We start from the raw sequence: 40,569 nt of genomic DNA, 5'->3' as shown, positions 1-40,569 counted from the left end.
AAGACACACCAAATTTTGCTTGGCGACCATAGCGCTTTGGACCCACCTGACTCCATGCCGAACTCAGTAGTGAAACGAAGCAGCGCCGATGGTRGTGTGGGGTCTCCCCATGTGAGAGTAGGACATCGCCAGGCTTGCTTTCTTGTTTTCAGATTTTTGGAAAAATCTGAAGGCAAAAACGGATTTAAGCATCAAAGCGGATATGCGTAAGACTTTGATGAGAAAACACCAAGCCCTGACCTCACGGTCGGGGCTTTTTTGTATCTGTCGCGTGGTGATTGCTGGTTTAAGTAGAAGAATGGGGTTGAGGTTGCCAGTGTAAGCAGAAATCCCAGAAGCGGGTGAGTAGGCCTGACTGGTATTTATCTTTGTGGCGCACAAGCCAATAGCGCCGGGATAATAGCAAAGGGAGTTCGAGGGCAACCACTCGACCATCGGCAATGGCGTGTTGAGCGGAGAGCTTAGACAGGTACGCCAAGCCTAACCCAGCACTTGCAGCATTTAAAATCGCTTCTGTGGTATTGAGCTCGAAAGAAAGGTGCCAGCGCTCGAAGCGAGGAGCAAGGCGTGAGAGAAAGTGCTCACGGGTGCCCGAGCCAGATTCGCGGATCAGCCAAGTTTGATTGTCGAGATCGCCCACACTTAACGGTGCGTGACTCACAAGCGGGTGATTAGGGTGACAAACCACCGCCATCTGATCGCTTAACCATGGCGTTTGCAGTAAATCGGGATGCAGTATTTCACCCTCTATCAACCCAATATCCAGCTCGAAGTGTTGAAGGCGAGTGATGATTTCTTGGCTGTTGGCAATCACCAATGTTTGTTGTTGATGACACGTCGTATGGCGAAAATCACTAATCAGTGTAGGTAAAAGCTGGTTACCCACCGTATCGCTTCCACCTAGTCGCAACCAACCAATCAGTTGGCTATCGTCTTTTAGTGTGGCACTGATTTCGTCGCTACGGGTGAGTAGTTCATCTGCTTTAGGGATAAGCGCTATCCCTTGGTCATTGAGGTGAAGCCGATTGCCGCGTCGATCAAACAAGGGGTAACCGAGCTGACTTTCTAACTCGGCGAGTGCCATACTGACTGCCGGTTTACTGAGAAACAGTTTCTTGGCGGCGGCGGTGATGGTGCCCTCTTGCACGATGGTTAAAAACACCCGCAGTTGAGGAAGAGAAAGCGTCATCGAAACCTAATGATAAAGAGTTTCAAACACTATAAGGCGGTGCCTGTGCGATGACAATCTTAACGCTGGCCTTTGTCTTGGCTGACCCAGTGCTGGATATCTAATTGTGCCTGTTTTAATGCCTGATAGTGTGGTGATTGCTCACTCGTATGCTTGAGAACAAAGTCGAGCGTGCGCACTACATTTCGCCAACGTGGTGTTTTTGGGACGGTTTCTACGTGCAGGTACTTATCCAAGGTTCTTGTTTGAAAGCTACCTTTATCCTGGTAAACACGCCATAAGCCACTTTTTTCTGCTAGCCCGATTTTATCCCCACCCCAAGCGGCCAGAGCTAAGTTCATCGCATCCACTAAGCGACGATGAATACTCTCCGGCTGATGCGCTTGTGTCTCTTTATCGTTAATCGTGCTTGATGGAGAAAAATACGTCGCTCTCAAGCTGTGTTTTAAGTGGGAGAGTGCGCTTGCAAGGCGACCAATTTCATCTTTTCGCTGGCGATGGGTGACCGGATAGTCCAGTTCACCTGCGGCAAACTGCTCGGCGCACCAAGTCAGTTGTAAGATAGGCAGTGTCAGGCGGTGAGATAGCCAATGCCCAACACAGACTAATAAAACAATAACGACGATCACGAGTGTCGCACTGATCGCATACAAGTGGCGCAGAGGCTGATAGGCACGTTTTTGAGGTGTACAAGTGATCAACGCCCAAGACGCCCCCACCACATTGACGGGTCGATACGCCGTGAGTTGAGGCATGAGTGTATATTGGCTTGGAGACATGACCCCTTGTTGGCCATGGAAAGCGGCATCGATGGCGTGCTTTGATGGCAAGATCGAGGGCCTAGCTTGATCAGTGTGAGGCACCCAACTGTTGAGTAACGATTGATGATTTTGATTAATTAGCCACAGCCCCGACTCTGGTTGCTGCCGTTGGCGAAGTGTCGCAGACAAGTTATCGGTTGTGGTGCTAATAGCAAGGACGCTTTGCATATGGCCGCTTTTGAGTATGGGGACCAGATACCAAGCTTGCATGGTGCGTGAGCCATGTGGCTCAAAGGCAGTGCGCATCCATTTAGGGCGCTGCTGGGCAGGCATATTCATCAATTGCTTGATCGCATTTTTCAGTGATGGGTTGTCCTGTGTCATGGGGTGGGCTTTGACGGTGTATACGAGGTTTTGGTTTAAATCAAACATCGCGAGATTGTTGAACGCATATCTTGCTAACCAAGATTGAAATTGGTGATGAAAGCGACGATATAAGCGGTGATACTTTTGGGCTGTTACGCCAGCATATTGGTTCGGAGACTGTTGAAGGATCGGTATGAGTCGACGCTGCGATTGGCGCGTATCATCACCGAGTTGTTGGAATGCATGAGGAAAGCCATAAAAGCGTCCACCGCTGCTGGTTGCTAGATCAGAGGCTGCAAGATTGGTTACCGCGCGCACTTGGTCATTAAAATATGATGTGATGGTGACATAGTAACGATCGCGCTCGCTCTCGAGCTGTTGATGGGCTTGATCGATCAGCAGTTGCGACTGACTCCAAGTAAAGTATCCCGTCAAAATCACCACAGGGATAATACTAAGACTAAAAAACCACCACATAAAGCGGCGTTGAAGACGAGTAGAGTAACCTATATCCATTTGCACGCTGTGAATACCTCTCCCTGATCACGCGGGCTTGAATCGCAAACGGCTGCCCAAAGGCAGCCGCGAGAGAGTCGACGCTAACACGTCCGATCAGTCAAAACTGTGACCTGCTGTCAGGTATCAAACCTTACAAGTGTGTTACTCGACTGATTGATGGTGTTGTCAGCAACTAGCGTGCTTTTCGCGCATGATAAACGGCAAATCGACGGGTTTTCGCGAGGGTATCGCACTGACCGAATCCTTTTTCAATAATCGGCGGATAACGTAAGAAGCTGTTGGCGACGATCGCTAATTGGCCCTGAAGGCGCAGGTAGCGAGGTGCGTTTTCCAGCAAGGATTCGGTGGCATGGTAAAATGTCTCCAATCCTTCATGGAAAGGTGGGTTGCTTATAATGGCATCAAACTGCTGTCCACTGACGGCCCCTAACATGTCAGAGACAAAAACAGAGCCGCTGAGCCCATTGGCCGCGAGCGTCGCTTGGGTTGATGCGACCGCTAAATGACTCACATCAACACAGGTGACCGTACAGCTTGGGTGGGTAGCCAGTAGTACCGTGCCGATAACGCCCGCGCCACAGCCGACATCAATCACATCGCCTTGTATGTCGGGCAGGTGCTGGAGTAATAAGGCCGTGCCATCATCAAGGCTTTTGTGACTAAACACACCGGGTAAAGCACGAACAGTGAGTGATAGGCTGCCTACTTGGAGAGGGTAGTCGTGAAACCAATCTGCCAGGCTAAATGACGCCGCCGGTGATGTGCACTGGCCATGGTATAGGCTGCATCGGCGAGCTGAATCTTGTTTAATGACTTGGCCATACGGTGCAAAACGTTTTTCGATGCTTTTGACGCCACTGCGGTTTTCACCCACTACGATCCAGTCGACATTCGCGCCGAGACGATGCGTGAGCATCGCGAGAAGAAAATCGGCTTCCGCTTTTGACTTAGGCCAGTAGAAAAGTACCACGTCGACGGCGCTATCATCCGTATATTCTGCGCCTGCGTGTACATGGATGTCAGTATTTGCCATTCGTGTGGCATAGCCATGATGGGTCGTAAATACCGACACGCGTGCGGCATGAGACAGTAGCTGCTGGGCAAAGTCATCTTCGAGCTCCCCGGCCAATAGAACATGTTTATTGGCGAACAAGGTGAGGTGACGCTGAGCAATCTCGCTAGGTGCCGTGAGGGTCATGAGGGTTCTCTTTCCGGTTATAAGTACTTATCGGCCGCGTTTGAAGGTAGGGTGGCGCGCCAAGACAAGGATTTTCCCACAAAGCGCGCACTAGGCCAATATCAAACCCCCTACGCGTTATCTTGTCGGTCAAGAAAGCGTTCAAATTCGATCTCGTACATCCGAAAGAGTACCAAGGTAATCGAAAAGATAATCGGACCATAGATAAGCCCCATCAAGCCGAACAGATGAAGCCCTCCTAATAGTGAGAAGAAGATAAGCAAGGTGTTCATCCCCGAGTTACCCTGCATGAGGAAGGGACGGAGTAGATTATCGATAGAGCCGACCACCACAACACTCCATATCAGTAAGGCAATAGCCCACTGCCAATCGCCCGTGGCCACCAAATACAGCACGGTTGGCAGCCAGATAAGCGCAGTGCCTACCACAGGGATAAAGGAGGCGAACGCCATCATGGTTCCCCAAAATAGCGCTGGCAGCCCGACGGCCCACATCGCTAGCCCGCCGGCGGCTCCTTGCGCCAAGGCGGTAAGAAAGGACCCAAGCACGGCAGACTTGGCGACCTTCTCTACTTCATCCAGTAACTGATCTTCTTGGCTTCGTGATAAGGGGATCACGTGGCGGAGCGTATGGATAATGCTGTCGTGATCACGGAGCAAGAAAAACAGGACAAACAACATCAGCATGAAGGTGATAAAAAAGTCGGTCACATCACCTAATACCTTGGAGCTAAATTCGAGCATTTGGCCACTGAATGAAGACATCCAAGCCGCCAGCTTTTTCACGGTTTCTTGTGGGTCAATTAAATCAAATGGCAGCCACTGGTTGAGAAAATGCAGCGACGATTGTATTTGCGGGTTGTTGAGTAACTGTTTTGCGCCGCCGTTGTTGAGCCATTCGTAACTGCGTGTAAAAAAGCTCACGCCTTGCTCGATAATGGCCCCTGCTACCACGGTGAGCGGAATGATGATGATAAAGGTGATTAAGACACAGGATATGACCGACGCCGTGTTTGGACGTTGTCCAATGCGATCTTCAATACGTTTATGAACAGGGAAAAAGAGCAAAGAGACAATAAACGCGAGTACAATTGCACCAATATAGGGCTCGATAAGTAAATAGCACGCATAGGCTGCGATGATCAGCGCGGCGATTAAAGTCCAATGTTTCGGCTCGACACGAAATGACGAAGTCACAGGGTATCCCTCTTAGGCTGGTTGAATGAATCGCGCTTGCTTTACTTGCCGTCAAAAGACCAATCCGCCGCTGGGCAGGTAAAGGCGCCTAAACAATAGGCACCTTAACATACAGTTTGTTGCACTAGTCAGCTAAAAAAATGGCCAAAAGATCGTTGAGGAAGAGTTTACCTTTGGCGGTCACTTGCCAATGTGTCTCGGACTCAACGAGCAGACCTTGGTCATACGCTTGAGCTAATGGCTGGTTAAGGTGGTCGAGAGGCAACCCCGTGCGGGCAACAAACTCGGCTTTCGGACAAGGCTCGAGTAGGCGAAACCGATTCATGAAGAACTCAAACGCGAGATCAGTCTGTTTCACCCACTGGCTATCGGTGAGATAGGCCTTTTGTGGATCAAGATAGCCGCGCGGATGCTTCACTTTAACTGTCCGAAGCAGGCGAGACTGATCGCCATTCGGTAAGGTGAGTTTGCCATGGGCGCCGCAACCAATCCCCAAGTAGTCGCCAAAGCGCCAGTAGTTGAGGTTATGGGCGCATTGATGATCGGGTAAGCTGTATGCAGATGTCTCGTATTGCACGTAGCCAGCGTCGGTAAGCAGCTGATGGCCGCGATCAAAAATGTCCCACAAGGTATCTTCTTCTGGCAGGGTCGGTGGTTTGGAGTAAAACTGGGTGTTGGGCTCGATGGTCAACTGATACCAAGACAGATGTGGCGGCTTAAGTGCGATGGCTTTTTCCAAGTCGCCCAGTGCTTCTTGCTCTGATTGCTCAGGTAAACCATGCATTAAATCGAGGTTAAAACTGTTTAATCCAGCTTGATGAGCAAGGTGGGCCGCACGCTCTGCCTCGCCAGGGCCATGAATACGCCCTAAGCGTTCGAGCTTATCAGCAGAAAAGCTCTGCACCCCGATAGAAATCCGGTTAACGCCTGCTTGTCGATAACCGATAAATTTATCGGCTTCCACGGTGCCAGGGTTGGCTTCCATGGTCACTTCCATGCTCTCACTGACGGGAAGGCGTGCTTTGATGCCATCCAATAGGCGTGCTATCTGTGAAGGCGACATCAAGCTTGGTGTACCGCCTCCAATAAAGATCGAGTGCAGTGTGCGCGTGATGACTGAAGGGTAGGCGGCAAGATCGGCATCAAGATCGTCAAGCAGCGCATCGATATAATCCTCTTCTGGGATCGCGCCCTTTTGGGTATGCGAATTAAAATCGCAATAGGGGCATTTTTGTACACACCAAGGGATGTGCACATATAAACTCAATGGGATCATGGCTTATTGCGACGCTTTTAAGGCTTGGAACAGGGCGTTGAGTGCTTGTCCGCGGTGAGAGCGTTGTTTTTTCTCGGAAGCGGGCATTTCTGCTGCGGTACACTGCTGATCGGCAGGTAAAAAGACCGGATCGTAACCAAAGCCGTTTTCTCCTTGCGGTGCGTGAGCGATTTGCCCTTCCCACACCCCGTGACAGACCAGCGGTGTTGGGTCATTAGCATGACGCATATAAACCAATACGCAATGGAAGCGAGCCTGGCGTCCATCATTGTCTGTATCATGCAATGCTTCTAACAGTTTAGCGACATTATCCGTATCACTGGCCGTTTCCCCCGCATAGCGCGCAGAGTAGACGCCTGGTGCGCCGTTTAAGGCATCGACTTCAAGGCCTGAATCGTCGGCGATGGCGGGGAGGCCAGTCACTTTCGCCGCATGACGTGCCTTAATGATGGCATTTTCGATAAAGGTGGTGCCTGTTTCATCAACTTCTTCAACGGCAAAGTCACTTTGTGGCAGGACGTCGAAACCAAATTCGCCGAGTAGTCCCGCCATTTCTTTTACTTTGCCTGCGTTCCCCGTTGCCAACACAACTTTATTCATCACAGTTACCTATTGGGTTATGGCCCAACTATGGGGCATCGACGTAAAACGTATAATTATAGTCAAAAGACGCATTGCGGTTTCCTTCGGCGTTAAGGTCGATATGGAAGCGATACGTCTCTTCATCATCGGCTGCGAAGGTGGCGATGTAGTAGATCGCGTCCCCTTCTCTTACCTCGGTAAAGTCCAGTTCACGACTGTTTCCGACCAAGTTTTTTACTTGCCCGGTGATCTCGGCGGCTACCGCCGGTTTTCCCAGTTGCATGGTATCGAGAACGGCAATGTTGACCAAGCCTCGATAGCCACTACGAGTAATGTCGTACTGCTGGGCGATTTCGGGTGTCAAGAAAGTGGTTGAGAGCGTGTTATAATGCACTTCCAACTCACCGACTTCTTTAAACTGCCCCGCCCAAGCCGGTGTGATAAGCAAACTCAATATCATGCTGAGCGCTGCTATGATCTGACGCATAATCATTCCTTGTGATAAAGCGAAGTGAGGTTCGCTATCAATACGTACGGGTGCCTAAGTACGATCCGCCGTACATCGTTGGCACCCGTGAGATTCCGTAAGCGGTGCAACCCGTGGCGATAAGTCGAGGGGGACTTAGCGCTTGGCGGTTCGCTTACAGTGCATACCAAATCGGGCCGATAAAATCGCCGATAAGCATATTGATAAATTGGAGCGCGATAAAGATCACCAGAATACTGAGATCGAGCCCACCGATGGGTGGAATAATACGGCGTACTGGCGCACATACCGGCTCAGTAAGTTGATGAAAAACATACTCTACTGGATTGTTGCCTTGGCTGACCCAACTCAAAATGGCACGCAGGATCAGCACCCAGAACAGCAACTTACCCGCGGCTTTCAGTAAGGCAATGGCAGAGAAGAGGAACATGCCTGAACTCATTGCAAAGGGGTTGCCGGCGACTAGATCCAGTACCACAAATTTCGCCACCATGAGCAGGTAAGCAAACAGTACCGTTGCCAGATCCAAACCACCGAGTGCCGGGATCATACGACGCAACGGGCCCACCACAGGCTGGGTCGCTTTGACGATAAATTGAGAGAAGGGGTTGTAAAAGTCTGCGCGCGCCCATTGTAGCCAAACGCGTAGCAGCACCACCATGATGTAAAGATCAAACGCGGTGTTGATCAGAAAGGTCATTGCATTCATATCGTTGCCTTAGTGATTAAAATTCTTGTTCCATTTGTTTGGCGCGGCTGACTGCCGCCTGCATGGCCTGTGCCACTATATCGCCAATGTGGTGCTGGTCGAAAACACGTAACGCTTCAGCGGTTGTGCCGCCTTTCGAGGTTACCTGCTCACGCAATTGGCCAATGGTTGTGTCCGTATTACTTACCACCATTTCTGCCGCCCCTTTTGCGGCTTGCTGAACCAGCTGCCTGGCTTGCTCGTCGCTAAAGCCTTGGCGGATAGCTTCTTGATGCATCGCTTCCATAAAGCGAAAGAAGTATGCCGGTGCGCTGCCTGCAGCCGCAATCACACCATTAATTTTTGCTTCCTCATCGACACAGCAGACCTCGCCGACGGCTTTCATCAATGCGGTGGCGTAGTGTTTATCCGCCTCCGTTACCTGGCTAGACGCATAGAGTCCGCTCATTCCTTGGCCGACAAGAGACGGTGTATTCGGCATGACACGGATGAGGTTGAGTGTGGTACCAGCCATCTCACACAGACGATGAGTACTGATGCCGGCTGCTATCGAGATCACCAGTTTCGAAGACCAATCGACAGCCGATAAATCGCTTAAAACCTGCGCCATTAATTGTGGCTTGACCGCCAAGACAATGACGTCTGCCGCTTGGCAGGCATGCAAGTTATCACGGGTGGTTTGGATGCCATAATCCGTACTCAGCACATCGCCAGGGTGGGCGCTGGGTGATGAGGCCGTTATCGCAGAGGTGGGGTAGCCTGCACTCACAAGGCCAGCAATGATGGATCGCGCCATATTACCGGCGCCAATAAAGGTAAGGGAGCGATGTTCCATGAAAAGCGTTCCTGTTGTTCTCGTCATTGTATTGGTTTATTACGACCGCTTCGTTAGCGGCTGTCTCGCGCGCCAAAAATCGCGGTGCCGACACGTACCATGGTGCTACCACACGCAATCGCCGCTTCCATGTCACCACTCATGCCCATCGACAAGGTATCGATACTCTCTGTCTGCTCACGGAGGGCATGAAACGCATTTGATAAAGGTTCAAATGCGGCGCATTGTCGCTGATAGTCCATATCAGGCTGTGGAATAGACATTAATCCTCTGACATTCAGGCCGGGTAGGGCTCGGATATCTTCAATGAGGGCGATGGCGTTATCCACGGTTAACCCCGACTTTGATGCCTCGCCACTGGTGTTTACTTGTACCAAGACATTGAGCGGCGGTAAATGTGCCGGACGTTGCTCGCTCAGGCGTTTAGCAATCTTCAACCGATCGACAGAATGCACCCAGTCAAAGTGCTCTGCAATCAACCGTGTTTTGTTGGACTGAATGGGGCCAATAAAGTGCCATTCAATGCGTGCTTCGGGATGATGCTGGRCAAAGTAGTCAATTTTTTCTACCCCTTCTTGCACGTAGTTTTCCCCAAACGCCTGTTGTCCCGCGGCGATGGCATCTGCGATCGCCTCGATAGGCTTGGTTTTGCTGACTGCAATTAATTGCACTGAGTCCGCGAGTCGACCGCATTTTTGGCTTGCGTGGTCTATCTGTTCCCTGACCTGTTGAATATTGTTCTTAATATGACACATACCTGATTCTGCAAGGAAAATGAATGGATATTAATGAGCTACTTGCGTTTAGTGTAAAGCATCGCGCGTCAGATCTACATCTTTCTGCGGGGGTGTCGCCTATGGTGCGGGTAGATGGCGATATGCGCAAGCTTAGTCTGCCACCGCTTAGCCACCAAGCTGTACGGCAATTGGTACTGGCGGTGATGAGCCCTGAGCAGCAGCATAGTTTTGACAATGCATGGGAAATCGACTTTTCCTTTGAGCTGGCCTCGGTGGCGCGTTTTCGTGTTAATGCGTTCCATCAGCAACATGGCTGTGCGGCGGTTTTTCGTGTGGTGCCAACGGCTGTCCCAAGGTTAGAGGATTTATCCGCGCCGCCACTTTTCAGTGAGCTGGCTTTGTTACACCAAGGATTGGTGTTGGTGACTGGGCCGACAGGCTCGGGGAAATCGACCACATTGGCGGCCATGATCGCGCAGATAAATCACCACCAGCAAAAGCATATTCTGACAATCGAAGATCCGATTGAGTTTATCCACCCGTCCGAGCAAAGCTTGGTGAACCAGCGAGAGGTCAAGCGTGATACGCAGTCTTTTCAGCAGGCATTGCGATCCGCGCTGCGTGAAGACCCAGATGTGATATTGGTGGGTGAGCTACGTGATTTAGAAACCATCAGCTTGGCATTAACCGCGGCAGAAACCGGGCATTTGGTGTTTGCGACCTTGCATACCGTCAGCGCTGCTAAAAGTGTGGATCGTATCATTGACGTTTTTCCGGGCAGTGATAAACCCTTGGTACGTTCAATGCTGTCTGCTTCACTGCGGGCGGTGATCTCTCAGCAGCTTGTCAAAAGTGTCCAAGGCCAGCGTGTTGCCGCTTATGAAATCATGACGGTGACGTCAGCGATTTGTAACTTGATCCGAGAGGATAGAGTGGCGCAAATCACCTCCATGATGCAAACCGGCACCGCGCATGGCATGCAGACCATGGTGCAAGCGATGGCACAGCTAGAGAACCAAGGCGTGATTGCGCCGCAGGAGGCGTTAACGTCCACTCAATCTGTGTATTGACGCTCAAACCAGCTTTCGATAATCACCACCGCAGATTGGGCGTCGACGGCGCCTTTTCCTAGCGCCTTATACCCGCCGCGGGAAAACAGATCCGCACGCGCTTCACGGGTAGATAGGCGTTCATCGTGCAGCTCAACCGGGTAGCCGAAACGTCCATGCAGGCGGTTGGCAAACTTCTTTGCCCTTGGCGTGATGGTCTCTAAAGGTTGACCGTGTAAATCAAGCGGTAAGCCTACCACCAGATAATCGGGTTGCCAGTCTTTGAGTATGGCTTCAATGTCATCCCAATTTGGGATCCCGTCTCGGGCTTTTAAGGCACACAAAGGGCGAGCGGTGCCAGTTAGCGACTGGCCGATGGCGACGCCAATGCTTTTGACGCCGTAATCAAATCCAATAATGGTTTGTGCGTTCATGCATGTCCTACTTGTGAAGAGAGGTTTGCGGCGTCAATGCCGAGCTGATCGAGCGCTTTTTGCCAACGTTGGTGAACGGGGGTATCAAAAATGACCTTGGGATCGGCTTCCAGTGTTAGCCAGCTATTGTCGGCCAGTTCCTGCTCGAGCTGTCCCGGCTCCCAGCCTGCATAGCCCAGCGCGACCAGAAATTGCTCTGGCTGTTGCTCGGTGCCGAGAATCGAGAGAATATCTTTTGAGGTCGTGACCGATAGCTGATCAGACAGGGGAATACTGGTGCCATACTCACAGGTTGCAGGATGCAGCACAAAGCCTCTGTCTTCGGAGACAGGACCACCAAACAACACAGGTTGAGACAAGCTCTCTGTGGTGCTTGAAAGGGGGAGCTGGCGCTCGACGTCAATTTGATCCAGCATTTTGCCGACAGACAAATTAATGGGGTGGTTAATCATCAGTCCCATTGCCCCATCATGGCTATGCTCACAGACATAAATGACACCATGCTGAAAACGGCTATCAGCCATACTGGGCATCGCGATTAAAAAATGATTTTTCAGATCCATATCGCCGTCTCCTGTTGGTGCGCGTACCTTGAGTATGCGCGAAGATTGATGTTTTAGATAATGAAGGAGGCGCTGCGCCTCCTCAAATTAGGCGCAGCGTCTGGCGATCGCCTCCATCAAGATGTCACCAATTGAAATGTCATACGCGGCGTCAATCTCGCGAATACAGGTCGGACTGGTGACGTTGATTTCTGTTAGCTTGTCGCCAATCACGTCGAGCCCTACGAATATCAGCCCTTTCTCTTTCAATGTCGGAGCGATCGCGCGTGCGATTGTCCAATCAGTCTCTGATAAAGGACGCGCTTCGCCACGGCCGCCAGCAGCCAAGTTACCGCGCGTTTCACCGTCGGCCGGGATACGGGCTAAACAGTAGGGAACCGGTTCGCCATCAACAATTAAGATGCGCTTGTCACCGTTGCTGATGTCAGGGACGAAAGTTTGTGCCATGCAAAAACGTTGGCCATGCTCGGTCAGGGTTTCAATAATCACCGACAGGTTCGGATCGCCTTGTTTGACTCGAAAGATAGACGCGCCGCCCATGCCATCGAGTGGTTTTAAAATCACATCGCCGTGTTCGGCTTGGAATGCTTTAATTTCGTCGGCACGACGGGTCACCAAAGTGGTCGGCGTATGCTCTGGGAACCACGCGGTATAAAGCTTTTCATTGCAGTCACGCAAACTTTGCGGCTTGTTAACAATCAATACACCCGCTTCCTCAGCCCGCTCTAACATGTAGGTTGCGTAGATGTATTCCGTATCAAACGGCGGATCTTTGCGCATCAATATGGCATCAAATTCTCGCAATGCGAGGGTTTGGGTTTGGTCGATTTGGTACCAATGGTCAGGGTTATCCATCACAGTCACACTGTGGGTGCGAGCGTATGGTTCACCTTGCTGCATTGACATATCTTCCATCAAGATATAATGCACTTCCCAGCCGCGTTTTTGTGCTGCCAGCATCATGGCAAACGTGGAGTCTTTTTTCACACTGATGGCCTCGATGGGGTCCATCACAACACCTATTTTCATCATATTTCTCCTGTTTGCCGGTTAACCCAAATCGCCAAAACGGACTTGAAGTGCCGTGATGGCGGTGAGCGCCGCGGTTTCTGTTCGCAACACGCGTGGGCCGAGTAGGATCTCTTCAAAGCCGTGTTCGCGTGTCATTGCAATTTCGTCATCAGACAATCCGCCCTCTGGGCCAATGAGCAAGCGTAGCTTGTAGGGGGCGTCGGGTAGCGTATTGATAGAGTAGGGGGCACGCGGATGAAGGTTCAGTTTTAAGCCATCAAACGCCTGCTGGCACCATGTGTCTAGATTGATCACCGGGTTAATGGTGGGCACCACATTACGGCCGCTTTGCTCACAGGCGCCAATCGCGATTTTTTGCCATTGTTGGCGTTTTTTCTCGAGTCGCTCAGCATTGAGTTTCACTCCGCATCGAGCCGATAAAAGGGGAGTGATGGTATTCACGCCTAATTCGACCGATTTTTGAATGGTAAACTCCATTTTCTCACCACGTGAAATCACTTGGCCGAGTTCAAAGTCAAGCGGTGACTCGACACTGTGTGATTCGCAAGCGGTAATGGTCGCGACAACCTGCTTTTTACTGACTTCCGTCAGCATAGCGGGAAACTGCGCACCACTGCCATCAAAGAGCAAAATCGGTTGTTCAGGTTGCATACGTAGGACGCGACCGAGATGGTTGGCAGCTTCGCCACTCAGTGTCACATCGCCTTGCGATGGCAAGGGCGTTGGGTGATAAATTCGAGGAATTCGCATTGTGCTCGTTTTCCATGGTCATCTCGCCCTCAGTGTAACATGGCTACGGGGGCGATAGGCTTTGTCACTAATATGGGGTCGAGTGGTGAAAAAACAAATTATTCTGAGGCGTCAAGGTTTCTCACTAGTGGCTGTTTACAGCGGTTGCAGCGATAGGTGGCTTGTCCGCGCTGTATTTTATTGTGGCGGCGAATGGATAAGGCAACAGGGCCACACTCACACTGGTACGCGAAGGTTTTGCCTTGCACGGCACTGATATCAAGCTGGTGGGTGGTATTGGCAGGGGCATTAAATACCTGGGTCATTAGCGAACGCCACTCAGGACCATGTGGTTTTACCCGACCGTATAGCGCAAAGGTAACCAAATGACAGACCTCATGAGGGATCACTTCGTCGAAAAAGGTCTCTGGTGCTTGCTGTAAAAGGATCGGGTTAAACCTAACACGCCATTGCGTGGGGTGCGCGGTGCCAGCGGATTGACCCCGTAGTGTGAAGCCAATCGCAGGATAGTGTAGCTGGGTGCCTAATTGACGATTAGCCGCATCAATACACTGGTAAACACGCGTGTTAGCCGCTTGCTGTAATGCATCAGGTGACCAAGCGTTCTTGTCAAAGGCGAATGCGTCAGAAGCAGAAGACATAGTGTGGCGATCCTAGTGGCGATCAAAAAGGGAAGCCGAAGCTTCCCTTACAAGCAATGAGTACGTGGAGATTACCCGAGCTTGGCAAAGTCGCGCAATAGCGCTGCTTTGTCGGTTTTCTCCCAGGGGAAGATGTCGCGACCAAAGTGGCCATATGCAGCCGTTTGCTTATAGATGGGTTGTAATAAATCCAGCATTTCCTGCAAACCATACGGGCGTAAGTCGAAGTGTTCACGAACCGCTTTAGTGATCACTTCTGGAGCCACTTTTTCGGTACCGAAGGTCTCCACCATGATAGAAGTGGGTTCCGCAACGCCAATCGCGTAAGACAACTGGATTTCACAACGGTCAGCAAGCCCTGCGGCGACAATGTTTTTGGCCACGTAACGCGCGGCATACGCGGCAGAGCGATCCACTTTTGAGGGGTCTTTACCCGAGAAAGCTCCGCCACCGTGACGGGCTGCACCGCCATAGGTGTCGACAATGATTTTACGGCCTGTTAAACCACAATCGCCCATCGGTCCGCCAATCACAAAACGGCCCGTTGGGTTAATGAAATACTTGGTGTCTTTGGTCAGCCATTGTGCCGGCAATACTGGCTTGATGATTTCTTCCATCACCGCTTCGCGCAGATCGTCGGTTGAAATACTGTCGCAATGCTGTGTTGAGAGCACGACGGCATCAATACCCGCAATTTTACCGTTGTCATACGCAAAGGTGACCTGGCTTTTCGCATCTGGGCGTAACCAGTCTAACGTGCCGTTTTTACGTACTTGCGCCTGACGCTCGACCAAACGGTGTGAATAGGTGATGGGGGCAGGCATCAGCACATTGGTTTCGTTGGTGGCAAAGCCAAACATGATCCCTTGGTCCCCGGCCCCTTGATCTTTCGGATCGGCGCGGTCAACCCCTTGATTAATGTCGGGCGACTGTTTACCAATGGTGTTCAATACTGCACAAGAGTTGGCATCAAAGCCCATATCAGAGTGGACATAACCAATATCTTGAACGGTTTGACGGGTGAGCTCTTCGATATCGACCCATGCCGAGGTCGTCACTTCCCCGCCTACCATTACCATGCCAGTTTTAACATAGGTTTCGCAGGCAACGCGTGCTTTGGGGTCTTGCTCAAGGATGGCATCCAAAACAGCATCAGAAATCTGATCTGCGATTTTATCAGGATGGCCTTCAGAGACGGACTCTGAGGTAAACAGGTGCTTCGCCATGTGACACTCTCATTGGTTATCAAGGAGATTGGCGATACGTAACAAAGGGCATCGCCGATCATCTCAGATGTTTTAACTTCTAGACGTCTATTTTATTCGTAATTGTGATAAACGCAAGTCAGTTGATGCATATGGGTGTGTCTTTAAGGTATAGCAAAATTGGCTGAGGCACGCTTACACCTCATGGCATGCTTGCTGCGGATTCAGTGAACACCAAGGTGAGGGAACCGCTTCTTGCAGCCAGTGCACCAGTGATTCGACACGCAGAGGAAGACGGCCAGCGCTGCAGTAAAGACGCAACGGAACCGGCGCTGAGGCCCATTGGGGCAAACACCGCGTGATTCTATCAGGATGATGGTGTTGATAGCCAGTGGCGCTCCAAATCGGCAGCAATCCAACGCCCTGCCCATCTGCGATGGCATCTAACTGAATCGCTATCATGTCGCAATTAAAGCGGCTAGGCATGGCGCTTAAGTGATAGGTGTTGTCTTGGTCATAGAGCGTCAATCCTTGCCGGCGAAGGGCAAATACATCGAGCCAAGGGTGTTCATCGAGCATGCTAGGGTGCGTAAACGGGCCATATTGGCTGACATAGTCTGGCGCAGCGTAAATACCATATTGCCAATGGCCGAGCTGATATGAGCGACAATTGACCGGCAGCATGATGTCTCCTGCCCAGATGATAAGATCGGCCGACTGAATACGTTGTGCGCTGACTTCACTCGTCAATGTGATGGATACTCGAGGGTGCTCAGCGAGAAAAGTACTGATCAATGGACCCGCCCAGCCGCGCATCATTCCGGGGTGGCAAATCACTTCTATCGCCCCTTGAAGATGATTATTTAAATCTTGTATTGCCTCTTCGCTTTTTTCTACTAACTCAAGAATTTGATGGCAGTATCGCGCAAATATCGCCCCCGCTTTTGTTAAGACCAGTCTATTGCCTTGTCTTTGCGTTAAAGGCTGGCCTAGGTCGGCTTCCAGTTGAGCCAAGCGACGACTCACCGTTGACTTGGGTTGGCCCAATGCCTTGGCGGCAGCGGTAAGGCTTTGATGATGACACAAAGCCGCAAACGAACGGATCGAAGAAAAATCCTGCATAACTGTCCTTTTAACGCCAGTAAGACGTCACGTCGGCTGTCCAGAAGGAGAGAAATCATCTCGTTCTATAAATGGAACGAGATGTTCCCTTTATGGGGCTAGGCGTCTGTGCATCTATGTGAATAATTCTCAATGAACAAATGATAATTATTATCACAAAATGGAGTTGATTATGTCCAGTTGTCTTCGTCCCGTTGTGCTCGGGATGGTATTAGCCGGTATGCCTGTGAGTGCCATTCATGCGGCAGAAGCAGGCGATCAAAACACGGAAACCATGGTGATCACTGCCTCAGGGTTTGAACAAGCCACGGCAAAGGCGCCAGCGAGTATCAGTGTGATTAGCCGTGACCAACTTGAAGATCGTTATTATCGTGATGTCACGGACGCATTAAAGCGTATTCCTGGTGTCGTGGTTACAGGGGGCGGTGACACCAAGGATATCAGCATTCGTGGAATGGGCTCCAAGTATACCTTGATGCTGGTGGACGGAAAGCGTATGACGAGCCGAGAAACTCGTCCGAATAGCGATGGCCCGGGTATTGAACAAGGCTGGTTGCCCCCCCTTCAAGCGATTGAGCGTATCGAGGTGATTCGGGGGCCGATGTCGACCTTGTATGGCTCTGATGCCATCGGTGGGGTGATTAATATTATTACTCGTCGTGAACAACATGAATGGCATGGCAACGTGCAATTAAGCACCTTACTTCAAGAAAAACGCGCATCAGGCGATGAACAAAGCGCCAATTTTTACCTTTCTGGCGCCTTAAGCGATAAGCTAGGGATGACGGTATCGGGTCAAAACGTTCAACGCCAAGAAGACGATATTCTCTCTGGTTACGAGGACAAATCTTTACGCAGTCTTTCTACCTCGTTGACTTATGATGCCAGCGATTTTCAACAGTGGACCTTGGACTTGGGCGCGAGTTCGCAAGAGCGAAATGGCCACATAGGCAAAACCGTTCCCACGGATGATAGCCAGTGTCGACGCAACCAATGTGAAAACAGCAACAATGAATATCGACGGCAATCAATCGCCCTTGGGCATGAAGGGCATTGGACGTGGGGCTGGTCAGATTCACACTTACAGTACGAGCAAAGCCGCAATAAAAGTCGTGAAATGACGATTAAGAACACCGAGTTTAAAACCCGTCTCATTCGTGATTTTGAAACACACACTTTGACGGTCGGTGGCTCAGTGAACAAAGCGAAGTTGGAGGACTTTACCTCTAATAAAGCGTCCAGCCAAACTGAGATTGACAATACACAAGCGGCTTTATTTGTCGAAGATGAGTGGCGTGTGATTGAGCCATTTAGTCTGACCCTCGGGTTACGTGTCGATCATGATGAAAACTACGACTACCACGCCAGCCCACGTGTGTACGGCGTGTATCAACTCAACAGCGACTGGGTGGTGAAAGGAGGCGTGGCAACCGGGTTCCGTTCACCGCAACTGCGCGAAATTGCCCCGAATTGGGCGCAAGTGAGTCGAGGGGGAAATATCTATGGCAACCCCGACCTGGAGCCCGAAACCTCTGTTAACTCAGAAGTCAGTATCAACTACCAAGGCGATTCGGGGATCAGTGGCTCGTTAACCGCATTCCATAATGACTTTGAAGATAAGATCACCCGAGTGACTTGCCCAACCTCGGTGTGTACGGATGGCCCTAATCAATTTGGCTCAGATCCAACCTATCGGATTAATGTTGACGAAGCGGTCACTCAAGGGGTTGAAGCGAGCCTATTCGTGCCAGTCACGGAGACGCTCGATGTGAGTGCCAGCTATACCTATACCGATTCAGAGCAAAAAACCGGTGATTATAAGGGGCAGCCTTTAACGCAAATTCCCCAGCAGCTCGCGTATGGTGAAGTCAATTGGCAAGCCACGGAAAGGCTGAATCCTTGGGTGAGTGTGACCTATCGTGGCGAAGAAATGGATCCTGTGACAGGTCCATCTTCTCGCAGCAATATAGAGCCAAGTTACACCTTGGTGGATGCTGGGATGAACTATCAGCTCAGCGATGCCATTGAACTGCAAGGCGCGGTTTATAACTTATTGGATAAAACCCGGGAGTATGAAGACTACGGTTATATCAGTGATGAACGTCGATATTGGTTAGGACTAAATGTTAGCTTCTAGTCATTGATAAAAGGCGTGTTGTTACTTCATAGACTGCCACACTCCTAACACTGCCACGCCCGTCTCGGACTATCACCAGGCGGGCGTTTTTTTCCGCATTTTACTCCCAGGTATCGTGAGAAGAGTCACACAACACGTGCGTCTTTTACGTGCTTGAGATACACTATAGGGCATCGTTAAACGAGCACCGATGGACATGGCATTAAGAGTCGCAATTAATGGATTTGGTCGTATAGGGCGCAGTGTATTGCGGGCCCTGTATGAAAGTGGCAAGCACGATCGCATTCAAGTGGTCGCGATTAATGAGCTCGCAGAGCCCGAGGCGATGGCGCATCTGCTGCAATATGACTCAAGCCATGGTCGGTTCGGCTGGCCGGTTTCCTATAACCAAGAACATTTGTTTGTCGCCACCGACAGCATTCGCCTGCTTCACTTACCGGAACTGCAGCTTTTACCTTGGCGTGACCTTGATGTTGATATTGTCTTGGACTGCACGGGCAAGTTTGGCACACGAGAAGACGGTGAGGCTCATATTGCTGCAGGTGCTAAAAAAGTCTTGTTTTCACATCCCGCCAGCCAAGATGTTGACCGTACCGTTATTTACGGGGTCAACCATGATGCGTTAACCGCGGATGATCGTATTGTCTCTAATGGCTCATGCACCACCAATTGTATCGTCCCAGTGATCAAAGCCTTGGACGAACACTTTGGAATTGAGTCCGGCACTATCACTACCATTCACTCTTCAATGAATGACCAGCAGGTGATTGATGCGTATCACTCAGATCTGCGCCGAACGCGCACCGCAAGCCAATCGATCATCCCGGTGGATACCAAACTCCATGTTGGAATTGGTAGGATTTTTCCGAAATTTTCTGACAAATTTGAAGCGATCTCGGTGCGAGTACCGACGATAAACGTGACAGCGATGGATTTAAGTGTCACTGTACGTACTAAAGTGAAAGTTAATGACGTAAATCAAGCTCTGCAGACGGCATCTCGATGTACATTAGACGGTATACTGGATTATACCGAAGCGCCCTTGGTATCGATCGACTTTAACCACGACTCACACAGCGCCATTGTTGATGGATCGCAAACACGAGTCAGTGATCACCAGCTGATTAAAACGCTGGTTTGGTGCGATAACGAGTGGGGTTTTGCCAACCGAATGTTAGATACCACACTTGCCATGGCGTAATAGACGCAAGCGTGGGTGGGGTGTTGCCCTGATTAAATCAGTTTCAATTTGCAACCTTATAGCGAGGACCATATGTCTGTAATTAAGATGACCGACTTAGATCTTGCCGGAAAGCGTGTGTTTATCCGTGCTGATCTGAACGTGCCTGTAAAAGACGGTAAAGTGACCTCTGACGCACGTATTTTGGCATCACTGCCTACGATTAAGCACTGCTTAGAAGCCGGTGCAAAAGTCATGGTGACCTCTCACCTAGGTCGTCCTGAAGAAGGTCAGCCTGAAGATCAGTATTCACTGCAACCGGTAGTGAACTACCTTGATGATGCGCTGGATTGTAAGGTCAGCCTCGCTAAAGACTATCTAGACGGTCTTGAGCTTAATGCCGGTGAGCTGGTGGTGCTTGAGAACGTGCGCTTTAATAAAGGCGAAAAGAAGAACGACGAAGCGCTCTCTAAAAAGTATGCAGCGCTGTGTGATATCTTCGTGATGGATGCATTCGGCACCGCGCACCGTGCGCAAGCGTCAACCCATGGTGTGGGCACGCATGCGCCTGTAGCTTGCGCCGGTCCACTGCTGGCCAACGAGCTGGATGCGTTAGGCAAAGCGATGGACAACCCTGCTCGCCCAATGGTTGCCATTGTGGGTGGGTCAAAAGTGTCTACCAAACTGACGGTGCTGAAATCACTGTCAACCGTTGCTGACCAGCTGGTTGTGGGCGGTGGTATTGCGAACACCTTTATCGCAGCAGACGGTCACAATGTTGGTAAGTCGCTGTATGAGGCGGACTTAGTGGATACGGCGAAATCTTTAATGGAAGAGTGCCATATTCCTGTCGCGACCGACGTTGCGTGTGCGAAAGCGTTTGATGAAAACGCGGAAGCAGAGATCAAGCGCGTTGAAGATGTGCAAGACGACGACATGATTTTCGACCTTGGTCCTGAATCAACCCAGGCATTGGCAGACATTTTAAAAAATGCCAAAACCATTCTGTGGAATGGCCCTGTTGGCGTCTTTGAGTTTAAGAACTTTGAAGCGGGCACAGCAGGCATTTCAAAAGCGATCGCGGAGTCTGAAGGCTTCTCTGTTGCAGGTGGCGGCGATACCCTCGCGGCGATTGACAAGTTTGGCATCCAAGCTGACGTGTCTTACATCTCAACCGGTGGCGGCGCGTTCCTAGAGTTTGTTGAAGGCAAGCCTCTTCCAGCGGTAGAAATGCTGGAAGCACGCGCCAAAGACGCATAAACCAGATAATAAAACGGGAGTGACATCTCCCGTTTTTGCTTTCGTTTGACTACAATAGGCCGAGTCGTAAACGATTGCACCAGATTGATAAGGGTGCTTCAGGCATCTTTACTCAGTTCAGCAAAGACAACCCGAGTTAATAGGACAAGAGCCATGTCTAAAGTTTTTGATTTTGTAAAACCTGGCGTTATCTTTGGCGATGACGTTCAGAAAGTATTTGAAGTTGCCAAAGAGAACAAGTTTGCATTGCCTGCAGTCAACGTGGTTAACACTGACTCAATCAACGCAGTGATGGAAGCCGCGGCGAAAGTAAAAGCGCCAGTGGTTATTCAGTTCTCTAACGGTGGTGCGGGTTTCTTCCCGGGCAAAGGTCTGAAACTAGAAGGCCAAGAAGCGCAAATTAAAGGCGCTGTTGCCGGTGCGAAGTACGTTCACGCCATGGCTGAAGTCTACGGTGTGCCGGTGATCATGCACACTGACCACGCTGCGAAAAAACTACTGCCTTGGATTGATGGTCTACTTGACGCTGGCGAAGCCTTCTTCAAAGAGCACGGTAAACCGCTTTTCTCTTCTCACATGATTGATCTTTCTGAAGAGTCTCTAGAAGAGAACATGGAAATCTGTGCCGAATACCTAGCGCGCATGGACAAAATGGGCATGACGCTAGAAATCGAACTGGGTATCACGGGTGGTGAAGAAGACGGCGTGGACAACAGCGATGTTGATACGGCTGACCTTTACACCAAACCAGAAGAAGTGGCTTACGCGTACGAAAAACTGTCTGCTGTAAGCCCTCGTTTTACCATTGCCGCTTCATTCGGTAACGTTCACGGTGTTTATAAGCCAGGTAACGTGGTACTTAAACCAGAAATTCTTCGTGAATCACAGGCTTACTGTTCAGAGAAATTTGGTCTGCCGACCAATGGTCTGAATTTCGTGTTCCATGGTGGTTCGGGTTCTTCAGAAGAGCAAATTCAAGAATCCATTGGTTACGGTGTGATCAAAATGAACATCGATACCGATACCCAGTGGGCTACATGGGATGGTATTCGTCAGTATTACCAAGACAACGAAGGCTACCTGCAAAGCCAAATCGGTAACCCGAAAGGTGATGATCAGCCTAACAAAAAATTCTATGACCCACGCGTTTGGCTACGTAAAGGTCAAGAGTCGATGGTTGCGCGCTTGGAGCAAGCTTTCAAAGACCTCAACGCGATTGACGTCCTGTAAACGTCACAACAGTGTTGAATGTAAAAGCCCGCCGCTTGGCGGGTTTTTTTATATCTGCGTGATAGCGACACGTCTCATTGGGTAGACATTTTGCGTAATTGAGATAGACAGCGACCAGTAAAAGGCTGTTAACATAGGGTTACCGTTTATCCCAACTTGAAGAGGGAAAGTGAATGAGTGAGGAAAACACAGTGGTAGAGGGCGCTAAATGGGCCCAGACTTGGCTGATGGATAATCAAGATCTGTTGACGCAGTACGGGGTGAACATTATTTCCGCGCTACTGATCTTGGTGATTGGTAACCTTGTGGTTAAAGGTTTAGCTAACTCCATGGCGGGTGTCATGCGCAAGCGCAACATGGATAACGCGGTGGTGGAGTTTATCCATGGTTTGGTGCGTTACTTACTGTTTGTCATTGTTTTAATTGCAGCATTAAGCCGCGTGGGTGTGCAAACGGCGTCTGTGATTGCCATCTTAGGTGCCGCAGGTTTAGCCGTGGGTCTTGCCTTACAAGGCTCGTTGGCCAACTTTGCTGCGGGGGTATTGATTGTGATGTTCCGTCCGTTCAAATCGGGCGATTACGTCGAATTGGCCGGAGTCGCTGGCTCTGTTGAGTCCATTCAAGTGTTCTCTACGGTGCTCACGACCCCTGACAACAAAATGGTGGTGGTTCCTAACGGGTCCGTGATCAGTAGTCCAATCACTAACTATTCCAAGCACGCGACACGTCGCATTGACTTGACGATTGGCGTAGCGTACAGCGCGGATTTGAAGAAAACCAAAGCGGTGTTAACCAATATCGTCACTCAACACCCCTTGATTCTGAAAGACCCTGAGCCCAATGTGGCGGTGATGACGTTAGCCGACTCATCGGTCAATTTTGTGGTGCGCCCTTGGGTGAAAACAGAAGACTACTGGAGTGTTTACTTTGAGCTGTTGCCAACCATCAAAGAAGCACTGGACGAAAACGGTATTGAAATTCCGTTCCCGCAAATGAGTGTTCATTTCGAGCGCGGCGAGAGCCAAGCGTAACCTCACGGCGGGCGACCGTCATTATGGATGCGGCAGTGTGGCCGCATCCCTCTTTTTTAACCCGCCAGTAAACGTGCGTACAGGCCAAGTGCGAGCTTACCGGCCACGAATAACATCATACTCGCCATGAGTAGGTCGAGCAGTCGCCGGATAGAGGGCGTGGAGAGCCACGGCGACAAGCGCGCGGCCCCTGCTGATAAACCGTAAAACCAAAGGCACGATCCCATTAGGGCGCCGACAGTAAAGGCAACGCGTTCATCGAACGCAAATTGGCCACCAATTGCCCCTAACACTACCACGGTATCGAGATACACATGCGGATTGAGTAAGGTCACCGCCAAGGCACCAATGATCACCGCGCGGCGGCCTCGACTCATGGTGGGTGTCGCCATTGACACGTCTTGGTTGTGCTGACGTGCGCTTTGGATAAACTGCCACGCATACACACTCAAAAAAGCGATCCCCGCGAGCGTAATGGTGTTGAGCAGAAGTGGATAGCTTGCTAACAATGCCCCTCCGCCAAAAATACCACTTGAAATCAAAATAATATCGCAAATAAAGCAGATCGATGCTGTGGTCATATGGTGTTCACGGCTGATACCTTGGTTAATCACATAGGCATTCTGAGCGCCAATGGGAATAATCATGGTTAGGCTTAATCCTAAGCCCTGAAGTGCGACGAGAAAGCTGCTCACCCTGTTCTTCCTTCTTTTTACTGGTATAACCCTCACTTTAAGCAGGATTGCCTATTAAAGGAACTTAATTATATTTATGGTTAATTAATTTAACTAATGAGGCGCAAGGATGGATTATCGAGGAGTAGAAGCGTTAGATGCGGTGATCTCTTGGGGAAGTTTTGAACGCGCGGCGGCGGCCCTGTTCATTACTCAATCTGCGGTCTCTCAACGTATAAAGCAGTTAGAGCGGCAAATCGCCCAACCTGTAATGGTGCGTGAGCAACCTCCGCGGCCAACGCCGATCGGTCAGCGTCTACTGGGTCTTTATCGACGCGTGCAACTGTTGGAGCAAGAAACCTTGCCTGAGCTGGCACCGGGTATTGATGGGTCAGTCCTGTCGGTCTCCATTGCCACCAACGCGGATAGTTTAGCGACTTGGCTACTTTCGGCCCTCGCGCCACTGACCGCCCATCAAGCGATTGACTTTAATTTATTGGTTGAAGATGAAAGCCGTACGCTCAATAAAATGCGCAGCGGTGAAGCGATTGCGGCGATCAGCACTGACTCCACGCCGATGCATGGCTGTGATTGTCGTTACTTGGGTACCATGGACTACAGTTGTGTGGCTACCCCAGCGTTTGCTCAGCGATACTTTTCTGATGGGATTGATAGAGAGGCGTTAATGGCCGCGCCGGCAGTGATTTTTGATGCACATGACGATATGCATGCGGATTTTCTAGCGGCTCATTATGCCATGCCCGCAGCGGGGTGGCGCCGACATATTGTCCGCTCTTCGGAGGCATTTGTGGCCATGGCATCGCAAAGTATGGCGTATTGTTTGATCCCACGGATTATGGTGTCAGCGCAGTTAGCGGACGGGCGCTTGGTGGATGTGATGCCGGGGAAAGTGGAGTCACGGCATTTGTACTGGCATTTTTGGGCGATGGAAAGTGGTGTGTTAGCGGCGATTACCCACGCTTGTCAGCAAGCGGCGAAACAAGCACTGGTTCAATATTGACACAAAATTGACGTTGACAGGGGAGCTTTTGGTGTTTTTTCGCGTCTGACCTAGCGTTACTTACTATCTATCGCTTGCCTTCTCAAAGGAGAGATTATGCAAAAATTGAAAGCAATGGTATGGCTGACGGGGGCCTTAGTGATGGCACCCGCCGCGATGGCCAATATTGATTTTCCTCACTTGGACATTACCGGTGTCGGGGAAGTGACCGCTGCGCCAGACATGGCGAGCATTGAAGTGGGCGTGGTCACTGAGCGTAAAACGGCGAAAGCTGCGAAAGCCGCATCCGACAAAGCGGTCACGGCGTTTATCAATCGGCTGTCGGCACAAGGGGTAAAGCGCGAACAAATCGAGAGTGCGCATATTCAGCTGTCACCGCGTTATCAACACGCCAAAGACAAAGCGCCTGAGCTGATTGGCTACCGTGCGGAACGCCACGTTACTGTGACACTCAATCAGCTCGATAAATTGAATGCGGTGCTAGATGGTGCCTTAGGCGAGGGGATCAACCGTATTCGCCATGTACAGCTCACCAGCAGTGAGCAGGCCACCTTGAAAGACAAGGCTCGAGAGGCGGCGGTACAAGACGCCAAAGAGAAAGCCGAGGCGCTCGCGAAAAGCCTGGATATGCGTGTCGATGGCGTCTGGCAAATTCGCTATCGATCCAGCAACCCACGTCCTGTGATGATGAATGCCGAACTGCGCAGCGGCAGCGCGGATGTCGCGGCGAGCTACCAAGATGCAACCATGCAGGTGCGTGATCAAGTCGATATTATTTTCCGCCTTGATGACTAGGAGCGTCGTTGGCTAACACGATCAAAAAAGGGCGCTGATGCGCCCTTTTTTACCATTGATTCGCTGTTTGAATCTTATGCCGTTGGATTGATAGGTTTACCATCGGCATCGGTGGTTTCACTTTCTTGCTTGCCATTACGGCGCGCCAGACGTTGTTCCCAGTAATCGGCATTTTTGATGCCAAGCTTAACCGGATCAAAGGTGTAGGTTTCTACCCCTCTGGCCTGTTGCTCTTCATAATCTTTCAGCGCCTTAAGGGCTGGCTTAGACATAAAGAAGATGATGATGATGCCAACAATGTTTAACCATGCCATCAAACCCACACCGGCATCGCCAAACGCCCATGCCAAGTTCGCACTCCGCACACAGCCGTAGAACACGGCGGACATCAGCACCACTTTCAGCGCAAACATCATACCTGGCACCTTGATAGTGCGACGCAGGTAAGCAATGTTGGTTTCGGCAATGTAGTAGTAGGCCAAAATGGTGGTAAAGGCGAAGAAGAAGAGTGCAAAGGCGATAAAGGGTTTACCTAAGCCAGGCATCGCCGCTTCAATCGCCAGCTGAGTAAACTCAGGGCTGTTTGCCGCGACCGAAGACGCCAAGTTTTGCACGATATAGGCTTCACCTGGACCATGGACGTTGTAAGCGCCGGTGATGATGATCATAAACGCGGTTGCCGAGCAAACTAGCAAGGTATCGATGTAAACCGAGAAGGATTGAACCAGGCCTTGCTGAGCCGGGTGATCCACGTTGGCAGCCGCCGCCGCGTGTGGCCCTGTTCCTTGACCCGCTTCGTTGGAGTAAACACCACGTTTTACCCCCCAACCAATGGCTGCACCCGCACCTGCCATCGGTGTGAAGGCATCGCCGATGATCATAGAAACCACGGCGGGAATTTCACTGATGTTCAATAGGATGATGACAAACGCAATAATGATGTACGCCAGCGCCATGAAAGGCACGACGATCTGCGTAAAGTGGGCAATACGTTTAACACCACCGAAAATGATGAATCCGAGCACGATAGAGATAAAGGCACCGGTAATCACTTTCGAGACTTCAAGCGCACCAAACATGGCGGTATCAACCATGGCGCCAGAGCCAAATGCGGTTTCAACGGCATTACCAATGGCGTTAGATTGCACGCCAGGTAGCATGACACCACAGGCGAGTAAGGTCGCGAGAGCGAAGAGGATGGCATACCATTTTTGTCCCATCGCTTTTTCGATGTAGTAAGCTGGGCCACCGCGGAACTCACCATTGTCTTCTTCTTTATAAATCTGTGCCAATGTTGACTCGGTATAGGCGGTTGCCGCACCGAGAAAAGCAACGACCCACATCCAAAAGACCGCGCCTGGGCCACCAAAACCGATAGCGGCGGCGACGCCGGCAATATTACCCGTACCGACACGGCCGGAGAGTGAGACTGCTAAGGCTTGGAAAGAAGAAATCCCTTTGGTTGAGCTTTTCCCTGAAAAGAGGAGTCGCCACATTTCGGTGAAGTGACGGATTTGAACAAAGCGCGTCAGTATGGAATAGAACAGTCCCGCACCCAAACAGGTGTAAATCAGAACCGGGCTCCATATGATGCTATTTAAGAAATCGACAAACGATTGCATAGTGAGTTCCTTCTACTGTGTTTGCATCATGTTTTGTTGTTATCGCGATTAGCATCTTAAACTGATTTGCAGCGCAATTGTTAATATTTTGTGTCATTGCATTGCGCGATGTGTGAATCTGATCGTTTTGTGCTCAACAAAATGGACGTCGATAGCGAAAAAAAGGAGGCCTTTTCGGGCCTCCTTGAGTAATTCCTTATATATCAGCCAGTCAGTGAGGCTGATAGATGTCTAGTTCTATTTGCGTTTTTTGGGCTTTTTGACTTTGCTCGAGTTTTTAACGCTTTGCTTCTTTTTTTTCTTCTTATGCTCTGCTTTTTTATGTTTTGGCTTCAAGCTAGCAATGGTTCGCTCTTTAATCTCTTCATCCATATAGCGCATGATCCTATCCATCATTGGTTGATCATGGGCTTCGACCAGTGAAATGGCAGAGCCTTTTTTGCCCGCACGAGCCGTGCGACCAATACGGTGTAAATAGACGTCAGCCGTGCGTGGGAGATCATAGTTGATCACATGGGTGATATCTGGGACATCAATGCCGCGTGCCGCAACATCAGTGGCCAGCAGTACACTGACTTTTCCTTCACTAAACCGGTTGATTGCATTGTTACGCTTCGCTTGTTGCATTTCACCTTGGATCCAGGCGCAATCCAGTTGTTGTGACTGCATATAATCACGAAGCTCCGCCAAGCGCTCACGTGTTTTAATAAACACAATCGCTCGTTCAGCCTGTTCGCTGACAATCGCCTTTAATAAGGCGCGTTTATGGTCAAGATCATCGCAGCGATGGTACCACTGGGTGATTTTTTTACGCTCGCGGCGTGGTGGTGTGACATCCACCAGCTCAGGGTTATCTAGCAGATCCTCGGTAAAGCCTGCTACCCCGCGCCCTTCTAGTGTGGCGGAGAAGAGCATGGTCTGACGGCGGCGCTGGCACTCATCAGAGAGTCGATTGACGGCATTCGCAAACCCCATATCCAGCATCCGGTCTGCCTCATCTAAGATCAGGCATTCAACGGCGCGACAATCGAACCGTTCGGCTTCAATGTACTCCATCAAACGGCCAGGCGTTGCCACCACAATATCCTGTGTTTTACCCAACTGCTCGGCGTGCTCTTGGTATGAAATGCCCCCGGTGATGGTGAAGATCTTAAGACTGGTATTTTTCGCTAATGCGCGCGCTTCATCAGCCACCTGAATGGCTAATTCACGCGTGGGGGTGAGAACCAGTACGCGCCCTGGCCCGGGTTTTTGCCGCGGGAAGTCGAGTAAGTGCTGCAACATGGGCAGCAAAAAAGCCGCCGTTTTGCCGGTTCCCGTTGGGGCGGAGGCAAGGATGTCACGTCCATCCATACCGTGGGGGATAACCTCAGATTGGATCAGCGTAGGGCGCTGATAGCCCATATCGTCAAGTGCACTGAGCAGTTCTGGATCCAGCTCGAGTTCGGCAAAGCTTCGCACAGGTAATTCTCCAAGGATAGTTAAGCGCGGTATTATAGACGCAAATAGTGTAAATGGGCAGCGCGCCCAAGGCCAATGATAGCGAGACGCTGCTCGGTTTGGATTACGAGAGTTTGAGGTAAAACGCGCGTGTCAGATCCGCGAATGCCTGCGTATAAGCGCCATCTCTCTCGCGCACTACGATCGTATCAGATCTGACTGCGCCCGTCGTTGGCGAGAGTGTGAATAATAAGCGCGAAGGCAATTTATCCGGGGTCGGGCGCACGGATAGCTGCCGGCGTAAGAACAGGCCTTGTCCCTGAGCAGAATGAATAAACGCGTCTGCCTCTTTACTGGGCAAGATAAGATCGGCACAGCCCGTCGGGGTAAGTAACCCTTGCAAGCACGCGATAAGTGCGGGATGGCTCAGGGTATTTGCATGCCTAGCGACCGCGCGCTGTTGATTGCTGGACGGGGCGCCACTGGTAAAGTATGGCGGATTACAAACAATGTGTTGCCATTGTTCCGTGCGCTCAAAAGCGTTGATATCAGCATGGTGTACTTGGATTTGCCGAGCAAAGCATGAGTGTTTCACATTTAGCTCGGCGCAGCGAAACGCGGCCGTATCATACTCAACCGCGGTCAGCGACAAGGATGGAAAACGTTGTGCCAACATCAATGCCAATAAACCGGTTCCCGTTCCGATATCCAAGCTATTACTCGCCGTCCCAGGCTGAGACCACGCGCCCAGTAGTACACCATCCGTACTGACTTTCATGCCACAGTCACCGTGGTCGATAACAAATTGTTTAAAGCGAAATTGGCTCATTTGTCCTGCACTCTGGCAACTTAGCGGCATCAAGGGGTAGCATTTTTTGCTTTTGTGTAACCATGATGTTATCGAGTTTGTTTGTTAAAAAATACCACGGATAACATAATAGCTAGTTTATTGAGCTGATTGTTATTGCTAATGCAGAAGATCACAAGGTTTTTTGTCAATGCCTTTACTGTGGCTATGAACTTCTTCATTATTCTGCGTTCTGCCCATCGTCTGAAACAAAATATTATAATTGAGCGTTTCAGATGGGTGAAACATTATTGATTGCAAACACCCTCTTAAGCTGTAGGTATACATCGTGACTAAGCGTTTAAAATTAGTAGATATTTTAGCGTTAGGTTTTATGACCTTTGCCTTTTTCTTAGGCGCAGGAAATATAATCTTTCCCCCACAAGCTGGCATGTTGGCCGGTGATCACTTTACGGCTGCAATGATCGGATTTTTGATCACTGCCGTCGGTCTTCCTTTAATCGGTATCATTGCGGTTGCGGTGGCAGGCGGAGGCTGGAAGGGCCTAACGCGTGACTTACCCACAGGTGTTGCCACACTAATGGCCGTGCTGATTTTTATCATTATTGGCCCCGCCTTTGCTGCGCCTCGTGCCGGACTTGTCGCCTATGAGATTGGTTTTAAACCCTTTTTATCAGCTCCTGGGCAGCTAGAATTGGGCGCTTTCTCTGTGGTCTTTTTTGCCGTCGCGATGTTTTTCTCTCTTTCTCAAGGCAAGCTGATTGATACCATCGGTAAATTCTTGACACCTTTGCTTTTCGCGGCGCTCGCGATTTTGGCTATCGCGGTGATTGTTAATCCACAAGGCGAAGTGGTGGCCGCGCAAGGTAACTATGTTGAAAACGCACTGACGACTGGCTTTTTGGAAGGTTACAACACTATGGATACCTTTGCGGCGTTAATGTTCGGCATGTTGATTGTCGATGTGATCCGTAAAAAAGGTATCGAAGACAACAAAGCGACCTGCATGTACCTGATTTATGCCGGTATTATTGCCGCCGCTGGACTGGCGTTTGTGTACGTGTCGCTGTTCTACTTGGGCTCAACCGCTAGCGCGGTGGCGCAGGGAACGCAAAATGGTGGCGAAATCATGGCCGCCTACGTGGATGCACTGTTTGGCCCGGTTGGACAAATGATCCTGGCGGCGATTATCGGTTTAGCGTGTTTGACGACCGTGATTGGGTTGGTGAGTGCGTGTGCTGATTACTTTAGTTCGCTCACATCATGGACGTACCGTCGTTGGGTGGTCGTCGTGGCTACTGTCTGTGCGGTGGTGGCCAATGTGGGTCTCAAGCAGCTGATTGCGATTTCTGTCCCTGTGCTGTTTGCCCTTTATCCTGTCGCGATTGCGCTGATTGGTTTGACGTTTATTCGTCGCTGGTTGCCAAATCCGGCTGTGGGTTATCGCCTTGTGTTGGGCGTGGCATTGCTCTTTAGCTTGCTCGATGCGGCAAAAGTCATGGGCGCTGACATGAGCGGCTTTAGCTTCCTACCGCTATTCGATGTCGGTATGGCTTGGCTGCTACCTACATTGGTGGCTATGGGCGTGGCAAAGTTTGTTGGATCACGGGCGAATGCGTTAGCAGACGCATCGTGATGTCGACCGCTGCATGATAGCGAACAAAAACCGCGCTGAGAGGCGCGGTTTTTTTGTCTCATTAATTGGCCAGCGCGAGCCGGGATAGGCTCAAAGTAAGGCTTGATACTCGAGTAGCACTTGCTCGCACCAGTTTTGAATCCGCTCGTCACTGAGTTCGTACTCGGAGTCTTCATCAAGGGCGAGACCGACAAATTGCTTGCCATCCTCGGTCACCGCTTTTGAGGCATCAAAACGATAACCTTCGGTGGACCAGTAACCAATAAACTGTGCGCCACAGCCTTGTAGTTGCTGGTGGAGCATGCCCATGGCATCCAAATACCATTCGGCGTATCCTTCTTGGTCGCCCAAGCCAAACAGGGCTATGACTTTGCCGTTTAGTTGGAGACTATCAATGTCTTGCCAAACCGCTTCCCAATCTTCTTGTAGCTCACCAAAATCCCACGTTGAGATCCCAAGTAGCAGCAAGTCGTAATCTGCCATTTTGGCTAGCGGTGTTTCTTTGACATTATGTAGCTCGACCAAATCATCACCGATAAAGTCACGGATTTTCTCCGCGGCCATTTCGGTATAGCAGGTGGTAGAACCATAAAAAAGACCGATTTTCATAGCGCGACTCGTTTGTGTGTAATGGGCGCAGTTTACCTGCTCACCGGCAATATGATCCAGCAACTGACGGTGACATTTTGTATAATAGCCGCTGTCCGTTACCCAGATGATGGGCGGGTTTTTCGATTAATAACCAAGTGGGTTGAAGGTGACGAATAACATTGAACGCATCGAGCAGTTTTTGGATGCAATGTGGATGGAGCGTGGGCTTTCCGAAAACACGTTGAATTCGTATCGCACAGATTTATTGAAGCTGTGCCATTGGCTCGACACCCGCGCGTTGGTGGCGGTGAGCAAGCAAGAATTACAAGATTACCAATACTGGCTACATGAGCAGGGCTACCAGTCTAGCACTCGCAGCCGTATGGTGTCGGCGTTACGTCGCCTATTCCAATACTTGTATCGACAGAAGTTGCGTCCCGACGATCCCAGTGCCACCCTAATCAGTCCGAAGCAGCCCAAGCGGCTGCCGAAAGATCTGACGGAAGAGCAAATCGATGCACTACTAATGGCACCGAATACCGACGACCCCCTTGAGCTTAGAGATAAAGCCATGTTGGAGTTGTTATATGCGACGGGTTTGCGTGTGACAGAGCTTATCGGGCTGACGATGGAGAATGTGAGCTTGCGCCAAGGTGTGGTGCGGGTGTCCGGTAAAGGTGACAAAGAACGTTTGGTCCCGATGGGAGAGTCGGCCGTGGATTGGCTCGAGCACTATTTGGCGTATAGTCGCCCGGTATTGCTGGGTGAAACCAGTACCGATGTGTTTTTCCCAAGCAAACGCGCCCGTCAAATGACACGGCAAACCTTTTGGCATCGCATCAAGTACTATGCGCAACTGGCGGGGATTGAGACAGAGGATCTCTCGCCCCATGTTTTACGTCATGCGTTTGCGACCCACTTGCTCAATCATGGGGCCGATTTACGCGTGGTGCAGATGTTACTCGGACACAGTGACCTATCGACGACCCAAATCTATACCCATGTGGCGACTGAACGCTTAAAACAGCTGCATCAAACTCATCACCCACGCGGCTAATCGAGAACTGGTGACAACTTCATGATAGAAATAAAAAGACGTACGCCGTCGGTTACGCCGGCATTCAGCGATGCGATTCCGCCGTTACTGCAGCGTTTATACGCCAACCGCGGCTTACAAGCAGACAGCGAGCTCAATCGAAGTGTGGCTGGATTGCATCAATATCAAGCGTTAACGGGGATCGACACCGCAGTGAGCTTGCTGGCTGAGGCGCTAAAGGCTCATCAATCCATCTTGATTGTGGGTGACTTCGACGCCGATGGCGCGACATCGTCAGCACTCTCCGTCAAAGCCTTACGCATGATGGGCGCCACCCGCGTCGATTACCTGGTGCCAAACCGCTTTGACGATGGGTACGGCTTAAGCCCAGAGGTGGTCGATCAAGCCGCTGAGCGGGGAGCAGAGCTTATCATGACCGTGGACAACGGGGTGTCATCGCTGACGGGCGTGGCGCGCGCCAAAGCGTTAGGCATGCAGGTGGTGGTGACTGACCACCACCTCCCAGGAGAAACATTGCCCAATGCCGATGCCATGGTGAATCCTAACCTTGATGACTGTGGTTTTCCGTCGAAGGCACTTGCCGGTGTCGGGGTTGCTTTTTATTTGATGCTGGCGCTGCGCGCGCATTTACGTGACCAAGGGTGGTTTGAGCAGCAGGGACTGACCGTCCCTAACTTAGCCGACTTGCTGGATTTGGTGGCGCTGGGCACGGTCGCCGATGTGGTGGCCTTGGACAGTAACAACCGTATCCTGGTTCATCAGGGCTTACAGCGGATCCGCGCCGGACGTTGCCGCCCAGGGATCCAAGCGTTGATCGAGGTTGCCAATCGCAACATGGCCACGCTTGTCGCCAGTGATTTCGGGTTTGCATTGGGGCCGAGGATCAATGCCGCGGGGCGTTTGGATGACATGGCGTTTGGGGTTGAGTTGTTGCTATGCGACAACATTCATGCTGCCAGACGTATGGCGTCTGAGTTGGATGCGCTCAATCAAACCCGCAAAGACATTGAGCAAGGAATGAAGCAAGAAGCCGTGGCTTGGTGTGAGCGCTTGATTGCCGAGCAGTCTGAGCGTGAGTTGCCGGTGGGGCTGGCACTTTTTCAGCGAGATTGGCACCAGGGAGTGATAGGGATCCTCGCCTCGCGCTTAAAAGATCAATTTCACCGCCCTGTGATTGCGTTTGCCGATGGTGGTGATGGACTGATAAAAGGCTCAGCGCGTTCGATTCCTGGTTTGCATATGCGCGATACATTGGATCGGATTGATACCTTAAACCCTGGATTAATTAAAAAGTTTGGCGGCCATGCCATGGCGGCCGGATTGACCATCGACGAAGCACAGTTTGATACGTTCGCCAAGCAGTTTGATAGCCAAGTACGTGAGCAGATCAGTGAGGACGACTTAAAAGGTGTCTTGTTAAGTGATGGTCCCTTACAAAGTCACGAACTGGGGTTAGAGACAGCAGAAATCATTCAAGCAGGCGGTCCTTGGGGGCAAGGCTTCCCTGAGCCGCAGTTCGATGGCATTTTTAAGGTGCTGCAGCAAAAACTGGTGGGCGGAAAACACTTAAAATTGATGGTCGAGCCCGAGGGCGGTGGCACCATGATTGACGCCATTGCCTTTAATGTTGATTTGCGTCGCTGGCCCGATCCCAGCACCAAGACGCTACGGCTCGTTTACCGCCTCGATATAAATGAGTTTCGCGGAAACCGTAGCGCTCAGTTGATCATCTCTCACCTTGAAGCCGCTTAAATGTGCGGCTTTTTCCATCACGCCCTGTTTATTGGCGCGACAATTCGCTAAAATTCGGCGGTTAAATTTCCGCTAACAATGAAGATGCTTGACCATGTTTGAGATTAATCCAATCAAAAATCGCCTCGCCGATATCGCCGAACGTACCGATGTCCTTCGGGGGTATCTTTGACTATGATGCCAAGAAAGAGCGTCTAGAAGAAGTTAATGCCGAGTTAGAACAACCGGACGTGTGGAATGAGCCACAACGTGCGCAAGCGCTAGGGAAAGAGCGCGCCTCACTAGAAGCGGTGGTGGAAACCATTGATCAACTGACTCAAGGCGGCGAAGACGTCAACGAACTGTTGATGCTTGCGGTCGAAGAAGACGATCAAGAAACCTTCGACGAAGTGGAACCGGAGCTGGTGGAGCTTGAAGCCAAGCTAACCAAGCTAGAATTCCGCCGCATGTTTTCTGGTGAGCACGATGCGTCTGATTGCTATATTGACCTGCAAGCTGGTTCAGGCGGTACCGAAGCGCAAGATTGGACCAACATGATGCTCCGCATGTACTTGCGCTGGGCGGATGCGAAAGGCTTTAAAGCCGATGTGATTGAAGTCTCTGAAGGGGATGTGGCTGGATTAAAGTCTGCCACAGTACGCATCACCGGTGAATACGCCTACGGCTGGTTACGTACTGAAACGGGCGTTCATCGTCTTGTGCGTAAATCGCCTTTCGACTCGGGGGGCCGTCGCCATACCTCGTTTGCCTCGGCGTTTGTGTATCCGGAAATCGATGACAACATTGATATCGATATTAATCCATCAGATTTGCGGATTGATGTGTACCGTGCCTCTGGCGCGGGTGGGCAGCACGTTAACACCACCGAGTCAGCGGTTCGGATCACCCACGTGCCGACCAACACTGTGGTGCAGTGCCAAAACGATCGCTCACAGCATAAAAACAAAGATCAAGCGATGAAACAGCTGCGTGCGAAGTTGTTTGAGCTTGAGCTACAAAAGCAAAACGCGGAAAAACAAGCCAACGAAGACGCCAAATCAGATATCGGTTGGGGCAGTCAGATCCGCTCCTACGTATTAGATGATTCGCGCATCAAAGACTTGCGTACCGGTATTGAAAACCGCAACACGCAGGCCGTTCTCGACGGCGACTTGGACAAATTTATTGAAGCCAGCCTCAAATCTGGCCTGTAATGACGAATTAATGTAAAGGGTTTTCTATGACTGACCAGTTACCAGATGAAAATAAGCTGATTGCCGAGCGTCGCGCCAAGCTCACTCACATTCGTGAAAACTGCAAGGCAAACGGCCATCCTAATGATTTCCGTCGTGAGCATCTAGCGGCTGACTTGCAAGCTGAATTTGGCGAGAAAGAAAAAGCGGAACTTGAAACACTGGACCATAAAGTGACCATCGCGGGCCGCATCATGGCTAAACGTGGCCCATTTATGGTGGTGCAAGATGTTTCGGGCCGTATTCAAGCCTATGCGTCAAAAGACGTGCAAAAGGCGTTGAAAGCCGAGTACCAAGGCTTAGATATCGGTGACATCATTGGTGTGCACGGTGCGCTACATAAATCTGGAAAAGGCGATCTGTATGTCAACATGGAGCGCTACCAGCTGCTGACGAAAGCCCTACGTCCGCTACCAGAAAAATTTCATGGGCTGGCCGACCAAGAGCTGCGTTATCGTCAGCGTTATGTCGATCTGATTGTCAACGAAGAGTCGCGTCACGCCTTCCAGGTACGCTCTAATGTGGTCACCGCCATCCGTAATTACATGGTGGAAAAACACTTTATGGAAGTGGAAACGCCGATGATGCACGTCATCCCAGGCGGTGCGACGGCGCGTCCGTTTACCACCCACCATAATGCGCTTGATATCGACATGTACTTACGTGTGGCGCCAGAGCTTTACTTGAAGCGTTTGGTTGTCGGCGGCTTTGAGCGTGTGTTTGAAGTGAATCGTAACTTCCGTAATGAAGGGCTCTCACCGCGTCATAACCCAGAATTCACGATGATGGAATTCTATATGGCGTATGCCGATTATAATGATCTGATGGATCTTACGGAAGACATGCTCTCTCGCGTCGCGCTGGACGTAATGGGGCAGTCTGTGTTGCCTTATGGTGAGCATGAAATTAATTTCGCGGGGCCTTATCCGCGAATGACCATGCTCGATGCTATCAAGCAATATAACCCTGATCATGCTGATATTCAGGCGCTGACGTATGAGACGGTACAAGATCGTGACCACCTTGCCTCGATAGCGAAATCACTCAAGATCAGTGTTGAGTCATTCTGGACGACTGGGCAGTTGCTGGAAGAGATCTTTGGTGAGACGGCTGAACCACAGTTGATTCAGCCAACCTTTATCACCGAATATCCGGCCGATATTTCACCGCTGGCGCGTCGCAATGATGATAACCCGTTTGTGACCGACCGTTTTGAATTCTTCGTCGGTGGGCGTGAAGTGGCAAATGGCTTCTCGGAGCTTAACGACGCAGAAGACCAAGATGAACGTTTCAAAGCTCAGGTCGATGCCAAAGATGCCGGTGATGATGAGGCTATGTACTACGATGCGGATTATATCAACGCACTCGAGCATGGTTTGCCACCGACGGCGGGACAAGGAATTGGTATTGACCGATTGGTGATGTTATTCACCAACACGCATACGATTCGCGATGTGATTTTGTTCCCAGCCATGCGCCCACAGCAAGGCAGTTAACACTGGACAGACCACAGAACAAGCGGCTCATTGAGCCGCTTTTTTTGCGCCTTGCGTCATTGTCTTTTCATAAACCTGCGATATTTTATCTGGCTTTTTCAGATATTTGGCTACAATTATCCGTATTACAACCCATCGTATGTCTCTTTATTGAGACAGATTAGAACTTGCCCTTCTTTATAATAGGGGCTTGATTCGCTGGCAAAAAAGACAGACTGGATGTAAGGCAGGTGTTATGGGATTCGATTCGGGGAATGACAAAACCTTGAGCTCACTCGTCGTTGTTGGCGGGACATATGAGCCTTGGTTAGCGACCCTTGAGCAAGCCGGTTGGCATTGTCATCGCTGTTATGATTTGCGAGCTGCACAGTCATTGCTACAAGATATCGGCCCCTGTATAGGTATTGTCGATTTAAGTCATGATGACTTCAGCCTCAATGGGGTGGCGTCACTGGTTAATCGCAACAAACAGGTGCGCTGGTTAGCCTTAGTAAGAGAAAACCAACTTAATAACGAAGCGATCTGCCAGTTTATTGTCAGCTTTTGTATTGATTACTTCACCTCGCCTGTCCCTAACTCGCAATTGATGAGTACCATTGGTCACCAATTGGGTATGTTGCGCCTTGAGCGACAAGTATGGCCGCAACTTGGCGATCATAGCGATATGGGTTTGGAAGGCGCCAGCCCCGCGATGAAAAAGTTGCGTGACCAGGTCAGGCGTGTTGCGCCAACCGACGTGTCTGTATTGATAGCCGGTGAGAGCGGCACAGGTAAGGAGTTGGTGGCGCAAGCGGTTCATCATGCATCAACCCGTGCGAAGGCTCGATTTGAGTCGATTAAATGYTCAGCGCTTGCGGATGAACAAATGCAGCAGGCGTTATTGGGAGACGAGCACTCGCATGGCAAAATTCGTCAATGCCATAAAGGTACCCTCTTTTTTGATGAGATTGGTGATCTGCCGCTGCATCTACAAGGGCACTTATTGCACTTATTGCAAGAGGGCACCTTGGATATCAGTCATGATAAATATGAGCATGACCTGGATGTGCGTGTGATTGCCTCGACCCACATGGATTTGGAAAAACGCGTGGCTGAGGGGCTTTTTCGTGAGGATCTGTATTACCGGTTAAACGTCCTGCGCATTAATATGCCTTCATTAAAAGACCGTCAGCCAGATGTGCCTGATTTAGCCGAATATTTTTTGCTTAAGTTTGCACGTCAATACAACACACAGGCGAGGACCTTTTCCGATGAGGCCAAGCGTGTGTTAAGCAGTTACTCGTGGCCGGGTAATGTGCGCGAGCTCATTAATCAGGTGAAACGGGCAGTATTGTTGGCCGATCATCTGGTGATTGAAGCGGAGCACTTAGATCTGCCCCGTCAGGGGGATTATAAACAAAGCTTACGTAAAATCCGTGAAGAGTCTGAACGAGACGCGCTGATCGCCGTCCTTGAAGAAAATAAGGGACAAGTATCGGCCGCGGCCAAAGAGCTCGGTGTGTCACGTGCGACCATGTATCGGCTATTGAACAAACACAACTTGATCCCCTCGCCGCGTACCTTCCGTCAGTAAATCTTTGTACGAGTGACGCGCAGGGCTGGCAGACTCAGCCCTGCTGGGATTGCGTATTTGGGATCGGAAACAGATAGTCGTACAGCCAGTTATAAACAAACGCATATACCAGATAAAATACCACGAGCCCAATATCCATACTGAGTGCTTGCCAAAAGCTCATCGACAGCCACCACATGATAAAGGGGATGGTTGCGACCAGCAGACCGGCTTCAAAGATCACCGCATGCAGCAGACGCAGCGGTAAGGTTTTGAGCACTGAGCCCCGCCAAGCCAGCATCGCTTTATCAAAGCCAATGTTGTAGACATAATTCCAAAGGGTGGCAAGCACAGAAAAAATCGCCCCCATGATCCCAAGATGACCGATGCCTGCGCCAAGGATCCAATTGAGCCCTAGCACCACTAAGATCAAGCCCGTTAATTCAAAACCGATAGCATGGCGCCATCTATCTGCTTTTGTTCTCATCAGATATTCCGTCGAAGTAAGGTAACCCGGTCAGACTACACCTCATACTCAACAACGCAACCGAGACGTCTCGAGGAAATGGATCATTGTGGTGTTTGGCGGTGAGCGATGAATTCAAAGCTGTACTGGTATAAACGAAAGTAGTTCACTGTATATTCAAACGGTGTCCCGTCGACAAGCTCGCTGACTGATTCGACCCGTAATATGGGCGAATTTTCACGGGTGTTGAGGAGGGCGGCGAGTGAGGTTGACGTGCTATCTGGCCAGACACATTGGCGACTTTTCGCGATCTGCATCCCCTTATGTCGCTCGATATAGTCGTACTTTGATGTTTGCATCACTTCGATACTGAGATCGGTAAACATGGCTACTGGCAGGTACGTGCACTCAAGGATTTCTGGCTCGCCATCAATCAAACGAAGACGTTGTATTTCATAAATCAACGTCCCTTCCTCCACGTTTAACTTGCTGGCAATGGTATGGCTGCAAGGTGACGTTTCAAATGCGATCACTTTTGAGCTGGGTGTTTTGCCTTGCGCTGAGACTTCTTCGATAAAGCCCATCAGTTGAAAGGCGTTGTGCTGTGCTTTAGGTGCTTTTACATAACTGCCGCTACCTCGGACACGGTAGAGGAGATCATTATCAACCAACACCTTCATCRCCTTACGTATCGTGACGCGGCTGACGTCATAGGTAGCCTGTAGCGTGGCCTCAGTCGGCATCATCGCGCCTGGTGTCAGGGTGCCATCTTTAATCTGCTCAGTGAGTAAATCGGCTATTTGCATGTAGCGAGGTTTCAACATGTCGGCTCCTTTTGGATGCATTCCCCATCATAACAAACTGTGATCGATAATACATTTGAAGTACATAAATAGATTTTCATTGTGCCTTCGATCAATAAACGCCCTTTTGTGTAT

Annotated in this window: 38 protein-coding genes and 1 rRNA gene; 15 read left to right on the top strand and 24 right to left on the bottom strand. The window is 50.5% G+C overall.

All coding sequences use genetic code 11. The annotated features are described in order from the left end of the window. Positions 1-18: 18 nt before the first annotated feature. Positions 19-134, top strand: a 5S ribosomal RNA gene (gene rrf, locus BZG73_RS13240). A 152-nt stretch (positions 135-286) separates the two neighbouring features. Here the strand turns inward: rrf and BZG73_RS13235 are convergent. The 10 genes from BZG73_RS13235 to BZG73_RS13190 all read right to left on the bottom strand — a co-directional run bounded on the left by BZG73_RS13235 (position 287) and on the right by BZG73_RS13190 (position 9,873). Continuing rightward, complete coding sequence (locus tag BZG73_RS13235) at positions 287-1,189, bottom strand: LysR substrate-binding domain-containing protein (RefSeq protein WP_077668533.1); 903 nt, start codon at positions 1,187-1,189, stop codon at positions 287-289. Positions 1,190-1,248: 59 nt separating this feature from the next. Next, entirely contained in the window at positions 1,249-2,832 is a 1,584-nt protein-coding gene (locus BZG73_RS13230; RefSeq protein ID WP_077668532.1) for a HAMP domain-containing protein, read from the bottom strand. 175 nt (positions 2,833-3,007) lie between these two features. Beyond that, a complete protein-coding gene (gene rsmC / locus BZG73_RS13225; RefSeq protein ID WP_077668531.1) occupies positions 3,008-4,033 on the bottom strand; it encodes a 16S rRNA (guanine(1207)-N(2))-methyltransferase RsmC in 1,026 nt (341 codons plus the stop codon). Positions 4,034-4,143: 110 nt separating this feature from the next. Further along, positions 4,144-5,229, bottom strand: a complete 1,086-nt coding sequence (locus BZG73_RS13220; protein WP_046075056.1) for an AI-2E family transporter — start codon at positions 5,227-5,229, stop codon at positions 4,144-4,146. A 124-nt stretch (positions 5,230-5,353) separates the two neighbouring features. Beyond that, positions 5,354-6,505, bottom strand: coding sequence for a radical SAM family heme chaperone HemW (hemW, locus tag BZG73_RS13215; RefSeq protein WP_077668530.1), 1,152 nt, complete (start codon positions 6,503-6,505; stop codon positions 5,354-5,356). 3 nt (positions 6,506-6,508) lie between these two features. Further along, entirely contained in the window at positions 6,509-7,105 is a 597-nt protein-coding gene (locus tag BZG73_RS13210) for an XTP/dITP diphosphatase (protein ID WP_046075058.1), read from the bottom strand. Positions 7,106-7,133: 28 nt separating this feature from the next. Next, the gene (locus BZG73_RS13205) at positions 7,134-7,574 is read right to left on the bottom strand and encodes a DUF4426 domain-containing protein (RefSeq protein ID WP_046075059.1); all 441 of its coding nucleotides are present in this window, start codon (positions 7,572-7,574) and stop codon (positions 7,134-7,136) included. A 154-nt stretch (positions 7,575-7,728) separates the two neighbouring features. Continuing rightward, positions 7,729-8,283, bottom strand: a complete 555-nt coding sequence (locus tag BZG73_RS13200; protein WP_046075060.1) for a YggT family protein — start codon at positions 8,281-8,283, stop codon at positions 7,729-7,731. 16 nt (positions 8,284-8,299) lie between these two features. Next, the gene (gene proC, locus BZG73_RS13195; protein ID WP_046075061.1) at positions 8,300-9,118 is read right to left on the bottom strand and encodes a pyrroline-5-carboxylate reductase; all 819 of its coding nucleotides are present in this window, start codon (positions 9,116-9,118) and stop codon (positions 8,300-8,302) included. Positions 9,119-9,171: 53 nt separating this feature from the next. Then, positions 9,172-9,873, bottom strand: a complete 702-nt coding sequence (locus BZG73_RS13190) for a YggS family pyridoxal phosphate-dependent enzyme (RefSeq protein WP_077668529.1) — start codon at positions 9,871-9,873, stop codon at positions 9,172-9,174. A gap of 23 nt (positions 9,874-9,896) precedes the next feature. On the opposite strand from BZG73_RS13190, the gene BZG73_RS13185 reads away from it, so the two are divergent. Next, positions 9,897-10,925, top strand: coding sequence for a type IV pilus twitching motility protein PilT (locus BZG73_RS13185; RefSeq protein ID WP_077668528.1), 1,029 nt, complete (start codon positions 9,897-9,899; stop codon positions 10,923-10,925). Here the strand turns inward: BZG73_RS13185 and ruvX are convergent. The 7 genes from ruvX to BZG73_RS13150 all read right to left on the bottom strand — a co-directional run bounded on the left by ruvX (position 10,910) and on the right by BZG73_RS13150 (position 16,651). Continuing rightward, entirely contained in the window at positions 10,910-11,338 is a 429-nt protein-coding gene (gene ruvX, locus BZG73_RS13180) for a Holliday junction resolvase RuvX (protein ID WP_046075064.1), read from the bottom strand. The two genes, BZG73_RS13185 and ruvX, sit on opposite strands and share 16 nt — an antisense overlap. Continuing rightward, entirely contained in the window at positions 11,335-11,901 is a 567-nt protein-coding gene (locus BZG73_RS13175; protein WP_046075065.1) for a YqgE/AlgH family protein, read from the bottom strand. Before BZG73_RS13175 ends, ruvX begins: the two co-directional genes overlap by 4 nt. A gap of 87 nt (positions 11,902-11,988) precedes the next feature. Continuing rightward, the gene (gene gshB, locus BZG73_RS13170) at positions 11,989-12,933 is read right to left on the bottom strand and encodes a glutathione synthase (RefSeq protein ID WP_046075066.1); all 945 of its coding nucleotides are present in this window, start codon (positions 12,931-12,933) and stop codon (positions 11,989-11,991) included. Positions 12,934-12,951: 18 nt separating this feature from the next. Continuing rightward, positions 12,952-13,683 (bottom strand): 16S rRNA (uracil(1498)-N(3))-methyltransferase, encoded by a 732-nt coding sequence (rsmE, locus tag BZG73_RS13165; protein WP_077668527.1) that lies wholly within the window; start codon positions 13,681-13,683, stop codon positions 12,952-12,954. Between the two features lie 98 nt (positions 13,684-13,781). Beyond that, positions 13,782-14,324, bottom strand: a complete 543-nt coding sequence (locus BZG73_RS13160; RefSeq protein WP_077668526.1) for a SprT family zinc-dependent metalloprotease — start codon at positions 14,322-14,324, stop codon at positions 13,782-13,784. A 71-nt stretch (positions 14,325-14,395) separates the two neighbouring features. Next, positions 14,396-15,550, bottom strand: coding sequence for a methionine adenosyltransferase (gene metK / locus BZG73_RS13155; protein ID WP_046075069.1), 1,155 nt, complete (start codon positions 15,548-15,550; stop codon positions 14,396-14,398). 174 nt (positions 15,551-15,724) lie between these two features. Then, positions 15,725-16,651 (bottom strand): LysR family transcriptional regulator, encoded by a 927-nt coding sequence (locus tag BZG73_RS13150; RefSeq protein WP_077578290.1) that lies wholly within the window; start codon positions 16,649-16,651, stop codon positions 15,725-15,727. A 172-nt stretch (positions 16,652-16,823) separates the two neighbouring features. On the opposite strand from BZG73_RS13150, the gene BZG73_RS13145 reads away from it, so the two are divergent. The 5 genes from BZG73_RS13145 to mscS all read left to right on the top strand — a co-directional run bounded on the left by BZG73_RS13145 (position 16,824) and on the right by mscS (position 23,489). Beyond that, positions 16,824-18,788, top strand: coding sequence for a ligand-gated channel protein (locus tag BZG73_RS13145; protein WP_101494517.1), 1,965 nt, complete (start codon positions 16,824-16,826; stop codon positions 18,786-18,788). Between the two features lie 196 nt (positions 18,789-18,984). Further along, entirely contained in the window at positions 18,985-19,989 is a 1,005-nt protein-coding gene (epd, locus tag BZG73_RS13140) for an erythrose-4-phosphate dehydrogenase (RefSeq protein ID WP_077578346.1), read from the top strand. A 72-nt stretch (positions 19,990-20,061) separates the two neighbouring features. Continuing rightward, on the top strand, positions 20,062-21,228 hold the full coding sequence (locus tag BZG73_RS13135; protein WP_046075071.1) for a phosphoglycerate kinase: 1,167 nt from the start codon (positions 20,062-20,064) through the stop codon (positions 21,226-21,228). A gap of 153 nt (positions 21,229-21,381) precedes the next feature. Continuing rightward, on the top strand, positions 21,382-22,458 hold the full coding sequence (fbaA, locus tag BZG73_RS13130) for a class II fructose-bisphosphate aldolase (RefSeq protein WP_046075072.1): 1,077 nt from the start codon (positions 21,382-21,384) through the stop codon (positions 22,456-22,458). A 173-nt stretch (positions 22,459-22,631) separates the two neighbouring features. Beyond that, entirely contained in the window at positions 22,632-23,489 is an 858-nt protein-coding gene (mscS, locus tag BZG73_RS13125) for a small-conductance mechanosensitive channel MscS (RefSeq protein WP_046075073.1), read from the top strand. Positions 23,490-23,545: 56 nt separating this feature from the next. Here mscS and BZG73_RS13120 read toward each other — a convergent pair whose 3' ends face one another. Beyond that, entirely contained in the window at positions 23,546-24,136 is a 591-nt protein-coding gene (locus BZG73_RS13120) for a LysE/ArgO family amino acid transporter (protein ID WP_077459013.1), read from the bottom strand. 157 nt (positions 24,137-24,293) lie between these two features. Between BZG73_RS13120 and BZG73_RS13115 the strand changes: the two genes are divergently transcribed. After that, positions 24,294-25,184: a LysR family transcriptional regulator ArgP gene (locus BZG73_RS13115; RefSeq protein ID WP_077459003.1), complete on the top strand. Its 891-nt coding sequence runs from the start codon at positions 24,294-24,296 to the stop codon at positions 25,182-25,184. Between the two features lie 96 nt (positions 25,185-25,280). Next, a complete protein-coding gene (locus BZG73_RS13110; protein ID WP_152799942.1) occupies positions 25,281-25,979 on the top strand; it encodes an oxidative stress defense protein in 699 nt (232 codons plus the stop codon). 74 nt (positions 25,980-26,053) lie between these two features. Here BZG73_RS13110 and BZG73_RS13105 read toward each other — a convergent pair whose 3' ends face one another. From BZG73_RS13105 to BZG73_RS13095, 3 genes are all read right to left on the bottom strand, one after another. Then, on the bottom strand, positions 26,054-27,601 hold the full coding sequence (locus tag BZG73_RS13105) for an alanine/glycine:cation symporter family protein (RefSeq protein ID WP_077459005.1): 1,548 nt from the start codon (positions 27,599-27,601) through the stop codon (positions 26,054-26,056). A gap of 237 nt (positions 27,602-27,838) precedes the next feature. Next, entirely contained in the window at positions 27,839-29,062 is a 1,224-nt protein-coding gene (gene srmB / locus BZG73_RS13100) for an ATP-dependent RNA helicase SrmB (protein WP_077606489.1), read from the bottom strand. Positions 29,063-29,165: 103 nt separating this feature from the next. After that, the gene (locus BZG73_RS13095) at positions 29,166-29,870 is read right to left on the bottom strand and encodes a tRNA1(Val) (adenine(37)-N6)-methyltransferase (protein ID WP_158075310.1); all 705 of its coding nucleotides are present in this window, start codon (positions 29,868-29,870) and stop codon (positions 29,166-29,168) included. 307 nt (positions 29,871-30,177) lie between these two features. On the opposite strand from BZG73_RS13095, the gene brnQ reads away from it, so the two are divergent. Continuing rightward, the gene (brnQ, locus tag BZG73_RS13090; RefSeq protein WP_077578294.1) at positions 30,178-31,485 is read left to right on the top strand and encodes a branched-chain amino acid transport system II carrier protein; all 1,308 of its coding nucleotides are present in this window, start codon (positions 30,178-30,180) and stop codon (positions 31,483-31,485) included. A gap of 90 nt (positions 31,486-31,575) precedes the next feature. On the opposite strand, the gene fldB is transcribed toward brnQ, so the two are convergent. After that, positions 31,576-32,094 (bottom strand): flavodoxin FldB, encoded by a 519-nt coding sequence (gene fldB / locus BZG73_RS13085; protein ID WP_046075079.1) that lies wholly within the window; start codon positions 32,092-32,094, stop codon positions 31,576-31,578. Positions 32,095-32,242: 148 nt separating this feature from the next. Between fldB and xerD the strand changes: the two genes are divergently transcribed. The 5 genes from xerD (at position 32,243) to BZG73_RS13060 (ending at position 39,186) form a co-directional block, all read left to right on the top strand. Beyond that, positions 32,243-33,133 (top strand): site-specific tyrosine recombinase XerD, encoded by an 891-nt coding sequence (xerD, locus tag BZG73_RS13080; RefSeq protein WP_077639112.1) that lies wholly within the window; start codon positions 32,243-32,245, stop codon positions 33,131-33,133. A 21-nt stretch (positions 33,134-33,154) separates the two neighbouring features. Then, positions 33,155-34,885, top strand: a complete 1,731-nt coding sequence (gene recJ / locus BZG73_RS13075) for a single-stranded-DNA-specific exonuclease RecJ (RefSeq protein WP_046075080.1) — start codon at positions 33,155-33,157, stop codon at positions 34,883-34,885. Positions 34,886-34,979: 94 nt separating this feature from the next. Continuing rightward, positions 34,980-36,078 (top strand): peptide chain release factor 2 gene (gene prfB / locus BZG73_RS13070; protein WP_101494515.1). Its coding sequence is split into 2 segments (ribosomal slippage): positions 34,980-35,054 and positions 35,056-36,078, totalling 1,098 coding nucleotides; the frame shifts between segments, so codons are not numbered across the junction. A 26-nt stretch (positions 36,079-36,104) separates the two neighbouring features. Beyond that, positions 36,105-37,613 (top strand): lysine--tRNA ligase, encoded by a 1,509-nt coding sequence (gene lysS / locus BZG73_RS13065; RefSeq protein ID WP_046075081.1) that lies wholly within the window; start codon positions 36,105-36,107, stop codon positions 37,611-37,613. Between the two features lie 235 nt (positions 37,614-37,848). Further along, a complete protein-coding gene (locus tag BZG73_RS13060) occupies positions 37,849-39,186 on the top strand; it encodes a sigma-54-dependent transcriptional regulator (RefSeq protein WP_046075082.1) in 1,338 nt (445 codons plus the stop codon). 34 nt (positions 39,187-39,220) lie between these two features. Here the strand turns inward: BZG73_RS13060 and BZG73_RS13055 are convergent, their stop codons facing one another. After that, complete coding sequence (locus BZG73_RS13055; RefSeq protein WP_077639111.1) at positions 39,221-39,652, bottom strand: PACE efflux transporter; 432 nt, start codon at positions 39,650-39,652, stop codon at positions 39,221-39,223. Between the two features lie 83 nt (positions 39,653-39,735). After that, positions 39,736-40,455 (bottom strand): GntR family transcriptional regulator, encoded by a 720-nt coding sequence (locus tag BZG73_RS13050; RefSeq protein ID WP_077668524.1) that lies wholly within the window; start codon positions 40,453-40,455, stop codon positions 39,736-39,738. Between the last annotated feature and the right edge of the window lie 114 nt (positions 40,456-40,569).

It is taken from the genome of Salinivibrio siamensis, from assembly GCF_001996005.1.
In the GTDB taxonomy this organism is placed as follows: domain Bacteria; phylum Pseudomonadota; class Gammaproteobacteria; order Enterobacterales; family Vibrionaceae; genus Salinivibrio; species Salinivibrio siamensis.
This window is presented reverse-complemented; position numbering and strand designations above follow the sequence as displayed.

Excerpts from the sequence above, each read along its gene's own strand:
- BZG73_RS13145 (WP_101494517.1), top strand. The coding sequence starts at position 16,824 with ATGTCCAGTTGTCTTCGTCCCGTTGTGCTCGGGATGGTATTAGCCGGT.
- mscS (WP_046075073.1), top strand. The coding sequence starts at position 22,632 with ATGAGTGAGGAAAACACAGTGGTAGAGGGCGCTAAATGGGCCCAGACT.
- fldB (WP_046075079.1), bottom strand. The coding sequence starts at position 32,094 with ATGAAAATCGGTCTTTTTTATGGTTCTACCACCTGCTATACCGAAATG.
- BZG73_RS13120 (WP_077459013.1), bottom strand. The coding sequence starts at position 24,136 with ATGATTATTCCCATTGGCGCTCAGAATGCCTATGTGATTAACCAAGGT.
- hemW (WP_077668530.1), bottom strand. The coding sequence starts at position 6,505 with ATGATCCCATTGAGTTTATATGTGCACATCCCTTGGTGTGTACAAAAA.
- BZG73_RS13200 (WP_046075060.1), bottom strand. The coding sequence starts at position 8,283 with ATGAATGCAATGACCTTTCTGATCAACACCGCGTTTGATCTTTACATC.
- rsmC (WP_077668531.1), bottom strand. The coding sequence starts at position 4,033 with ATGACCCTCACGGCACCTAGCGAGATTGCTCAGCGTCACCTCACCTTG.
- rsmE (WP_077668527.1), bottom strand. The coding sequence starts at position 13,683 with ATGCGAATTCCTCGAATTTATCACCCAACGCCCTTGCCATCGCAAGGC.
- BZG73_RS13160 (WP_077668526.1), bottom strand. The coding sequence starts at position 14,324 with ATGTCTTCTGCTTCTGACGCATTCGCCTTTGACAAGAACGCTTGGTCA.
- BZG73_RS13105 (WP_077459005.1), bottom strand. The coding sequence starts at position 27,601 with ATGCAATCGTTTGTCGATTTCTTAAATAGCATCATATGGAGCCCGGTT.
- BZG73_RS13135 (WP_046075071.1), top strand. The coding sequence starts at position 20,062 with ATGTCTGTAATTAAGATGACCGACTTAGATCTTGCCGGAAAGCGTGTG.
- BZG73_RS13230 (WP_077668532.1), bottom strand. The coding sequence starts at position 2,832 with ATGGATATAGGTTACTCTACTCGTCTTCAACGCCGCTTTATGTGGTGG.
- BZG73_RS13115 (WP_077459003.1), top strand. The coding sequence starts at position 24,294 with ATGGATTATCGAGGAGTAGAAGCGTTAGATGCGGTGATCTCTTGGGGA.
- BZG73_RS13055 (WP_077639111.1), bottom strand. The coding sequence starts at position 39,652 with ATGAGAACAAAAGCAGATAGATGGCGCCATGCTATCGGTTTTGAATTA.
- BZG73_RS13205 (WP_046075059.1), bottom strand. The coding sequence starts at position 7,574 with ATGCGTCAGATCATAGCAGCGCTCAGCATGATATTGAGTTTGCTTATC.
- epd (WP_077578346.1), top strand. The coding sequence starts at position 18,985 with ATGGCATTAAGAGTCGCAATTAATGGATTTGGTCGTATAGGGCGCAGT.
- BZG73_RS13185 (WP_077668528.1), top strand. The coding sequence starts at position 9,897 with ATGGATATTAATGAGCTACTTGCGTTTAGTGTAAAGCATCGCGCGTCA.
- proC (WP_046075061.1), bottom strand. The coding sequence starts at position 9,118 with ATGGAACATCGCTCCCTTACCTTTATTGGCGCCGGTAATATGGCGCGA.
- fbaA (WP_046075072.1), top strand. The coding sequence starts at position 21,382 with ATGTCTAAAGTTTTTGATTTTGTAAAACCTGGCGTTATCTTTGGCGAT.
- BZG73_RS13210 (WP_046075058.1), bottom strand. The coding sequence starts at position 7,105 with ATGAATAAAGTTGTGTTGGCAACGGGGAACGCAGGCAAAGTAAAAGAA.
- BZG73_RS13150 (WP_077578290.1), bottom strand. The coding sequence starts at position 16,651 with ATGCAGGATTTTTCTTCGATCCGTTCGTTTGCGGCTTTGTGTCATCAT.
- BZG73_RS13175 (WP_046075065.1), bottom strand. The coding sequence starts at position 11,901 with ATGGATCTGAAAAATCATTTTTTAATCGCGATGCCCAGTATGGCTGAT.
- ruvX (WP_046075064.1), bottom strand. The coding sequence starts at position 11,338 with ATGAACGCACAAACCATTATTGGATTTGATTACGGCGTCAAAAGCATT.
- BZG73_RS13110 (WP_152799942.1), top strand. The coding sequence starts at position 25,281 with ATGCAAAAATTGAAAGCAATGGTATGGCTGACGGGGGCCTTAGTGATG.
- gshB (WP_046075066.1), bottom strand. The coding sequence starts at position 12,933 with ATGATGAAAATAGGTGTTGTGATGGACCCCATCGAGGCCATCAGTGTG.
- BZG73_RS13235 (WP_077668533.1), bottom strand. The coding sequence starts at position 1,189 with ATGACGCTTTCTCTTCCTCAACTGCGGGTGTTTTTAACCATCGTGCAA.
- metK (WP_046075069.1), bottom strand. The coding sequence starts at position 15,550 with ATGGCGAAGCACCTGTTTACCTCAGAGTCCGTCTCTGAAGGCCATCCT.
- recJ (WP_046075080.1), top strand. The coding sequence starts at position 33,155 with ATGATAGAAATAAAAAGACGTACGCCGTCGGTTACGCCGGCATTCAGC.
- BZG73_RS13095 (WP_158075310.1), bottom strand. The coding sequence starts at position 29,870 with ATGAGCCAATTTCGCTTTAAACAATTTGTTATCGACCACGGTGACTGT.
- lysS (WP_046075081.1), top strand. The coding sequence starts at position 36,105 with ATGACTGACCAGTTACCAGATGAAAATAAGCTGATTGCCGAGCGTCGC.